This window comes from Mesorhizobium sp. DxT, assembly GCF_058448885.1.
Map to the genome: position 1 here is coordinate 225900 of NZ_JBZFLJ010000004.1, position 56640 is coordinate 282539.

Annotated in this window: 53 protein-coding genes (2 of these 53 running past the window's edge); 34 read left to right on the top strand and 19 right to left on the bottom strand. The window is 64.1% G+C overall.

Annotated elements, in window-relative coordinates:
* A protein-coding gene (glcF, locus tag ACVJNE_RS10345; RefSeq protein WP_499565292.1) for a glycolate oxidase subunit GlcF crosses the window boundary here: on the top strand, positions 1-307 show its 3' end. 1025 nt of this gene lie to the left of the window's left edge; only the last 307 of its 1332 coding nucleotides appear in the window; its start codon lies beyond the left edge, outside the window; it ends in the stop codon at positions 305-307.
* Between the two features lie 3 nt (positions 308-310).
* Here glcF and ACVJNE_RS10350 read toward each other — a convergent pair whose 3' ends face one another.
* Entirely contained in the window at positions 311-1168 is an 858-nt protein-coding gene (locus ACVJNE_RS10350) for a bile acid:sodium symporter family protein (protein WP_499565294.1), read from the bottom strand.
* Between the two features lie 215 nt (positions 1169-1383).
* Entirely contained in the window at positions 1384-2160 is a 777-nt protein-coding gene (locus ACVJNE_RS10355; protein ID WP_499565296.1) for a L,D-transpeptidase, read from the bottom strand.
* 202 nt (positions 2161-2362) lie between these two features.
* Between ACVJNE_RS10355 and ACVJNE_RS10360 the strand changes: the two genes are divergently transcribed.
* The 6 genes from ACVJNE_RS10360 to ACVJNE_RS10385 all read left to right on the top strand — a co-directional run bounded on the left by ACVJNE_RS10360 (position 2363) and on the right by ACVJNE_RS10385 (position 9982).
* The gene (locus ACVJNE_RS10360) at positions 2363-3001 is read left to right on the top strand and encodes a DNA-3-methyladenine glycosylase I (RefSeq protein ID WP_499565298.1); all 639 of its coding nucleotides are present in this window, start codon (positions 2363-2365) and stop codon (positions 2999-3001) included.
* A gap of 153 nt (positions 3002-3154) precedes the next feature.
* A complete protein-coding gene (locus ACVJNE_RS10365; protein ID WP_499565300.1) occupies positions 3155-4006 on the top strand; it encodes a TIGR01459 family HAD-type hydrolase in 852 nt (283 codons plus the stop codon).
* A 6-nt stretch (positions 4007-4012) separates the two neighbouring features.
* Positions 4013-4999, top strand: a complete 987-nt coding sequence (locus ACVJNE_RS10370) for a bifunctional riboflavin kinase/FAD synthetase (RefSeq protein WP_499565302.1) — start codon at positions 4013-4015, stop codon at positions 4997-4999.
* Positions 5000-5091: 92 nt separating this feature from the next.
* Positions 5092-5898, top strand: a complete 807-nt coding sequence (locus ACVJNE_RS10375; RefSeq protein ID WP_499565304.1) for a MipA/OmpV family protein — start codon at positions 5092-5094, stop codon at positions 5896-5898.
* 241 nt (positions 5899-6139) lie between these two features.
* Complete coding sequence (gene ileS, locus ACVJNE_RS10380) at positions 6140-9163, top strand: isoleucine--tRNA ligase (protein WP_499565306.1); 3024 nt, start codon at positions 6140-6142, stop codon at positions 9161-9163.
* 153 nt (positions 9164-9316) lie between these two features.
* Positions 9317-9982 (top strand): hypothetical protein, encoded by a 666-nt coding sequence (locus ACVJNE_RS10385; RefSeq protein WP_499565308.1) that lies wholly within the window; start codon positions 9317-9319, stop codon positions 9980-9982.
* A 10-nt stretch (positions 9983-9992) separates the two neighbouring features.
* Here the strand turns inward: ACVJNE_RS10385 and ACVJNE_RS10390 are convergent, their stop codons facing one another.
* Positions 9993-10439: a nucleoside deaminase gene (locus ACVJNE_RS10390; protein ID WP_499565310.1), complete on the bottom strand. Its 447-nt coding sequence runs from the start codon at positions 10437-10439 to the stop codon at positions 9993-9995.
* A gap of 78 nt (positions 10440-10517) precedes the next feature.
* Here ACVJNE_RS10390 and ACVJNE_RS10395 point away from each other — a divergent pair, with 78 nt between their 5' ends.
* The 5 genes from ACVJNE_RS10395 to ACVJNE_RS10415 all read left to right on the top strand — a co-directional run bounded on the left by ACVJNE_RS10395 (position 10518) and on the right by ACVJNE_RS10415 (position 16558).
* Entirely contained in the window at positions 10518-12248 is a 1731-nt protein-coding gene (locus ACVJNE_RS10395; RefSeq protein WP_499565312.1) for a pseudouridine synthase, read from the top strand.
* A 2-nt stretch (positions 12249-12250) separates the two neighbouring features.
* Positions 12251-12805: a 16S rRNA (guanine(966)-N(2))-methyltransferase RsmD gene (rsmD, locus tag ACVJNE_RS10400; RefSeq protein ID WP_499565314.1), complete on the top strand. Its 555-nt coding sequence runs from the start codon at positions 12251-12253 to the stop codon at positions 12803-12805.
* A 105-nt stretch (positions 12806-12910) separates the two neighbouring features.
* Positions 12911-14284: a M16 family metallopeptidase gene (locus ACVJNE_RS10405; protein WP_499565316.1), complete on the top strand. Its 1374-nt coding sequence runs from the start codon at positions 12911-12913 to the stop codon at positions 14282-14284.
* Positions 14281-15645 carry a M16 family metallopeptidase gene (locus ACVJNE_RS10410; protein WP_499565318.1) on the top strand — a complete coding sequence of 455 codons (1365 nt, stop codon included), beginning with the start codon at positions 14281-14283 and terminating at the stop codon, positions 15643-15645. The genes ACVJNE_RS10405 and ACVJNE_RS10410 overlap by 4 nt, the downstream gene beginning before the upstream one ends.
* 10 nt (positions 15646-15655) lie before the next feature.
* Positions 15656-16558 carry a patatin-like phospholipase family protein gene (locus ACVJNE_RS10415; RefSeq protein ID WP_499565320.1) on the top strand — a complete coding sequence of 301 codons (903 nt, stop codon included), beginning with the start codon at positions 15656-15658 and terminating at the stop codon, positions 16556-16558.
* Positions 16559-16574: 16 nt separating this feature from the next.
* On the opposite strand, the gene ACVJNE_RS10420 is transcribed toward ACVJNE_RS10415, so the two are convergent.
* Entirely contained in the window at positions 16575-17948 is a 1374-nt protein-coding gene (locus tag ACVJNE_RS10420) for an MATE family efflux transporter (protein ID WP_499565322.1), read from the bottom strand.
* 194 nt (positions 17949-18142) lie between these two features.
* On the opposite strand from ACVJNE_RS10420, the gene ACVJNE_RS10425 reads away from it, so the two are divergent.
* From ACVJNE_RS10425 to lpxK, 6 genes are all read left to right on the top strand, one after another.
* Positions 18143-19486, top strand: a complete 1344-nt coding sequence (locus ACVJNE_RS10425) for a TldD/PmbA family protein (protein WP_499565324.1) — start codon at positions 18143-18145, stop codon at positions 19484-19486.
* A gap of 1 nt (position 19487) precedes the next feature.
* Positions 19488-20270 (top strand): 3'(2'),5'-bisphosphate nucleotidase CysQ, encoded by a 783-nt coding sequence (locus tag ACVJNE_RS10430; RefSeq protein ID WP_499565326.1) that lies wholly within the window; start codon positions 19488-19490, stop codon positions 20268-20270.
* A gap of 117 nt (positions 20271-20387) precedes the next feature.
* Positions 20388-20624, top strand: a complete 237-nt coding sequence (locus ACVJNE_RS10435; protein ID WP_173186841.1) for a DUF4170 domain-containing protein — start codon at positions 20388-20390, stop codon at positions 20622-20624.
* A gap of 33 nt (positions 20625-20657) precedes the next feature.
* Complete coding sequence (locus tag ACVJNE_RS10440) at positions 20658-21443, top strand: lysophospholipid acyltransferase family protein (protein ID WP_499565329.1); 786 nt, start codon at positions 20658-20660, stop codon at positions 21441-21443.
* Positions 21440-22765, top strand: coding sequence for a lipid IV(A) 3-deoxy-D-manno-octulosonic acid transferase (gene waaA / locus ACVJNE_RS10445; protein ID WP_499565331.1), 1326 nt, complete (start codon positions 21440-21442; stop codon positions 22763-22765). Before ACVJNE_RS10440 ends, waaA begins: the two co-directional genes overlap by 4 nt.
* 8 nt (positions 22766-22773) lie before the next feature.
* On the top strand, positions 22774-23808 hold the full coding sequence (lpxK, locus tag ACVJNE_RS10450) for a tetraacyldisaccharide 4'-kinase (RefSeq protein WP_499565333.1): 1035 nt from the start codon (positions 22774-22776) through the stop codon (positions 23806-23808).
* A 3-nt stretch (positions 23809-23811) separates the two neighbouring features.
* On the opposite strand, the gene ACVJNE_RS10455 is transcribed toward lpxK, so the two are convergent.
* The 3 genes from ACVJNE_RS10455 to ACVJNE_RS10465 all read right to left on the bottom strand — a co-directional run bounded on the left by ACVJNE_RS10455 (position 23812) and on the right by ACVJNE_RS10465 (position 27186).
* Positions 23812-24042 (bottom strand): DUF2093 domain-containing protein, encoded by a 231-nt coding sequence (locus ACVJNE_RS10455; RefSeq protein ID WP_368802342.1) that lies wholly within the window; start codon positions 24040-24042, stop codon positions 23812-23814.
* A 63-nt stretch (positions 24043-24105) separates the two neighbouring features.
* Positions 24106-25932, bottom strand: a complete 1827-nt coding sequence (gene mutL / locus ACVJNE_RS10460; protein ID WP_499565335.1) for a DNA mismatch repair endonuclease MutL — start codon at positions 25930-25932, stop codon at positions 24106-24108.
* Between the two features lie 69 nt (positions 25933-26001).
* Positions 26002-27186 (bottom strand): glycine C-acetyltransferase, encoded by a 1185-nt coding sequence (locus tag ACVJNE_RS10465; RefSeq protein ID WP_499565337.1) that lies wholly within the window; start codon positions 27184-27186, stop codon positions 26002-26004.
* 173 nt (positions 27187-27359) lie between these two features.
* Between ACVJNE_RS10465 and ACVJNE_RS10470 the strand changes: the two genes are divergently transcribed.
* The gene (locus ACVJNE_RS10470) at positions 27360-28535 is read left to right on the top strand and encodes a GGDEF domain-containing protein (RefSeq protein ID WP_499565339.1); all 1176 of its coding nucleotides are present in this window, start codon (positions 27360-27362) and stop codon (positions 28533-28535) included.
* Between the two features lie 8 nt (positions 28536-28543).
* Here ACVJNE_RS10470 and ACVJNE_RS10475 read toward each other — a convergent pair whose 3' ends face one another.
* The 5 genes from ACVJNE_RS10475 to ACVJNE_RS10495 all read right to left on the bottom strand — a co-directional run bounded on the left by ACVJNE_RS10475 (position 28544) and on the right by ACVJNE_RS10495 (position 34710).
* A complete protein-coding gene (locus ACVJNE_RS10475; protein WP_499565341.1) occupies positions 28544-29485 on the bottom strand; it encodes an amino acid ABC transporter permease in 942 nt (313 codons plus the stop codon).
* A gap of 106 nt (positions 29486-29591) precedes the next feature.
* Entirely contained in the window at positions 29592-30416 is an 825-nt protein-coding gene (locus ACVJNE_RS10480; protein ID WP_499565343.1) for a transporter substrate-binding domain-containing protein, read from the bottom strand.
* 189 nt (positions 30417-30605) lie between these two features.
* The gene (locus ACVJNE_RS10485; protein ID WP_499565345.1) at positions 30606-32648 is read right to left on the bottom strand and encodes an oxidoreductase; all 2043 of its coding nucleotides are present in this window, start codon (positions 32646-32648) and stop codon (positions 30606-30608) included.
* A gap of 15 nt (positions 32649-32663) precedes the next feature.
* Positions 32664-33110, bottom strand: coding sequence for a DUF3828 domain-containing protein (locus ACVJNE_RS10490; protein ID WP_499565347.1), 447 nt, complete (start codon positions 33108-33110; stop codon positions 32664-32666).
* Between the two features lie 34 nt (positions 33111-33144).
* The gene (locus tag ACVJNE_RS10495; protein WP_499565349.1) at positions 33145-34710 is read right to left on the bottom strand and encodes a trimethylamine methyltransferase family protein; all 1566 of its coding nucleotides are present in this window, start codon (positions 34708-34710) and stop codon (positions 33145-33147) included.
* A 133-nt stretch (positions 34711-34843) separates the two neighbouring features.
* Between ACVJNE_RS10495 and tdh the strand changes: the two genes are divergently transcribed.
* From tdh to ACVJNE_RS10510, 3 genes are all read left to right on the top strand, one after another.
* Positions 34844-35878 (top strand): L-threonine 3-dehydrogenase, encoded by a 1035-nt coding sequence (gene tdh / locus ACVJNE_RS10500; protein ID WP_499565351.1) that lies wholly within the window; start codon positions 34844-34846, stop codon positions 35876-35878.
* Positions 35879-36018: 140 nt separating this feature from the next.
* Positions 36019-36495: an HPP family protein gene (locus ACVJNE_RS10505; RefSeq protein WP_499565353.1), complete on the top strand. Its 477-nt coding sequence runs from the start codon at positions 36019-36021 to the stop codon at positions 36493-36495.
* A gap of 124 nt (positions 36496-36619) precedes the next feature.
* Positions 36620-37558 (top strand): hypothetical protein, encoded by a 939-nt coding sequence (locus ACVJNE_RS10510; RefSeq protein WP_499565355.1) that lies wholly within the window; start codon positions 36620-36622, stop codon positions 37556-37558.
* Between the two features lie 40 nt (positions 37559-37598).
* Here the strand turns inward: ACVJNE_RS10510 and ACVJNE_RS10515 are convergent, their stop codons facing one another.
* Complete coding sequence (locus ACVJNE_RS10515; RefSeq protein ID WP_499565356.1) at positions 37599-38054, bottom strand: MarR family winged helix-turn-helix transcriptional regulator; 456 nt, start codon at positions 38052-38054, stop codon at positions 37599-37601.
* A gap of 126 nt (positions 38055-38180) precedes the next feature.
* Between ACVJNE_RS10515 and hmgA the strand changes: the two genes are divergently transcribed.
* From hmgA to ACVJNE_RS10550, 7 genes are all read left to right on the top strand, one after another.
* Positions 38181-39536, top strand: a complete 1356-nt coding sequence (gene hmgA / locus ACVJNE_RS10520; protein ID WP_499565472.1) for a homogentisate 1,2-dioxygenase — start codon at positions 38181-38183, stop codon at positions 39534-39536.
* 73 nt (positions 39537-39609) lie between these two features.
* Positions 39610-39963, top strand: a complete 354-nt coding sequence (locus ACVJNE_RS10525) for a DUF1428 domain-containing protein (protein WP_499565358.1) — start codon at positions 39610-39612, stop codon at positions 39961-39963.
* A 10-nt stretch (positions 39964-39973) separates the two neighbouring features.
* On the top strand, positions 39974-40990 hold the full coding sequence (locus ACVJNE_RS10530) for a fumarylacetoacetate hydrolase family protein (RefSeq protein ID WP_499565359.1): 1017 nt from the start codon (positions 39974-39976) through the stop codon (positions 40988-40990).
* Positions 40991-41072: 82 nt separating this feature from the next.
* Positions 41073-42023 carry an MBL fold metallo-hydrolase gene (locus ACVJNE_RS10535; RefSeq protein WP_499565361.1) on the top strand — a complete coding sequence of 317 codons (951 nt, stop codon included), beginning with the start codon at positions 41073-41075 and terminating at the stop codon, positions 42021-42023.
* 20 nt (positions 42024-42043) lie between these two features.
* Positions 42044-42577: a DinB family protein gene (locus ACVJNE_RS10540; protein WP_499565363.1), complete on the top strand. Its 534-nt coding sequence runs from the start codon at positions 42044-42046 to the stop codon at positions 42575-42577.
* The gene (locus tag ACVJNE_RS10545) at positions 42577-44193 is read left to right on the top strand and encodes an FAD-dependent oxidoreductase (RefSeq protein ID WP_499565365.1); all 1617 of its coding nucleotides are present in this window, start codon (positions 42577-42579) and stop codon (positions 44191-44193) included. The genes ACVJNE_RS10540 and ACVJNE_RS10545 overlap by 1 nt, the downstream gene beginning before the upstream one ends.
* Positions 44190-44387 (top strand): DUF2783 domain-containing protein, encoded by a 198-nt coding sequence (locus ACVJNE_RS10550; protein WP_499565367.1) that lies wholly within the window; start codon positions 44190-44192, stop codon positions 44385-44387. Before ACVJNE_RS10545 ends, ACVJNE_RS10550 begins: the two co-directional genes overlap by 4 nt.
* Before the next feature lie 264 nt (positions 44388-44651).
* On the opposite strand, the gene hppD is transcribed toward ACVJNE_RS10550, so the two are convergent.
* Entirely contained in the window at positions 44652-45764 is a 1113-nt protein-coding gene (hppD, locus tag ACVJNE_RS10555; protein WP_499565369.1) for a 4-hydroxyphenylpyruvate dioxygenase, read from the bottom strand.
* Between the two features lie 114 nt (positions 45765-45878).
* On the opposite strand from hppD, the gene ACVJNE_RS10560 reads away from it, so the two are divergent.
* The 5 genes from ACVJNE_RS10560 (at position 45879) to ACVJNE_RS10580 (ending at position 50850) form a co-directional block, all read left to right on the top strand.
* Positions 45879-46361, top strand: a complete 483-nt coding sequence (locus tag ACVJNE_RS10560; protein ID WP_444725480.1) for an Lrp/AsnC family transcriptional regulator — start codon at positions 45879-45881, stop codon at positions 46359-46361.
* Between the two features lie 127 nt (positions 46362-46488).
* Positions 46489-47541 (top strand): TRAP transporter substrate-binding protein, encoded by a 1053-nt coding sequence (locus ACVJNE_RS10565; protein ID WP_499565371.1) that lies wholly within the window; start codon positions 46489-46491, stop codon positions 47539-47541.
* A 65-nt stretch (positions 47542-47606) separates the two neighbouring features.
* Complete coding sequence (locus tag ACVJNE_RS10570) at positions 47607-48881, top strand: flavin-dependent oxidoreductase (protein WP_499565373.1); 1275 nt, start codon at positions 47607-47609, stop codon at positions 48879-48881.
* A 116-nt stretch (positions 48882-48997) separates the two neighbouring features.
* Positions 48998-49531, top strand: coding sequence for a TRAP transporter small permease (locus tag ACVJNE_RS10575; RefSeq protein WP_379015796.1), 534 nt, complete (start codon positions 48998-49000; stop codon positions 49529-49531).
* The gene (locus ACVJNE_RS10580) at positions 49528-50850 is read left to right on the top strand and encodes a TRAP transporter large permease (RefSeq protein WP_499565376.1); all 1323 of its coding nucleotides are present in this window, start codon (positions 49528-49530) and stop codon (positions 50848-50850) included. The genes ACVJNE_RS10575 and ACVJNE_RS10580 overlap by 4 nt, the downstream gene beginning before the upstream one ends.
* Positions 50851-50905: 55 nt before the next feature.
* Here ACVJNE_RS10580 and ACVJNE_RS10585 read toward each other — a convergent pair whose 3' ends face one another.
* The 5 genes from ACVJNE_RS10585 to ACVJNE_RS10605 all read right to left on the bottom strand — a co-directional run.
* Positions 50906-51241: a protein tyrosine phosphatase family protein gene (locus ACVJNE_RS10585; protein WP_499565378.1), complete on the bottom strand. Its 336-nt coding sequence runs from the start codon at positions 51239-51241 to the stop codon at positions 50906-50908.
* Positions 51242-51340: 99 nt separating this feature from the next.
* Positions 51341-52492, bottom strand: coding sequence for an acyl-CoA dehydrogenase family protein (locus ACVJNE_RS10590; protein WP_499565380.1), 1152 nt, complete (start codon positions 52490-52492; stop codon positions 51341-51343).
* A 15-nt stretch (positions 52493-52507) separates the two neighbouring features.
* Positions 52508-53710, bottom strand: a complete 1203-nt coding sequence (gene pimC / locus ACVJNE_RS10595) for a pimeloyl-CoA dehydrogenase large subunit (protein WP_499565382.1) — start codon at positions 53708-53710, stop codon at positions 52508-52510.
* A 148-nt stretch (positions 53711-53858) separates the two neighbouring features.
* The gene (locus ACVJNE_RS10600) at positions 53859-55040 is read right to left on the bottom strand and encodes an acetyl-CoA C-acyltransferase (RefSeq protein WP_499565384.1); all 1182 of its coding nucleotides are present in this window, start codon (positions 55038-55040) and stop codon (positions 53859-53861) included.
* A gap of 18 nt (positions 55041-55058) precedes the next feature.
* On the bottom strand, positions 55059-56640 hold the 3' portion of the coding sequence (locus ACVJNE_RS10605; RefSeq protein ID WP_499565386.1) for an AMP-binding protein. 86 nt of this gene lie beyond the right edge of the window; 1582 of the gene's 1668 nt are visible here — the last part of the coding sequence; the start codon falls outside the window, past its right edge — the gene reads right to left on this strand; its stop codon occupies positions 55059-55061.

Consider the following 56640-nt stretch of genomic DNA (forward strand, 5'->3'; position numbering starts at 1 on the left):
GCTGGCGCGCGCGGGCTTCCTCGTCAGGGAGCCGGCGGAAGGGCATCTGTGCTGCGGCTCTGCCGGAACCTACAATATCCTGCAACCTGAAATCTCGCGCACGCTGCGCGATCGCAAGGTCAGGAACATCGAGGCGACCGGCGCGGTCGCGGTCGCCACTGGCAATATCGGCTGCATCACCCAGATCGCCTCAGGCTCCAACCTGCCGGTGATCCACACCGTCCAGCTTCTCGACTGGGCCTGGGGCGGGCCGAAGCCGGCGATGCTGCCGGACGTGGTGTCGTCCTCATCCGAGGTGGCTGCCTGACCTTCAGCCCGCCAGGCGCCTCCGCCACAGCACGAACGGGATCGATACCACATACATGGTGATGCCGTAGACGCCCGACGGCAGGCTGAACGGCGGCAGCGCCGAGGCCTGCTCGACGATCAGCGAGCCGACGGTGATGCCCAGCGTCGCGTTCTGGATGCCGGTTTCGATGGAGATCGCCGTCGCTTCGTCTCGGCTGAGGGAGAACAGCCGGGCAAGCCCGAGCCCGAGAGCCAGCAGCACGACGTTGAGGATCACCACGACCGGGCCGAGCACCTGCAGGTTCTCGACGAGGAGCCGCCAATTGGCCGCGACGGCGCCAACCACGACGATGATGAACAGCGCCAGCGCGATCTTCTCCACAACCCCTTCAATTCTCTGCGCGAAGCCGCTGGCGAGGCCGCGCACGAGCATGCCGAGGATCACCGGCACCGCGGTGATGAGGAACATCGAAAGCCCGAGTGCCGTCACGTCGACAGGCGGCGCGTCGAGGCCCATGAATCGGTCCGCGAAAAATGCCACCAGCAACGGCACCGTCGCCACCGCCACCAGGCTGATGATGCCTGTCAGCGAGATCGAAAGTGCGAGGTCGCCCTTGCCGTATTTTGTCAGGACGTTGGAGGTTACGCCGCCGGGGCACAGCGACAGGATCATGATGCCGACCGCTAGCTCCGGCGGCAGGTTGAAGATTACCGCCAGCGCATAAGCGACGATCGGGATGAGGATCAGTTGCGAGGCCGCACCGATGGCAAAGGCCTTTGGCCGCAGCAAAACGCGCCGAAAGTCGGCCAGGGTCAGGCCGAGACCCAGCGAGAACATGATGATTGCCAGCGCAAGCGGCAGGAATACTGTCAGAAGCATGTTTATTGGTCCCCCGAACGGCTGCCCTCCCGCAGCCTCGCCAATCCTTAGCGAAAGCCGCTACGTCAGACAAATGCGGCGAACCTAAACAAAGGGCGGCCCGACCGATGCCGGACCGCCCTTTTTTGGCGACAGCGGAGCTGACTGCCGCTTGTCGGCGGCGCCCGTCCCCTGGGCGTACCGCCATCCCCTGCTCCGGAATTGACGCGCAGAAACTAGATCACGACCACCTTGGCTCCGAGAGGCACGCGGTCATAGAGGTCGATGACGTCCTCGTTGCGCATGCGGATGCAGCCTGATGACACCGCCCGGCCGATGGTCGAGGGCTGGTTCGTCCCGTGGATGCGGTAAAGCGTCGAGCCGAGATAGAGAGCACGCGCGCCGAGCGGATTGGCCGGACCGCCCTTCATGTGCGCAGGCAGTATGCGCCCCTTCTTCTTCTCACGGGCGATCATCTCCGCCGGCGGACGCCAGTCGGGCCATTCCGCCTTGCGTGTCACCTTGTGCGATCCCGCCCATTCGAAGCCCGGCTTGCCGGTGCCGACGCCGTAGCGGCGCGCCTGGCCGCCCGATTCGACGAGGTAGAGCAGATGCTGTGTCGTGTCGATGACGATGGTGCCGGGTGCGTGCGGGCCGTCATAGGCGACGGTCTGCGGCAGGAATTTCGGATCGATCTGTGCGCCGGCATCGCGCGTCGCGCTGGGAAGCGCGGCCGTCTGCACCTGATCGCGGCCCGGCGCGACCGCAACACGCGCCCGTTCACGAACGATCGGTTGCGGCGCAACGCGGACCTGCACGCCCGGCAGACCATGGCGAACCGTCTCGCGCCGCTGGTAGCCGGCGGGTGCGCGCTGCAACTGCAACACCCAGGGCGCAGAAAGATCGGGGCTGACGACGACCGGCGGTCGTTCGCGGTAGCGCTCCTGCGCAATGGCGTGCGACGTCAGTCCAGTCAGGGCGGCGGCGACCGCCAGCGAAAGAAAATGTCTCATCGAACCTACTCGCAACATCTCGTCGTGAGAAAAGCCGCAAACCGGGTGGCAGGCGGCTGTTTCATGGCCGATTGTCAGGAGAGGCAACGCAAAAAGTGTGAACGGACTTCCGTAAAATGCCGCCTTTTGCGTAAACCTTCCGGTGTGGTTACCGGGTCGTTGAGCCGTATGGTAAAAGTGAACTTAAGGACGTTTTCTGACGATGGATGGATCGAATGGCCTGGTGACGGGCGAAGATGGCGCGGCGCGCTGCGCGTGGCATGGCAACCTGCCGGACTACCAGCGCTACCATGACGAAGAGTGGGGGCGACCGGTCGTCGATGACACACGGCTGTTCGAAAAGCTCTGCCTCGAAGGGTTCCAGTCAGGCCTGTCGTGGCTGACGATCCTGCGTAAGCGCGAGAATTTCCGTGCCGCATTCGACGGCTTCGACTTCGGCAAGCTGGCCGTCGCCGACGAGGCTGAGGCGATCGAACGGCATTTGCAGGACCCCGGCATCGTGCGCCACCGCGGCAAGATCGCCTCGGTCTACAACAATGCGCGCCGCGCCGTTGATCTGGCCAGGGAGCGTGGCTCGCTGGCCGGCTTCTTCTGGTCGTTCGAGCCCGGCCCGGACCAGCGGCCGGCAGTGATAGACATTGCCGCAGTACGCGCCATGCCGAAGACCGAAACGTCGGCTCGCATTTCGAAGGAGTTGAAAAAGCGCGGCTGGTCCTTCGTCGGCCCGACTACGGTCTACGCCTTCATGCAGGCCATGGGCATGGTCAACGATCATATAGAAGGCTGCATCTGCCGTGTGGAAGTCGAGCTGGCGCGGTCGAGATTGCAGCGCCCTCGCTAGGCTGCCACGGGGCCGATCCGCCCGCAATGCGGCTTACCCGTATTACGCTGGTCATCGATGGGCGGCAGTTTGGCACTAGTGACAGGTCAGGCCGCTTCGGCTAATTCCGGGCGCCCGGCAGCGGCCGGCAACAATGACAGCGGACGGAGTGAAATGGCCGAACTGATAGAGACACTGGATGAGCTCGCGGAAGGCTACGCGGCGATCTTCTGCGACGTCTGGGGTGTCGTTCACAACGGCATTCGTCCGTTCCAGAATGCAGTGGATGCGCTCAGGCGCGCGCGGCAGAAGGGCAAAGCGGTCGTGCTGCTGACCAATTCGCCGCGCCCGAGCAAGGGCGTGGTCGAGCAGCTGGGTGCGATCGGCGTTGCCGAGGATTGCTGGGACAGTATCGTCACCTCGGGCGACGTGACCCGCGACCTGATCAGCGATGGCCCGCGGCGCGTCTTCCACATCGGCGACGAGCGACAGCTTGCGATCTATGACGGGCTCGACGTCGAGCTCGTCGAGGAATTCGAGGCGCAGACGGTTGTCTGCACGGGCTTTCTCGACGATGAAACGGAGGGACCGGAGGACTACGCCGAATTGCTGCAGCGCCTGCGCGCACGCAACCTGCCCTTCATCTGCGCCAATCCAGATATCGTGGTCGAACGCGGCGACAGGCTTATCTGGTGCGCCGGCGCGCTCGCCCGCGACTATGCCCAGCTTGGGGGGCGCACCGAGATTGCCGGCAAGCCGCACAGGCCGATCTACGAAGCCGCACTGGCTTCTGCCGCCGAAGTTCTTGGCCGTGACGTGGAACGTAGCGAGGTCCTTGCGATCGGAGATGGCATGCTCACGGATGTGAAAGGCGCGGCGAGCAACGGTTTTGACGTGCTCTACGTCTCCGGCGGCATCCATGCCGCCGAGTATGGTAGCGAGCTTGCACCGGATCGCGAGCGCCTGACTGCCTTTCTCGACAAGCACGGCTACCGCCCTGTCGCCGTCATCCCGCGTCTCCGGTAGTCATCCATGAGCCGCCAGCCGATCGAGCGCATTGCCGGCTCTTCAACCCTTCCCGCTTCGTGCCGGGGAGGCGTGGTCGCCATCGGCAATTTCGACGGTGTGCATCGCGGCCACCAGACCGTACTCGCCCGCGCACTCGCCGAGGCTGAGGGGCGTGGCGTGCCCGCGCTGGCGCTGACCTTCGAGCCGCATCCGCGCGCCGTATTCCGGCCGGACGTGCCGCTCTATCGTATCACACCCGCGCCCGTTCGCGCCCGGCTGCTTCAGGTGCTGGGTTTCAGGGCGGTGGTGGAGCAGCCGTTTGACCGGCAGTTCTCGTCGCTCAGCGCCGAAGCGTTCGTGAGCGACGTGCTGGTCGATGGGCTGGGGATCAGTCATGTCGTTACAGGCTTCGATTTCCATTTCGGCAAGAACAGGCAGGGCGGGCCTGCCTTCCTGATGGAAGCTGGCGAGCGGCTCGGCTTCGGCGTCAGCCTCATCGACGCCTTCCGGGATGAGGGCGCTCAAGTTGTCTCGTCGAGCCGCATCCGCGAACTGCTTTCGGCCGGCGAGGTTGCGGAAGCAGCGGGGCTGCTCGGTTATCGCTACACCGTGGAGACAGAAATATCGCACGGGAAAAAGCTGGGCCGCCAGCTCGGCTTTCCGACCGCGAACATGCAGTTGCCCGTTTCCACTGGCCTCAGGCATGGCATCTATGCGGTGCGCTTGCGCCGCGCCGATGGTTCGCTTCATGACGGCGTAGCAAGCTTCGGCCGCCGGCCGACCGTCACCGACGACGGCGCGCCGCTGCTTGAGACATTCGTGTTCGACTTTTCCGGCGATCTCTACGGCGAGGTCTGCAGCGTCTCGTTCTTCGGTTTCCTGCGCGGTGAGGAGAAGTTCGACGGGTTGGAACCGCTCATCGCGCAGATGAAGCGCGACGAGGACGAAGCGCGCGCGCTGCTCTCTGCTGTGCAGCCTTTGTCCGAACTGGACCGCACGATTGCGTTTTAATCGTCTGGCGGGTGGACGAATCCGCGCCCTTAATGCAAAATTAACCCAACGCTTGCAGTGCTGAATGCAAGAGTATCGCGTAGGTGAGTGGTATGAACCGCCAAAAATATCTGGGTATCGCGCTGACAGCGCTCGCTACACTTGGCCTGGCTGCGCCTGCAGCCGCCGAGGGATGGTTCTCAGGAGATTGGTATCTGAAGCTTGGCGGCACCGCGCTCTATGCACCGAAATTCGACGGTGCTTCCGGTCGTTCGCTTGCCTTCCAGCCGATCGTTTCGCTGGGCAAGCACGGCCGCTCGTCGCGCTTCTCCTCGCGCAATGACAACATCTCGCTGGCGCTGGTCGATACCGGTCTGATCCGCGCGGGCGCTGCCGGCAAGCTGGTTTTCCGCCGCGATGGAGACACCGATGCGCGCCTGATCGGCCTGTCGCCGGTGCGGTTCGGTGGCGAGCTGGGCGGTTTTGCCGAGATCTATCCTACTGACAACATGCGCATGCGTGCCGAGCTGCGCCATGGCATCCGCTCGCATGACGGAGTCGTGGCCGACCTGTCGGCCGACTTCTTCATAAACGTTACCGATACGATCCAGATTTCGGCCGGTCCGCGTGCCCGCTGGGCATCGGCGGACTATTTCGATGCCTACTACGGCGTCGATGCAGCCGAATCGGCGGCAACCGGCCTTTCCCAATATGCACCGGGCAGCGGCTTCGCCTCTGCGGGCATCGGCGGCGCGGTCAACTGGAAGGCGACGGACAGGCTCGACACCAGCCTCTTCGCCGAATATGCGCGGCTGACGGGTCCGGCTGCGGATTCGAGCCTGGTTCGCGAGGGCGGCTCCCGCGACCAGTTCACGCTCGGCGCCAGCGCGACGTGGCGCTTCGACTTTTCGATCCGCTAGGCCGGGGCTTGCATTCGCCTCTTTATTCCGCGTTCGCGCTCGGCTAAAAGCGCGGACCATGAGACAGCGCGCGCTTCCCATCGCGATCACGATACGAATTATTGGCCCGGCTTTCCGGGCGGCCTGAGCGGCTGCCGGAAGGTCCGGGTATTTCGCGCGCCGCCCGCCCGCGCGCCTTTCGCCTGTTTGACAAGACACCCGCCCGGAGCCGCGCCGCCCGGGCCGACGATGCGACGAGATCATGACGACCGCTGAGAAGATCGACTATTCCAAGACCCTCTATCTGCCGCAGACGGAGTTTCCGATGCGTGCGGGCCTGCCGGACAAGGAGCCGCTGCTGGTCAAGCGCTGGCAGGAGATGAAGCTCTACAACCGCCTGCGCGAAAGCGCTGCCGGCCGGCCGCTCTATGTGCTGCACGACGGCCCGCCCTACGCCAACGGCAACATCCATATCGGCCACGCGCTCAACAAGATCCTCAAGGACGTCATCACCCGCTCGTTCCAGATGCGCGGTTATGATTCCAATTACGTGCCGGGCTGGGACTGTCACGGCCTGCCGATCGAGTGGAAGATCGAAGAGCAATACCGCGCCAAGGGCCTCGACAAGGACCAGGTGCCGGTCAACGAGTTCCGCAAGGAATGCCGTGAGTTCGCGCAGCACTGGATCGAGGTGCAGACCGGCGAGTTCAAGCGCCTCGGCATCGAGGGCGATTTCGACAATCCCTACACGACGATGAACTTCCACGCCGAAGCGCGCATCGCCGGCGAGCTGATGAAATTCGCCATGTCCGACCAGCTCTATCGCGGCTCCAAGCCGGTGATGTGGTCGGTGGTGGAACGCACCGCGCTGGCGGAGGCCGAGGTGGAGTATCAGGACTACGAGTCGGATACGATCTGGGTGAAGTTTCCGATTCAGGTGACGCCCTCGGAGGACCTCGGCGGATGGTATATCGTCATCTGGACGACCACGCCGTGGACGATCCCCGGCAATCGGGCTGTCTCCTATTCGCCTCGTATATCCTATGGCTTCTACGAGGTGACTTCTGCCGAGAACGATTTCGGCCCGCGTCCGGGCGAGAAGCTGATCTTCGCCGACGCGCTTGCTGAAGAGTCGTTTGCCAAGGCGAAGGTCGGGTTCAGGCGCATTCGTACCGTCACTTCGGATGAGCTAGGTGCGATTGAATGTGCCCATCCTCTCAATGGTCTCGGAGACGGCTACAAGTTCTTCGTCCCCATGCTCCCCGGCGACCACGTCACCGACGATGCCGGTACTGGTTTCGTCCACACCGCGCCGGGCCATGGTCGCGAGGACTTCGACGCGTGGATGGACGCAGGCAAGGAGCTTGCCGCGCGCGGCATCGAAACACGCATACCCTTCACCGTGGACGATGCCGGCTACTTCACCAAGGATGCGCCGGGCTTCGGGCCGGATCGCGAGGGTGGGGCCGCGCGCGTCATCGACGACAACGGCAAGAAGGGCGACGCCAACAAGGCCGTCATCGAGGCGCTGATCGCGGCGAACATGCTGTTTGCGCGTGGGCGGTTGAAGCACTCCTACCCGCATTCCTGGCGTTCCAAGAAGCCGGTGATCTTCCGCAACACGCCGCAGTGGTTCGTCTATATGGACAAGGACCTGGGCGGCTACGGCCTTCCTCGGGAAGGCCGAGCGTCCGACCGGACGCCGGGCGACGTTTCGCCCGCCCCCGCGGAGGCCAGCGAGCGGAGCGAGCGCTCGGCCGTGAGCGATAACACACCCGACACGCTGCGTAGCCGCGCGCTCAAGGCCATCGACGACACCCGCTTCGTGCCGGCCGCCGGCCAGACCCGCCTGCGCGCGATGATCGAGGACCGGCCCGACTGGGTTCTTTCCCGTCAAAGGGCATGGGGCGTGCCGATCTGTGTCTTTGCCGACGAGAATGGCGAGGTGCTGAAGGACGAGGCCGTCAACGCCCGCATCCTCGAGGCCTTCGAGGCCGAGGGCGCGGACGCTTGGTTTGCCGAGGGCGCTCGCGAGCGCTTCCTGGGCTCCCGCGCCAACGAGAACTGGTCGATGGTGATGGACATCCTCGACGTCTGGTTCGATTCGGGCTCGACCCATACATTCACGCTCGAGGACCGGCCGGACCTGAAGTGGCCGGCCGACGTCTATCTCGAAGGCTCCGACCAGCATCGCGGCTGGTTCCATTCCTCGCTGCTGGAAAGCTGCGGCACGCGGGGCAGGGCGCCCTACGACACCGTCATCACCCATGGCTTCACCATGGACGAGGACGGCCGCAAGATGTCGAAGTCGCTCGGTAACACTGTCGTCCCGCAGGACGTCATGAAGCAGTCGGGCGCCGACATCCTGCGCCTGTGGGTCATGACCACCGACTACTGGGAAGACCAGCGCCTCGGCAAGAACGTGCTGCAGACCAATATCGACGCCTATCGTAAGCTCCGCAACACCATTCGCTGGATGCTCGGCACGCTGGCCCATGACGAGGGCGAGGACGTTGCCGTCGCCGAAATGCCCGAGCTGGAGCGGCTGATGCTGCATCGGCTGGCCGAGCTCGACGAGCTTGTGCGCAAGGGCTACGACGCCTTCGATTTCAAGCGCATCACCCGCACGCTCATCGACTTCATGGTCGTCGAGCTGTCAGCGTTCTATTTCGACGTGCGCAAGGACACGCTCTACTGCGACGCTCCATCGAGCACGCGGCGCAAGGCGGCCATCGTCGTCGTGCGCCGGCTGTTCGACAGCCTCGTGACCTGGCTTGCGCCGATGCTGCCGTTCACCATGGAGGAAGCCTGGCTCGACCGTCATCCGCGGGCTGAATCCGTGCACCTGGAGCAGTTCCCCACCATTCCCGCCGAATGGAAGGACGAGAAGCTTGCCGCCAAGTGGCGAAAGGTGCGCCAGGTTCGCCGCGTCGTCACCGGCGCACTGGAGATCGAGCGGCGCGAGAAGCGCATCGGCTCCTCGCTGGAGGCCGCGCCGATCGTTCACGTCACCGATCCGGAGCTGCGCGCTGCCATCGCCGACGTCGACATGGCCGAGACATGCATCACCAGCGGCATCTCGATTGTGGATACGCCGGCACCCGACATCGCCTTCACGCTGGACGAGGTGAAGGGCGTTGGGGTGGTTCCCGCAATGGCCGGCGGGGCCAAGTGCGCGCGCTCCTGGCGCTACACGTCCGATGTCGGTTCCGATCCGGAGTTTCCCGATGTTTCGGCGCGCGATGCGGCCGCACTGCACGAACTGCGTGCTTTGGGCCGCTTGTAAACAGGGCCTGGCGGGCAAATGTCCTCCGACATTGCCCGCCGGAGCCGATTAGGGTACAAGGCGCGCTGACTGAACGCCTTGTTCTCGCCGGATTTTCTGGCGAGACTGGACGTTGATCCGGCGTTTTTCGCCCGATGTGAGAGGCAAGTTTCAGTGAAGATCGACCGCATTCATAAGCGTGGCCGCACGCCGCTCGTTCTCGGCGCTTCCATGGCATGCGCAGCGACGCTGCTTTCGGGCTGCATGGGTTCGCCCACTTACGGCACCGGCAAGACCGCCAACCAGCAGCTCGTCGAGGATCTCACCGGCATTCTCTCGGTCGGCCCTGCCGACAAAGGTCCGGAGATCGCATACAACCCGCGCCCGAAGCTGGTCCAGCCGGCTTCGCTGGAGGTTCTGCCTGAGCCCCAGCAGGATCTGGCCAGCGCGGGCAACCCGGCATGGCCCGAGTCGCCCGAGGAGCGCCGCGCGCGCATCCGCGCCGAGGCGACCGCCAACCAGGATAATTCCGCTTACCGGCCGCAGGTTTCGCCCGGTGGCCTTGCCAAATCCGATCCCAACTACGATCCGGAGCGCTGGGGCGCCCAGCCCATCGTCAGCGGTGCTGCCCAGCGGGCGGAAGTGCAGCGTCGCCTGCGCGAGCGCAATCAGGGCGAAGCGACCAACCGCCGTTACCTCAGCGAGCCGCCGCTCGACTACCGCCAGCCGAACGCGACGGCGCCCGTTGGCGATCTCGGCGAGGAAGAGTGGAAGAAGGAACGTCGCGTCAAGCGCGCGTCGAGCAAGTCTTCCTGGCGCGACTACGTACCCTGGCTTTGAGGACCGGTCTTCAGCGCCGGTCCCTGAAGAAGTTTTTCAGCATTTCAGAAGCGCGTTGTTCGCCGATGCCGGCGTAGACATCCGGCGCGTGATGGCAGGTGGGTTGCGCGAAATAGCGTCCGCCACTGACGACGGCGCCGCCCTTTTCGTCGACCGCGCCGAAATAGAGCCGCCGGATGCGCGCGAAGGAAATTGCCGCCGCGCACATCGGACACGGCTCCAGCGTCACGTATAGATCGGCGTCGGGAAGCCTTTCGCTGGCCATAAGGCGGCAGGCTTCGCGGATCGCCAGGATTTCGGCATGGGCCGTGGGATCGTTCAGTTCACGGGTGCGGTTGCCGGCCTTCGCCAGTAGCACCCCTTCGCGAACGAGAACGGCGCCGATCGGCACTTCGCCGCGGTTACGCGCGGCTTCCGCCTCGGCAAACGCCGCTTCCATGAAGGGGGACGATCTCATGCGTTCTCCGCCACTGACATTTCACTCGCAAGGCCCTATGCGGTCTGATAGTTACCCGCGCTGAAAGGCGAGCGCCACATGAACGATGACAAGAAAAGACCGCCGCGCGGCGACGCAGGACGCGGCCCGCGCGGTGAAGGTGGCGAAAAGCGCCAGTTCCGCAAGCGCGAGGACAGCGAGCGCCGGCCCAACGCGAAGGCTGATGGCGAACGCAAACCCTTCCGAAAGCGCGAGGATCGTCCCGCTGGCGAAGGCGGTGATAAACGTCCGTTCCGCAAGCGCGAAGATGGTGAACGCCGACCCTATGCGAAGGCCGAAGGCGAGCGCAAGCCGTTCCGTAAACGCGAGGACCGCCCAGCCGGAGAGGGCGAAAAGCGTCCGTTCCGCAAGCGTGAGGACGGCGAGCGCAGGCCCTACGCGAAGGCCGATGGCGAGCGCAAGCCGTTCCAAAAGCGCGAGGATCGTCCAAGGGGAGAGGGTGGCGACAAGCGACCATTCCGCAAGCGCGAGGACGGCGAGCGCAAGCCGTTCCATAAACGCGACGACACCGCCGCATCGCGTCCAGGCAAGCGGGAACGCGAGGTGGCAGTGGATGCGGGTGAGGCCGCTGCTACGAGCGAGCGCATCGCGCGGCGTCTCGCACGGGCTGGCGTGGCCTCGCGTCGCGACGCCGAGGAAATGATCGCGGCCGGCCGTGTCAGGCTCAACGGCAAGGTTCTCGACACGCCGGCGGTCAATGTCGGCCCGCGTGACCGGATCGAGCTCGACGGCAATGAAATTCCGGCCATCGAGCGGACGCGGCTGTTCCTGTTCCACAAGCCGGCCGGTGTGGTTACCACGAACCGCGATCCGGAGGGCCGTACGACCGTCTTCGACATCCTGCCGAAGAAGCTGCCGCGGCTCATGACCGTCGGGCGGTTGGACATCAACACCGAGGGGTTGTTGCTGCTGACCAATGATGGCGGCCTGTCGCGTGTGCTCGAACTGCCGGCCACGGGCTGGCTGCGCCGCTATCGCGTGCGCGTGCACGGGAAGGTCGAGCCGGAGGCGCTTGCCACCCTCAAGGATGGCATCGCCGTCGACGGCGTTTTCTACGGCGGCGTGGAAGCGACGCTCGACCGCGAGCAGGGCTCCAATGCCTGGCTGACGGTCGGCCTGCGCGAGGGCAAGAACCGCGAGGTCAAGAACATCCTCGGCGCGCTCGGGCTCGACGTGACGCGGCTGATCCGGCTGTCCTATGGCCCCTTCCAGCTTGGCGAACTTGCCGAGGGCGAGGTGCGAGAACTCAAGGGCAAGCTCCTGCGCGACCAGCTCGGCGAACGCCTGATCGAGGAATCGGGCGCGAATTTCGATGCGCCGGTGCTCAACGAATTCTCCAACAAGCCGGTCTCGGCCACCTCGGAGAAGAAGCGCGAGGAGCCCGCTGAAAGGCCCAATCGCAAGCGCGAGCGCGAGCAGAAGCGCGAGGACGCGCTGGGGCGGCTGCAGACCAAGCCGATGCGTGGCGCGGGCCCGAAACGGGGAAATCCCAACGACAGGGCCGGACCGGCAGGCGGAAAGTTCCCGCGAGCCAAGGACGGTCCGCGCGAGGAGCGTCAGCCCGAGAAGCAGCGTTCGCGTACGGCCAATGTGTGGATGGCGCCCGGCGCCCGGCCCATGGGCGAGAAAAAGGCGGCAGCACTTGCCGAGCGCAACGAGGGGCGACGGTACGCGGGAAAACCGCGGCCTGACGGTGCCAAGGGTGGCAAAGGCGGTGGAAAGCCCGGACCGCGCGGCAGCGGCCCGCGCAAGCCGCGAGGCGAGGGCTGAGCTTGCGCGTCGTGGGGGGCGAATTGCGCGGGCGCCCGTTGGCCGCGCCGCGTTCGGATGCGATCCGGCCGACGACAGACCGCACGCGCGAGGCGGTCTTCAACATCATAGCCCACAGCCAATCGGTGCGGCTTGAAGGCGCGCGCGTGCTCGACCTTTTCGCCGGCACCGGGGCTCTTGGCATCGAGGCGCTTTCGCGCGGCGCGGCGCATTGCCTCTTCATCGAGGAATCAGCCGAAGGTCGCGGCCTGATCCGCACCAATGTCGAAGCGATGGGGCTTCAGGGCCGCACCAAGATATTCCGCCGCGACGCAACCGCGCTCGGCGAAACGGGCACGATCCAGCCTTTCGATATCGTCTTTGCCGACCCGCCCTACGGCAAGGGACTGGGTGAACGCGCGCTTGCCTCGGCACTTGCCAGCGGCTGGCTCAGGCAACAAGCCTTCGTGATGGTGGAGGAGGCGAGCGGATCCCCCTTCCAGCCGCCCGCGGGGCTGAAACTGGTTCAGCGCCGCGACTATGGCGACACCACCGTGACTTTCTGCGAGCGCGCCTGACTTTCGTCACGGTTGCGCCCGATGACGCAGTTGTTAGTGCCGCCGCGATTGCATGCATGGCCGCAGGCGCTAAGTCTCGCAGGGTCTCTGGAGAAGGAAGCTTTCATGATGCTGATTCCCGGCCGCGGTGCCAGCGCGCCTTTCAGGGCAGTGCTCACCGCCGCGTTCATGGCCGTCCCGCTTGCCTTTGCCACCGCAGAAGAAGCGCCGCAGGTCGAGCATTTCACCCTCGACAACGGGCTCGAGGTCGTGGTGATCCCCGACCGGCGCGCGCCGGTCGTCACCCAGATGGTCTGGTACAAGGTCGGCAGCGCCGACGAGGAACCGGGAAAATCGGGCATTGCCCACTTCTTTGAACACCTCATGTTCAAGGGCACCAGCAATCATGGCCCCGGTGAATTCTCCGCGCGTATCGCCGAGATCGGGGGCCGCGAGAACGCCTTCACCTCCTATGATTACACCGCCTACTTCCAGCAGGTTGCGCCTGGTGAGCTGAAGACCATGATGGAGTTCGAGGCGGACCGGATGCGCAACCTCATCCTCACGGATGACGTGATCGGGCCCGAGCGCGACGTCATCATTGAGGAGCGCAATTCGCGGGTCGAGAACAGCCCGGAATCCCTGCATGGCGAGGAAGTCAACGCCACGCTCTACCAGAACCATCCCTATCGCTTTCCCGTGATTGGGTGGATGCAGGAGATCGAGCAGCTCAACCGGGAGGACGCGACCGAGTTTTACGACCGGTTTTACGCGCCGAACAATGCTGTGCTGGTCGTAGCAGGCGACGTGGATGCCGCGACCGTGCGCAGCCTTGCCGAGGAGACATACGGGCTTGTCGAGCGCGGCCCGGACCTGCCGCCGCGCATACGCCCGGTGGAGCCGGAGCAGAACACGAGCCGTATCGTCGAGATGTCGGACCCGCGCGTCGGCGTGGCCAGCTACTCCAAGCGTTGGGTCGTGCCTTCCTACACGACCGCCGAGGACGGCGAGGCCGAGGCGCTCGACCTGTTGTCCGAAATACTTGGCGGCGGAATGCGCAGCCGTATCTATCAGGAACTGATCGTGCGGCAGGGCATAGCCTCGTCGGCCGGCGCCTACTATCAGGGCACGTCGCTCGATGACACGGCGTTTGTCGTCTATGGATCGCCGCGCGGCGACTCCACGATCGAGGACGTCGAGCGCGCGATCGATGCGGAGATCGCAAAGGTCGCAGAGGAAGGCATTTCCGAGGACGAGCTTGCGAAAGCCAAGAAACGGGCGACCCGTTCCATGATCTTCGCCCGCGATGACCAGTCCGGCATGGCGCGTATCTACGGCTCGACACTGACGACCGGTGGGACAGTCGAGGATGTTCTGGAGTGGCCAGAGCGCATCGACGCCGTCTCCGCCGACGACGTAAAGCGGGTCGCCGCGCGCTACCTCGATCAGCGCCGGTCTGTGACCGGCTATCTGCGGCCCGAAAAGGATGACCGCTCATGAACGCGACGGAGGCAACCCCCTCAATGCAGGCCAATCGCTTCACGCTGACGCTGACGACGCTGCTTCTGGCGTTGATGTTTCTCACCCTGCCAGCCGTCCTTCCGGCGCGCGCCGCCGTCGACATCCAGGAGGTTACCTCCGACAGTGGCGTCAAGGCCTGGCTGGTGGAAGATTACACCGTGCCGATCATCTCCGTGCGGTTTGCCTTCAAGGGCGGCAGCACCCAGGACCCGGAGGGCAAGGAGGGTGTCTCCACGCTGATGACTGGCCTGTTCGACGAGGGTGCAGGCGATCTCGATGCCGACGCCTTCCAGGAACGGCTGGACGAGGTTGGCGCGGAAATGAGCTTCAACGCTACGCGCGATGCCGTCTATGGGCAGATGCGTATGCTCGAGGAGGGGCGCGACGACGCGTTCGACCTTCTGCGGCTTGCCGTCAACAACCCGCGTTTCGACCAGGAGCCGGTCGACCGCATCCGCGCCCAGATCATGACGCGCATCCAGCGCGACATGCGCGATCCGGAATCGCTGGGGCAGGAAGAATTCGCCCGCGCGCTATACGGCGATCATCCCTACGCACGCCGCTCGGACGGGACCGACGAAACGCTCGGCTCGGTAACGCCAGAGGACCTGAAGGCGCTGCATGCGCGCACCTTCGCGCGTTCGAACGTCAGTATCGGCGTTGTCGGTGCGATCGATGCCGAAACCCTCAAGACGATGCTCGACAATGTGTTCGGCGACCTGCCGCAGGAATCCGAGTTGCTGCCGGTGGAACATGTTTCGCCGCAGCTGGACCAGGAAATTTCCTACGCCTATCCCCTGCCGCAGGCGACGATCCAGCTTGTCTATCCGGGCATTGCCCGCGACGACCCCGAGTTCTTCCCGGCCTTTCTCATGAACCACATCCTTGGTGGCGGCACCTTCTCTTCGCGACTGTTCGACGAAGTGCGGGAAAAGCGTGGTCTTGCCTATGGCGTTGGTTCCGGCCTTCATACCGGCGAATACGCCGACATGCTGACGATCGGCACGTCCACGCGCGCCGATCGGGCAAAGGAAACCCTCGAACTCATTCGCGAAGTGGTGCGCGGGATGGCGCAGGAGGGGCCTACGCAGGCAGAGCTGGAGCGCGCCAAGACCTATCTGATTGGGGCATATCCGATCAACAATCTCGATTCGTCGGCGGCTATCGCGCGGACGCTCGTCGAATTGCAGCTCGACGATCGCGGCATCGACTACATAGACCGCCGGGTCGGCTACATCAACGCCGTGACGCTCGATCAGGTCAAGGCGGCTGCCCATCGCCTGCTTGTTGCCGAACCTGCGATACTGGTGATAGGTCCGGAGGCGGCAGACGGCGGCTGAAAGGAAGGCTATGGAAGCCTCGATCCCCGAGCGCGCCACGGAAAGCGGCGCGCCGCAGCTCGAGAAAGGTCGTGACCCGACCTTTGCCGTCGCCTTCGGCGGCGGCGGCGCGCGGGGCCTCGCCCATATCCACGTCATCGAGGCGCTCGACGAACTCGGCATCAGGCCGGTGGCGATTTCCGGCTCGTCGATCGGGGCGATCATGGGCGCCGGCATGGCCGCCGGAATGTCGGGCAAGGAGATCCACGATTATGCGCACTCGATACTCGGGCGACGGTCCGAGGTGGCAGCGCGCATGTGGCGCGCACGTCCGGGAAGCTTTTCGGAGATTGTTTCCGGCGGGGTGGGTCTCACGCAGTTCAATGTAGAGCGCATCATCCACGCGTTTCTGCCAACTGTCATTCCGGAGACCTTCGAGGAACTGCAGATTCCGCTGCAGGTGACGGCGACCGACTTCTTCGCGCACAGGGAAACGATCTTCGATAGCGGTGATCTTTACAAGGCGGTCGCGGCGTCCGCGGCCATCCCAGCCGTGTTTCGCCCGGTCAGGCATGAGGGCCGCATCCTCGTCGACGGCGGCATAGCCAATCCAGTCCCGTTCGACCTGCTCGAAGGCAAGGCGGACATATTGATCGCCATCGACGTGGTGGGTTCGCCGGTGCATGACCGCCGTGCCAAGCCCAACTCGCTCGATCTCGTATTCGGCGCCAGCCAGATCATGATGCAGTCGATTATCGCACTTAAGCTGCAGCAGGGCCGTCCGCAGATAATGCTACGTCCGCCCGTGTCGCACTTCCGCGCGTTGGATTTCCTCAAGGTCGACCGCGTCATGGCGGAGACAGCCTCCATTAAGGACGAGCTGAAACAGGCCGTCGGTGCCGCGGTGGAGCGCTTCGAGAAGGACGAGGTCTGAGCATCGCTCCCCGTCGCTATTGAAGTGTCGCCGCCTTACCGGTGGAGAAGGGCGAATTGGCGGCAGGCGGCGGCGACGGCACGTCATCTTCAGCCGGTGGCTTGTCGCCGATGCCGCGAACGACGCGAAAGGCCACGACGGCGGCGACGATACCGAACACGATCGCGCCGAGACCCCAGCCAGCGATGACCCCTTTGGCTCCGTAAAGCTGCGCGCCCGCCCAGACGAACGGGATCACGCCCAGCGTCGACCGTCCCCAGTTGAAAACCGTAGAATAGGTTGCAAAGCCCAGATTGTTGAAGGCAGCGTTCGCCACGAACAGCATGCCGTTGAAAAGAAAGCTGCCCGCAACAAAGAGGCAGAAGAAGATAACGAGCTCGCGCGCTTCGCCCACCGCGCCGAAAAGATCGGCGACCGGCGTCGACAGCAGGGCGAGTAGCATCCAGACGCCCAGGCAATAGAGCGTGACGAAGACCAGCGCATCGCGCAGGGCAGTGTTGAGGCGATCGTAGCGCCGCGCGCCGTAGTTCTGGCCAAGGATTGGTCCGACAGCGCCGGAAAGCGCGAAAATCACTCCGAAGGCCACCGGGATGAGCCGACCGACGATCGCCCACCCTGCGACCGCCTCATCGCCGAAGCGCGCCATCTCGATCGTCACATAGGCGTTGCCCACGGGCGTTGCGATCTGGGTCAGGACCGCGGGTATCCCGATCGCAAAGAATGGCCGCGCTGCCGCCACCATCTTGCGCGGGCCGGGCAGCGCCATCAGTCGGTGCACGACATGCGCGCCATGGATTCCGATAGCGAGCAGGACCAGTCGCGACAGCACGGTCGAGATAGCCGCGCCATCAAGCCCTAAGTCGAACCCGAAGATAAGGATGGGGTCGAGCACCGCAGCCGCCGCGCCGCCAGCCAGCGTCACATACATGGCGCGCCGTGCATCGCCGACGCCACGCAGGATGCCGGTTGCGCACATGCCCATGGAGACGAGCGGCGACGACGGGATTACGATCTGGAGAAACCGCGTTGCGAGCTGGCGGGTCTCGCCCGTTGCGCCCAGGAGACCGACGAGCGGATCGAGGAACGGCCAGATGGCCAGCACGATGACGCCCGTCGTCAGGCCCATGAACATCATCGCCGCGCCGCCCATGCGCGCGGCTTCTGCCCGGTCGCCGCGTCCGAGTGCGCGTGAAACCAGCGCCGAGGCCGCAATTGTCAGGCCGATGGAGACCGACAGGGTAAAGAACATCAGCGTGCTGGCAAAGCCGATTGCCGCTGCGAGCTCCTGCACGCCGAGCATCGAAATGTAGAAGAGATTGAGGGCATCCACGATGAAGATGGCGACCAGACCCACCGAACCCGTCGCTGTCATCACGGCGACATGGCGCATCGTCGATCCTGTGACGAATTTGGCCTGTGTGGAGGTGGCGGATGCGGGTGCTGGCATCGGACTCGGGCGCGGTGTTTATCGCTCCTACCACGAATTGGCGTCTCCGCCAGCCATTGCAACGCGCAACCCATGGCCATAGATGGAGGCTACGTACTGCCAGACACCTCCCATATCCGCAGGACCAGAGCTTTTTGATGAACCAGAAGATCGATTCCAGCAGCCTCGCCGATCTCGTTGCGCGGCTTGTGGACGCTGCGAAGCGTGCCGGGGCCGATGCTTCCGATGCCGTTGCTGTCCGTTCCAGGTCGACCAGCGTTTCGGTGCGGCTGGGCAAGGTGGAGAACACCGAGGCAGCCGAAAGCGACGACGTCTCGCTTCGCGTCTTCCTCGGCAATCGAACCGCCAGTGTGTCGGCCAATGCCGCGTCCGATCCGGCGTCGCTCGCCGAGCGTGCGGTAGCGATGGCGAAGGCCTCGCCCGAAGATCCGCATCAACGGCTTGCCGATCAGGCACTGCTTGCACGTTCGATCCGCAACCTCGACTTGTTCGACCCGACGGAACTGTCGGCGGAAAGGCTGCGCGAAGACGCGCTTGCGATGGAAGAGGCGGCCATGGCCGTATCAGGCGTCACCAATTCAAGCGGTTCCGGCGCATCGGTGGGCATGGGCGGGCTGGTGCTCGCCACCTCGCATGGCTTTCTTGGCGAGTACATGGCGACGCGCTTCTCGCGTTCCGTCAGTGTGATCGCTGGCGAAGGCACGGGCATGGAGCGCGACTACGAATACTCGTCCCGGCTCCATTTCGCAGACCTCGACCAGGTCGCGGAGATTGGCCGCAAGGCGGGCGAGCGCGCAACCAGAAGGCTCGGTGCCCGCAAGGCACGCACAGGCCCTGTGACTGTCATCTACGACCCGCGTGTTGCGCGTGGCATCGCCGGGCACCTGGCGGGCGCCATCAATGGCGCGTCGGTGGCACGCAAGACCAGCTTCCTGCGCGATATGATGGGCAAGAAGGTGGCGTCAGCCGGCATCACGGTAACCGACGATCCGCTCAAGCTGCGCGGCCAGTCCTCCAGGCCGTTCGATGGTGAAGGCGTGCAAGGCGAGAGCATGACCATGGTTGACCGCGGCGTGCTTGGTCACTGGTTTCTCTCGACCTCTGCTGCTAGCGAGCTCGGGCTGCAGACCAACGGGCGCGGCGTGCGTGCATCGTCATCGGTGTCCCCATCGTCGACCAACCTGGCGATCGAGCCCGGTGACCAGTCGCCGGAAGAGATGATTCGTTCGCTCAAGTCCGGATTCTACGTCACCGAGGTGTTCGGACAGGGCGTCAACATGGTGACGGGCGAATATTCACGCGGGGCGTCGGGCTTCTGGATCGAGAACGGCGAACTCGCCTGGCCCGTGTCCGAGGTCACTATAGCCGCGAATCTCAGGGACATGTTCCTCAACATGGTTCCGGCCAGCGACCTCGACCGCAATTTCGGCACGGCCGCGCCGACGCTTCTTATCGAAGGGATGACGCTTGCAGGCGAATGAAATGGTCGTTGACGATCTGAATGCTGACCTTGCGCTGCTGCGCGACGCGGCGCGAGAGGGCGGCGAGATCGCGATGCGCTATTTCGGCAAGGAGCCGGAGGCTTGGCTCAAGGACGGCTCGTCGCCGGTAACCGCCGCCGACATTGCCGTCGACCGGTTCCTGTTCGAAACGCTGCGCGCCGCGCGACCTTCCTATGGCTGGCTTTCGGAAGAGACGGTCGACAATCCTGATCGGCTTGCCGCACGACGCACATTCGTGGTCGATCCGATCGACGGCACGCGCGCCTTCATTGCAGGCAGGCGGACGTGGTGTGTTTCCGTTGCCGTGGTCGAAGACGGCGTCGCCATGGCGGGCGTACTCGACTGCCCGGCCAAGCAGGAAGTCTACGAGGCGACCGCTGGCGGTCCCGCGATGTGCAACGGCAAGGTGATCGCCGTCGCCGGCCATGGCGAACGTCCGCGTGTCGCTGGCCCCAAGCAGCTTCTCGTGCGCGCGCCCGCTTATATGCGTGCCGGCCCGGAGATCGCATACATTCCATCGCTTGCCTATCGGCTGGCCATGGTGGCGAGCGGGCGTCTTGACGGCACCTTCGTCAAGCCGAATTCGCATGACTGGGACCTTGCGGCAGCAGACCTGATCCTGCGCCGTGCTGGCGGTGCCGTGGTCAATGTCCGAGGGGAAGCACCCTTTTATGCCGGTGCCGATCCGCGCCACGGTGCGCTGGCGGCCGGCAGCGGCAAGCTGCTGCATGATATGGCGAAGGTTATCGCGACCGCGGAATGACGTCGCGCCTTCACGCGACGGTTTCAAAACGTAACGAATTCCTCTAGAGGAATTGCCATCGCCTCGGCGCCGCCCCCGCGCCGGGGTGCTGCTCCACCCAAGACATGTGTGACCGATATGGCCGAAGACACCGGAAGCAAGCAACTCCTACACCTCGTATTCGGCGGCGAGCTGACGTCGCTGTCCAACGTTGATTTCCGCAATCTCGACGAGCTGGACATCGTCGGAATCTTTCCCGACTACAAATCCGCCGAAATTGCGTGGAAAGCAAAGGCGCAGGCGACCGTGGATAATGCCCATATGCGCTATTTCATCGTCCACCTGCATCGCCTGCTCGACCCGCAGGCCAAATAAGCCAGAACGACAACAACAAGAATAACGATACGCATGGACGACAACGCCGTTTCACCCCTGCCGGAGACGCGCGCGCAGGCGCGCAAGTCCAAGCCGGGCGTCTTCAAGGCCACCTGGAAGAAGATTAGGCAGCCGCTCGTCCGCTCGACATTCGTGAAGCATCTGCTGGCGACGCTCATCGCGGGCCTGGTCAAGTTCATCTACTGGACCAATCCGGCTGCTGCCGGGTCCGACGATCCGGCACCGCGCATTGCCGCACTGTCTCCAGCAATCGGGGCCCTGTGGCACGGCCAGCACCTGCTGGGTCCGGCGGTCAATCCGCGCCGTCACAAGCTGGTCGCCATGTTCTCGCGCAGTGCCGATGCCGAGCTCAACGCGCTCGTTGCACAGAAGCTCGGCTTCGGCATCGTGCGCGGCTCGGGCGGCCGTGAAGGCACCAAGGCCGACAAGGGCGGCGCCAAGGCGCTCATCACGCTCAAGAAGACGCTCGACAGCGGCATGAACGTGGCGATGATCGCCGATATTCCGCACGGCACGCCGCGCCAGGCGGGCCTCGGCATCGTGACGCTGGCGAAGGTTTCCGGCCGGCCGATCGTCCCGGTGGCGATTGCCACCAGCCGCCGCAAGGTACTTGAGCGAAGCTGGGACAAGACCACCATCAACCTGCCCTTCGGGCGCCACGCGCTGGCGGTCGGGGAGGAAATCTACGTGCCCTCCGATGCCGACGCTGAAATGATGGAGGCCAAGCGGCGCGAGGTGACCGCATCGCTCAACGCGGCGACCGAGCGGGCGTATAAACTGGTCGACGGTACGCGATGAGCGAACGCTGGGCCCGCACGCTGCTGACAGCATACAGATGGGCGGGCGCAGCCGCCTATCCCGTCATCGGCGGCTATGTGGCCTGGCGCGCGACCAAGGGCAAGGAAGAACACAACCGCCGGCGCGAACGCTACGGCCGCGCTGGCCTGCCCCGCCCGGAAGGGCCGCTGGTGTGGCTGCATGCGGCGAGTGTCGGTGAAACGATCGCGGTTGCACCGCTGATCGAGCGTATCGTCGATTTCGGCATCAATGTCGTGCTCACCACGGGCACCGTCACGTCGGCACAGGTCGCTAAGGAACGCCTCGGCGACCGCATCATCCACCAGTATGTGCCGCTCGACCTGAAACCCGCCGTGAGCCGGTTTCTCGACCATTGGCAGCCCGATCTGGCGATCATCGCCGAATCCGAGATATGGCCGATGACCATTCTGGAACTGGGCGCGCGGCGGGTGCCGCAGGTGCTGGTCAATGGTCGGCTGTCCGACCGGTCGTTCGCGAGCTGGAGCAAGCGCGGGTTCATCGCGGAAGCATTGCTCGAAAACCTCGCCCATGTGATTGCCCAGTCGGAGGTGGACGCCGAGCGCTTCCACAAGCTCGGCGCGCGGCCCGTTACCGTGTCCGGCAATCTCAAGGTCGACACGGTGCCGCCGCCCGTCGATACTGAGGTTCTGGCGCGGATCAAGGGTGAGATAGGCAACCGCAAGGTCTGGGCCGCGGTCTCCACGCACGACGGCGAGGAGGACGCAGCGGTTCATGTCCATACCCTGCTGCGCGGCCGCCATTCGGATCTGCTCACCGTGATTGTTCCTCGCCATCCCGAGCGCGCCGATGCTATCGCCGCTGCCTGCGCCGAAAAGGGACTGACCGTGGCTCGCCGCAGCCTCGGCGACAAGATTTCATCGGGCACGGACATCTTCCTCGGCGACACAATCGGCGAGATGGGACTCTATTTGCGCCTGACGGAGATAGCCTTTGTCGGGCGCTCGCTGACTGGACAGGGCGGCCAGAACCCGCTGGAGCCGGCCATGCTCGAGACGGCGGTGCTGGCTGGCCGAAACGTGCAGAATTTCCGCGAATCCTATCAGAAGCTTGCAACCGCGGGAGGCGCCCGTTTCGTGCGCGACAAGGACGTGCTGGCGGGTGCTGTCAATTTCCTGCTCAACAATGAGCCGGAGCGGCGCAAGATGATGGACGCGGGCATGCGCACGGTCGAGGAGATGCGTGGCTCCCTCGCCAAGACGCTGCAGGCGCTTGAGCCCTACATCCATCCCCTCATCGTTCAGGCGCGGTTGGGCACCGCCGTCAACGGCAGCGGGCGCTAGGGCCGGCCATGGTCAGCGAAGCGCCGCCTTTCTGGTGGGGTACGCCTGACTGGCGTGCCTGGGGGCTATGGCCGTTCGCCGCGATCTACGGTGCGGTTGCCCGCAAGCGGCTTCTCAACGCGCCACGCGAAAAGGTCGATGCGCCGGTGCTGTGCGTCGGCAACCTGACGGTCGGCGGTTCCGGCAAGACGCCGGTGGCGATCGCCCTGGCGCGCGAAGCCGCCACGATGGGCCTTAAGCCAGGCATCCTGTCTCGGGGCCACGGCGGATCGGTTGCCGGTGAACCGCACCTTGTCGATGCCCTTCACGACAGCGCGCGCCATGTCGGCGACGAACCGCTGCTTCTGGCGCGCGCGGCACGGGTCGCCGTCAGCACCGACAGGTCCGCCGCCGCACGCCTCCTGATCGATCTTGGCTGCAATTTTCTGATCATGGATGACGGCTTCCAGAGCGCCCGCATTCATATCGATCATGCGTTGATCGTGGTCGATGCGCGCCGCGGCATCGGCAACGGCTACACGATTCCCGCAGGTCCGATGCGGGCGGCACTCGTCGACCAAATGCGTTATGCCGACAGCGTGCTCAAGGTCGGCGACGGACCGGGCGCAGATGTGGTGCTTCGTCAGGCAGCCCGCGCCGCGAGACCGTTCCACGAAGCATCGATAAAGCCGGCCGCGCCCGAAGGCATCGCAGGCGCGCGCTGCCTGGCTTTTGCGGGCATCGGCGAGCCGCAGAAATTCTTCGACACTGTCACGGCGGTCGGCGGCCGGATCGAGATCGCGAAAAGTTTCGGCGATCATCATTTCTATTCGGAGTTCGACGCGCAGGACCTTCTCGCGACAGCCGACGCGCAGGGCCTTGAGATCGTTACCACCGCCAAGGATGCCGTGCGGCTCGACCACGCCAGCGAGGCGCTCTCCGCGCTGCGCAAACGTGTCAAAATCATCGAGATCGAAACTGTGTTCGAGGTTGCCCGCGCGCCGCGCGCCATCATCGAGGCGACGCTTGAAGCGTGGCGGCAACGCCGCATCGAGGCACGGTAGGTCCTAGCCGCGCTTGCGAAGCTCGGGATTGACCTCGATCTCGCGGGAAAGAGAGGCGGCCGCGTTTGCGTAAGGCTCCTGCCGCGCGACGCTCCAGTATTTCAACTCATCCAGCGGGATCGGCTCGCCGCTGACGGCACAGCGGACGAACGCGCCCGGCGTAAGAACCTGGAAATCGCCATCCAGATAGCGGATGCGAGCCTCCTTGCCGCCTGGCCCTTCGAAACGGTTCATCTCATTCGCCTTTCGCAACGCGCCTGTACCGCCATAAAACCGTTGTCAGGTCAAGCCGGCAGCTCAGCGTCGGCCGAACAGCCGTTCGATGTCGGAGAGCTTCAACTCCACATAGGTCGGCCGACCGTGGTTGCACGTGCCGGAACCGGGTGTGGCTTCCATCTGGCGCAGCAGCGCGTTCATCTCCTCAGGCCGAAGCCTGCGGCCCGACCGGACTGAGCCGTGGCAGGCCATGGTGGCGGCGATGGCATCCAGGCGTTCCTTGAGGGTCTCGACCGTATCGGTGTCGGCGATCTCGTCGGCAAGGTCGCGTACCAGACGCTGAACGTCGACCTCGCCCAGCATGGCCGGCGTCTCGCGCACCGCTACGGCGCCGGGACCGAAGCGTTCCACCCCAAGACCGAAGCGGCGCAGCAGGCCGCCATGCGAAGCGAGCCGTTCGGCATCTTCTTCCGCGAGGTCGACGATTTCCGGCAGGAGCAGCATCTGCGCAGGCACGTCGCGCGCGGCGAGCGCCTGCTTCAAGGCCTCGTAAACCAGCCGTTCATGCGCGGCATGCTGATCCACGATAACGAGTGAATCGTTCGTCTGCGCCACGATGTAGTTCTCGTGCACCTGCGCGCGGGCGGCCCCGAGCGGCCTCGCCGTCATTTCGGGCATCGGCTCGACAACGCCGGCACGCGCATCCGCGCTCGGGGCCGTCGTATCGAACATCGCCTGTGCGGCCTCGGCGAAACCGCCGTTCAGCGGCCGGTGCGGTGAGGCTGCCATATCGAAGCCGGCTGCGGCATAGGCCTGCGCTCCTGCATGAGCATAGGCTGGCTGGCTTCCGCCGCCCGTGCCGCCTGGCCGGAACGCGTCCACCATCGCGCCTGCGGCGGTGGTGGCCGGACGGATGCCTGCCTGGGCGAGAGCCTGCCGGATCGAGCCGACGATCAGCCCGCGCACCATGCCCGGATCGCGAAACCGCACGTCCGCCTTGGCCGGATGCACGTTGACATCCACCAGCGCCGGATCGAGCTCAATGAACAGCGCCGTCACCGCGTGGCGATCACGGGGCAGAACGTCGGCATAAGCGCCGCGGATCGCGCCCGCCAGCATCTTGTCGCGCACCGGGCGCCCATTGACGTAGAGATACTGGTGTAGCGAGTTGGCGCGGGTATAGGAGGGGATCGACGCGTACCCCAACAGCCGCACGTCGTCCCGCATCGCCTCGACGGCAAGCGCGTTGGCGGCGAACTCCCGGCCGATGACCTGTGCGATACGCTGCTGCAAGCCTTCGCGAGATTGGCCGCACGCGGCAAGGTCCAGCGTCGAACGATCGGTGCCCGACAGCGTGAACCGTACATGGGGGAACGCGATGGAAATGCGCTTGACGATGTCGGCGACGGCCGTCGCCTCGGCACGCTCGCCTTTCATGAATTTGAGCCGCGCCGGGGTGGCGAAAAAAAGGTCGCGCACCTCGACCAGCGTGCCGCGATTGCCCGCTACCGGCCGCACCGGAATGATGCGTCCGCCCTCGACGGCGATCTCGTGCGCGGTGTCTGCGGCGGCAGGACGGGAGCGGATCGAGAGTTTGCCGACCGAGCCGATGGAAGGCAGCGCCTCGCCGCGAAAGCCGAGCGAGCGGATGTCGTGGATGTCGTCGGAAAGCTTCGACGTGCAGTGCCGTGCGATGGAAAGGGCAAGGTCGCTTGCATCCATGCCCCCGCCGTCGTCGGTGACCCGGATGAGCGAAAGCCCGCCGCCGGCTGTCGCGATCTCGACGCGCGAGGCGCCTGCATCCAGCGCGTTCTCGACCAGTTCCTTGACCACGCTGGCCGGGCGCTCGATCACCTCGCCGGCGGCGATCTGGTTGATGACGGTCTCTGAAAGCTGGCGGATGTTCATGGCGCCATTCTAGCGGGATTCGCCAGCTCAAGGTAAGGGTGTGGGACAGCGCGGAGGTCGGCGTCCCCGCTATACTATGCCCAACTCCCGGCCCACTTCCGCGAACGCCTCAACCGCCCGGTCGATGTCGTCGAACGAGTGGGCCGCGGACATCTGCGTGCGGATGCGGGCCTGCCCACGCGGCACGACCGGGAACGAGAAGCCGATCACGTAGATGCCGCGCTCCAGCATCTTCGCGGCCATGTCTCCCGCGAGCGCGGCGTCGCCGATCATCACCGGGATGATCGGGTGGTCGGCGCCGGCCAGCGTAAAGCCCGCCTTGGTCATTGCATTGCGGAACCGGTCGGCGTTGGCGTAGAGCTTTTCGCGCAGCGCGTCGCCGTTGTCGATCATGTCGAAGACCTTGAGGGAAGCGCCCGCGATCGCCGGCATCAACGTGTTGGAAAAGAGATACGGACGCGAGCGCTGGCGCAGCCAGTCCACGACCTCGCGCCGTCCACTCGTATAGCCGCCCGATGCACCGCCCAGCGCCTTGCCCAGCGTGCCGGTAATGATGTCGACGCGCCCCTCGACGCCGCAATGCTCGACCGAACCGCGGCCGTGGGCGCCGACGAAGCCGACGGCGTGGCTGTCGTCGACCATGACCATGGCGCCGTACTCCTCGGCGAGGTCGCAGACCCCGCGCAGGTTGGCGATGATGCCGTCCATGGAGAAGACGCCGTCGGTAGCGATCAGCCGGAACCGCGCATCCTTCGCGTCCTCGAGGCGGGCGCGCAGTTCGGCCATGTCGTTGTTGGCATAGCGGTAGCGTCGCGCCTTGGAGAGCCGCACGCCATCGATGATCGAGGCATGATTGAGCGCATCCGAGATGATCGCGTCCTCTTCCGAAAGCAGCGTCTCGAACAGGCCGGCGTTGGCGTCGAAGCAGGAGGAATAGAGGATCGTGTCCTCCATGCCGAGAAAGGCGGAGATGCGCTCTTCGAGCTGCTTGTGCTCCTCCTGCGTGCCGCAGATGAAGCGCACTGACGCCATGCCGTAGCCATAACGGTCGAGTGCATCCTTGGCTGCGTCGCGCAGCTCCTCGCTGTCGGCAAGCCCAAGATAGTTGTTGGCGCAGAAATTGAGAACCTTTCGGCCGCCCACCTCGATCTCGGCGGACTGCATGGACGAGATCACGCGTTCCGACTTGTAGAGCCCGGTTTCCTTGAGGCCCGCGAGTTCCCGGGAAAGATGTGCGATAAAATCCTTCGTCATGATTCGTCTCCGATCGGTATCGGCTGAGTCTTGCGCCGACGCGGTTCGAAATCCACCAGCAATCCGACCAGCGGACTGTAAGCCGTGGCGCAGCCGATGCGCGGAGACGCGGGGCAAGCAAATATTAGGATTGGCTGCCTAAGCTTACATAGCGGAAGTAGAGGCGGGTCGCGGTGGCGGAAACACAGGCAGACAACGAAGAACACGACGCCATCCTCAAGATGCGCATGGACGCGATGCTCAATTCGTCGCCCGCGTCGTTTTTGAGTCTCGTTGGCGCGCTCTTCGCCGTCTATGTCTATTGGTCGCCCTCCACGGCCATCCCGTTGATCGCCTGGCAGCTCGTCATCACCGCGGTTGCGGTTACCAATCTCGTGTCGACCCTGCTTTACGCCCGCAATCGTCCGCAACGTTGGGGTGCGAGGTCCTGGGCCCGCTTCGTCTGTGTCATGCATTTGGTGTCGGGGCTGGCCTGGGGCGTCGGTGGCGCCTGGATGCTGACATTCGCCAATGAGAACCAGGCTGTACTTACGCTGTCGATAGGAATGGCGGCGGTCACGGTGTCGATCCCGTCTGTCGTCTATCTCAGGGCCTACAACCTTTTCCACCTGCCGATCTTCTGGACCTATGCGCTCGGCCTCTCGCTCAGCACGTTGCAGTTCAAGTGGCTCATCGCTTCCGGCTTCTTCCTGATGGGCGCCTTCGCGATCATCATCGGCCGGGCTCTCGGCGACCAGCTTTCCAATGCGCTGCATCTGTCGATGGAAAACAAGCGGCTGGCCGAGCGGCTCAAGGATCGTGGTGCGGAACTGGAGGCCGCCAACCGGCAGCTCGAGATCGAAAGCCATACCGATCCGCTTACCGGCGTTGCCAATCGGCGCCGACTGATGAGTTTCGCGCGGGCCGTACGCGGTCGCTGCGCGCTCCTCGTGGTCGATATAGATCACTTCAAATCCTACAACGACAGCTTCGGTCACGTCGAAGGCGACACCTGCCTCGTCGCGGTTGCCGCCGCGCTGGAGCGCAGCATTCGCCCTGATGTGGATCTTCTCGCCCGCCTCGGCGGGGAGGAGTTCGCAGTCGTTCTGAATGGCGTGAGCGCGGAAGAGGCGTCGACCATCGCCGAACGGATGCGCGTCAACATCGAGGCGCTCAAGTCGGCCCGCAGGGCGCGGATAAAACGGGATGTTACGGTCAGCATCGGGCTCGCAGTCCGCGGCGCGGACGAGACCAGATCGCTGGCGGCGCTGATGGAGCAGGCCGACGTGGCCGTCTATCGCGCAAAGTCGGAGGGCCGTAACCGGGTTTGCATCGGCGGCGACGTGGAAGGCAACCGCAACGTCGCCTGACAACGCTGCTAACGCCTCTCATAGCCTTTGCCGTAGTGGCGTTCGATGCGTGCCTGGATCAGCTCGAAGCAGATCGACAGCGCCCAGTAGATGATCGCGGCGGCGATCAGCATCTCGAAGACACGGAAATCCCGCCGCCCGATGATCTGCGCAGTGCGCGTCAGTTCCCACACCCCCATCACCGACACCAGCGACGAATCCTTTAGCATCGCGATAAACTGGTTGCCTGTGGGCGGCACGATCAGGCGCATCGCTTGCGGAAAGACGATCTTGCGAAAGGTCAGCCGGGGCGGCAGGCCCAGCGCCTTGGCCGCGTCGTGCTGACCGTGCGGTACACCCAGTATGCCCGCCCGGAAGATCTCCGCGAGATAGGCGCCGTAGCATAGCGACAGTGCGAGGATGCCCGAAGGTACGGCGTCGAGCGCGAATTGCGGGCCGAGTTGCGGCAGGCCCAGATAGATCAGGTAGACCTGCAGCAGCAGCGGCGTTCCGCGGAAGAACGAGGTGTAGAAGGTCGAGACCGCATAGGCTGGGCCGAAGCTGGAGAGCCGGGCAAGGGCGGCGGTCATGGCAAAAATGCAGGCCACGACGATGGAGATCGCCGAGACGTAGAGCGTGGTGACCGCGCCAGTGGTGATCATGTAGGCGATGTTGGAAACGCCGTCCTGGCTCTGCTCGAACCAGATGCCGAAATCGCGGTTGAAGCTGTTGACGAAGGCGACGAACAGCAACAGCAGCTCCGCCCACACGATCATCACTTGCAGCCGGAATGGCAGCAGCCGCAGCGCGATTATGTTCGCCCAGACCGCACCGGCGACAAGAAGTCCCGTCAGCACGTGAAGACCCCAGCCCGGCACCGTGTTTTCGCCGGTCGCACCGCCGGTCAGCGGCGCAATGAGGCCGCCGATACGCGTTCCGCCGAGCTGCAGCCAGATGAGTAATATAGCCAAGCACGCGATTGCGATCGCCTCACCGCGCGACGGCCTTGCCGCGTCGAGCCAGGATCGCGCGGGCTGATCTTCGCGCGATCCCGTCCGGCTTGCTGCTGCCGTCACCTCACTCTGCCGTGCTCAGGTCGACGCCATACCACTTCTCCGAGAGCGCCGTGAGCGTACCATCCTCATGCATAGCGCCGACCACCTCGGCGATCTTCGCATCGAATTCGGCGTCACCTTTGTCCGTTGCCACCGACAGCGGTTCATAGAACGCAGGTTCGCCGACCACTTTCATCGGGTAGCCGTTCTTGATCGCTTCCTGGATGGTTGGCAGTGCTGAGAACACGGCGTCCACGCGCACACCGTCGCCCAACCGCAGGTCGTCGAAGGCGTTGGTGTCGGTTTCGTAGGTGCGGATTTCGCCCGCGGTCACCTGATATTCGAAAGGCGGTGCGCCCTCTGCGTCGATCACCAGATCCTTGTTGAGATAAGCGTCATATGTGCAGCCGCCGCAGGTTCCGATCACCTTGCCGTCGAGGTCCGCAAGCGTTGCCGCGGACGAATCCGTGTGCACGGCGAACGACGCCGGCGTGTAATAATAGACGGCGGGGAAGCTCAGCACCTCCGCGCGCGAGGCCGTCGGCGTCATCGAACCGACCGACATGTCCCAGCGCCCCGCCCAGCCGCCGGCGGTGATGACCTCCCAGGCCGGCGTGACGATCTTGAGCTCGACACCAAGCCGCTTGGCTATCTCCTTGCCGACATCGACATCGAAGCCGTCCATCTCGTTTGCATCGTTCAGGAAGGACTGCGGCGGATATTCCGGGTCTGACGACATCGTCAGCGTGCCGCTGCTCGTCACCCGGTCCAGGGTTTCACCGGCCATAGCCGGAGAAACCAGGAATGCGATCGCGGCCGCCACGAGCGGCAGTCTGGTCATCGTCATCGGTCGTCTCCCATTGCTGTTTCGTATCTCTGCCGGTCGCGTTCCCGTTTTTTGTCGTACCGGCTATCACACCCTCCAGACTAAGGCGGAAACACACACGAGTGAAAGCCCCGATGTCTCCGCAGCGATGCGGAGCTGGATTCAATTCATGCGATAGAAGGTTCAGAGCAAGGCGTGCTGCCGGGTTTCTCAGACCCGCATAGCGAACCGGATGCCGTCATAGATCGCCGCGTGGATGTTGCGTGAGGCAACGGCGTCGCCGATGCGCAGCAACATGAAGGCTGCATCTGGATTCGCGATGGGGAAAATCGCACCGTTGCCCACCAGCCGCTCGTAGTCGACCGCGCCGCCGTTCTTCGCCAGTGGCTTCAGCGCATGGTAGAGCTCGTCATTCGCAACGGTGCCGTGCTCGACCACAATTTGGTCGACCAGTCGTTCGCCGCGCCATCCCTGGGCGAAGTCGGAGCCGAGGGTCGCCACCAGCTTGTTGCCGTCACGGCGCACGGCGACGAGCCGCGTATTGATGGTGATCGTGACGTCCTTCTCGTGGAAGGCGCGCATGTAGGGCACGTGGTTGAGCCCGCCCATCTCGGGCGCGAAGAAGCGCTCGGGCGAGACAAGTTCAACCCGCGCGCCGGCATTCGCGGCAACTTCCGCGACGCTCATGCCGGGATGGCCGCCATTGTCGTCGTAGACCAGCACGCTTTCCGCCGGCTTGACCGCGCCCGACAGAAGATCCCAGCTTGATGTCACCAGTTCCTCGCCCGTTTCCAGCGGAGGAGACTGCGGCAGCCCGCCTGTCGCCACGACCACCACGTCCGGCTCCAGCGCCAGCACGTCCTCTACCTCCGCCCAGCAGTCGTAGCGGATGGTGACGCCGAGATGCTCCAGCTCGAAAAGCCGCCAGTCGACGATGCCGACCAGCTCGCGCCGGCGCGGGTTCTGGATTGCCAGATTGATCTGGCCGCCCGCCTTGCCGGACGCTTCCAGCACCGTCACCGCGTGGCCTCTCTCCGCAGTCACGCGTGCAGCTTCCAGTCCCCCAGGACCGGCGCCGACCACGACGACGCGCTTAGGTGCGTCGTCGGTGCGCGTGATCACGTGCGGTATCGTCGCCTCGCGTCCCGTCGCGGCATTATGGATGCACAGCGCCTCGCCGCCCTCATAGATGCGGTCGAGGCAGTAGGTCGCGCCCACACAGGGCCGTATGCGATGTTCCTGCCCCGCCGCGACCTTGCGGGCGATATGCGGGTCGGCGATGTGCGGCCGGGTCATGCCGACCATGTCAAGCTTGCCGGCCTCCACGGCGTGCCGCGCCGTTGCGACGTCGGAGATGCGCGCCGCATGGAATATCGGGAAGCCGGTTGCCGCACGCACTTCGCCAGCGAAGTCCAGATGCGGTGCCGAGCGCATGCCGGTGATCGGTATGACATCGGCCAGCGCCGCATCGGTTTCGATATGCCCGCGGATGATGTTGAGGAAATCGATCTTGCCGGAACCGGCGAGCCGTCGTGCGATTTCGATGCCTTCATCTCGCGAAATTCCGGTTGCGAGGTCCTCGTCCGCCACCATGCGCACGCCGACCACGAAATCCGGTCCGACGGCCTCCCGCACCGCGTCGATAACCCGGTTGGAAAAGCGCATCCGGTTCTCGAGCGCACCGCCGTAGTCGTCATCGCGATGGTTGGTGGCCGGCGACCAGAACCCGTCCATCAGGTGGCCGTAGGCCTCGAACTCGATGCCGTCGAGCCCGGCCGCCTGCATTCGCTGGGCGGCCGCTGCGTAGTCGGCGATGATGCGCTCTATGTCCCAGTCCTCGGCCTCTTTCGGAAAGGCGCGGTGCGCGGGCTCGCGCACCGGCGAGGCGGAGAGTACCGGCAGCCAGTCCGCCTTGTTCCACCCGGTACGCCGACCGAGATGGGTAAGCTGGATCATCACCTTGCAGTCGTGCTCGTGGCAGGCGTCGGCAAGCTCCGCCATCCAAGGCACGATCTCGTCGCGATAGGCCTGCAGGTTCCCGAATGCAGCCGGGCTGTCGCGCGACACGATTGCCGAGCCCGCCGTCATCGTCAGGGCGATGCCGCCCTTTGCTTTTTCGGCATGGTAGAGCCGATAGCGCTCCTTCGGCAGACCGTCTTCCGAATAGGCCGGCTCGTGGGCCGTCGACATGAGACGGTTCTTGAAGGTCAGATGCTTCAGGCGATAGGGCTGGAGAAGGGGGTCGGTCGTCATGCTGATGTGGAGCGCCTATTCACACACGAACTGGCTCACGCGCCAGCCCGCCGCCTCGTTGGCGATGTCGGCGACTTTCCAGGTGCCGTTCTCTTCGACCAGTGTCCACTCGATCTCGCGTGGTTGGCCGAAATTCGTGAAGCGTGCGACCACGATTCCCGCGCCGTCATTGGCGGCCTCGTCAAGCTCCAGCGTGCTTGCAATTTCCGTAGGGTCGAAATCCTGCCCGTCGACGGCAAGCCCGAAATCGAGACAGATCTCCTCCCGTTCGTCGAAGGCGCGATCGCTGGCGTCGAGATAGGCCTTCGCTGGTCCCGTGAAGCGGTCCCGGCTCGCGTCGTCCGCTTCCATGCCGATCCCCTCGGAATAAAAATAGCCGACTGCATCGGCTGCGGGTCCGGCCCATGCCGGATGCGACCACACGGCCGCGATTGCCAGGAAAGGACCTGAAAGTGTCTTCACGTGCGAGCTCCATGCGGATCGGGGTCGGTGGCAATCAATACCACGCATCGTCGGCTGCGGCCTTCTTCCGGTCGATGAAATCCTTCAGCGCCTCGTCCACGCCTTCGTCCAGCGGCGGCGCTTCGTATTCGGCCAGCATCGCTTTCCATTTGCGGTTTGCATGAGTCGCGGCGTCTTCGCTTCCGGCCGCTTCCCATTTCTCGAACGGCTCGTTGTCGGCGATGCCGGAATCCCAGAAGGCGTGTTCGTAGTTCGCCATGGTATGGGCGCAGCCGAAGAAATGGCTGCCCGGCCCAACCTCGCGGAAGGCGTCGAGCGCGAGCTGGTTGTCGTCGACGGTAACGCCGTCGAGATAGGTGTGGAGCGCGCCGCAGAAGTCGGCGTCCATGACGAACTTTTCGTAAGACATCGACAGCAGCCCGTCGAGGAAGCCTGCCGAATGCAGGATGAAGTTTGCGCCGCAATGGACGGCGGCAAGCATCGACATGGTGCCTTCGTTCATCGCCTGCGCATCGGGAAGCTTCGAGGTGGTGAAGTTGCCCGAGCAGCGCAGCGGCAGGTTCAGGCGCCGGGCGAGCTGGCCGACGATCATCGAGCCGATGGCCGGCTCAGGCGTGCCGAAAGTCGGCGAGCCGGAGCGCAGCGACATCGACGAGAGGAAATTGCCGAAGATCACGGGAGCGCCGGGTCGCTCGAGTTGCGTCAGCGCGCAGCCGGCCATGGTTTCGGCCAGCGATTGCGCGATCGCGCCTGCATTGGTCACCGGGCCCATAGCGCCGCCGAGGATGAACGGTACCACGACCGCCGCCTGGTTGGCCCGCGCATAGGCGCGCAACGCGGTGGTCATCGTGGCGTCCCAGACCAGCGGCGAGTTGACGTTGACGTTGCCGAGGATGACGCAGTTCCGGTCGACGAAGTCGTGTCCGAAAACGAGCCGCGCCATCTCGATTGAATCCTCGGCGCGGCTCTCCGCCGTCACGGAGCCCATGAAGGGCCGGTCGGAATAGCGGATGTGGGCATAGACCATGTCTAGATGCCGCTTGTTGACCGGCACGTCGACCGGCTCGCAGATCGTGCCGCCGGAATGGTGCAGCCAGGGCGAGGCCTGCGCCAGCTTCACGAAATTGCGAAACTCCTCGATCGTGCCGTAGCGCCGGCCCCGGTCGAGGTCCATCACGAAGGGGGAGCCGTAGGCAGGCGAGAACACGACATTCCTGCCGCCGATGACAACCGACTTGGCCGGGTTGCGTGCATGTTGAACGAAATCGGCTGGCGCGGTGGAAAGAATTTCCCGCAACATGCCGGGCTCGAACCTGACCAGTTCGCCGTCTATGCGCGCCCCGGCTCGGCGCCAATGGTCGAGCGCTATCGGATCGTCGCGGAACTCGATGCCGATCTCGGCGAGAATCCGGTCCGCCGTCCGTTCTATGCGCAGCAGGTTTTCGTCCGACAACACATCGTAGGTCGGAATGTTGCGGACGATGTAGGGCCGGCCGGGCCCGTCCTGGCCATGGCTGCGCTGCTCGCGGCGTGCCTGCCTGCCGCCGCGTTCGCGGCGTTGAGCGGTCGGGTTCGAGGTAGCGCTTTCGGAAGCGTGCATGCCATGGTGCCCTTGCGTCACGTCGAGGCTAGGCTGCCAAAACCGTCATGGCCATGCTTCGTTGCGGCTTCCGGTGACGTAAATGGCACAAAGCTGTGCTATCTGGCGCAGGCGATTTTGGAGGAAGGCGACGATGTCGAATATGATGCGCGCACTCGTGAAGGCCAGGGCCGAGCCGGGCATCTGGATGGAGCAGGTGCCGGTTCCCGAGATCGGGCCCAACGACGTGCTCATCAAGGTGAAGAAGACCGCGATCTGCGGCACCGACGTGCATATCTACAACTGGGACCAGTGGGCGCAGAAGGCCGTGCCGGTGCCGATGGTGACCGGCCACGAATTCGTCGGCGAGGTCGCCGACTTCGGTTCCGCCGTCACCGAATACAGGGTCGGCCAGCGGGTCGCCGGCGAGGGCCATATCGTCTGCGGCCATTGCCGCAACTGCCGCGCGGGCAGGGGGCATCTCTGCCGCAATACGCTTGGTGTCGGCGTCAACCGGCCCGGCGCATTCGCCGAATACCTCGTCTTGCCACAGCACAACGTCGTGCCCATCCCGGACGACATCCCGGACGAGATCGCCGCGATCTTCGATCCGCTCGGTAATGCCGTGCATACGGCGCTGTCTTTCGATCTGGTGGGTGAGGACGTGCTCGTCACCGGCGCCGGGCCGATCGGCATCATGGGTGCGCTGGTCGCCCAGTGCGTCGGCGCGCGCAAGGTGGTCATTACCGATATCAACCGCGTCCGCCTCGACCTGGCGCGCAGGATGGGTGTGCATCACGTCGTCGACGCATCGAAAGAGAGCCTGCGCGACGTGATGAACGAAGAGGGCATGACGGAAGGTTTCGACGTCGGCCTCGAAATGTCGGGTTCTGCCGTGGCCTTCCGCGACATGATCGACACGATGAACAATGGCGGTAAGATCGCCATCCTCGGCATCGCGCCGACCGGCTTCGAGATCGACTGGAACAAGGTCATCTTCAAGATGCTGCACCTGAAAGGCATCTACGGCCGCGAAATGTTCGAGACCTGGTACAAGATGATCGCGCTGGTGCAGGGTCCGCTGGACGTGACAGGGCTCATCACCCATCGCATCGGCATCGAAGACTATCAGGCCGGTTTCGACGCGATGCGCAGCGGCAGTTCCGGCAAGGTGGTGATGGACTGGTGAGCGGTCGCAAGTCTGGTTTGTCCGTTCCGGCATTTGAGAATGCGGGCCGGGCCTGTTAGGTCAGAAAGCTGCAGGCCACCGATATCGTCTTTCCCATGAAGTCCTTTCTCAAAGCCCTTTTTGTTCGACACGAACCGCCCGTGGCCTTGCGGGCCAATCTGCGCGCCGGGCTTGCGGCAATCGCGGGCATCGCGCTCGTTGGGGGGCTTGCCACCTGGATCGACCTGCCGCTTCTGATCGCGCCGCTGGGCGCCACCTCGGGTCTTCTTTTCGGCCAGCCGTCGAGCGCGCTTTCCCAGCCGATCAACGTCATGGGCGGCTATCTCGTCGGCACGATCGTCTGCGAAGCGGCGTTCTTCATCTTTCCGGGCGCCTGGCTGGCGGCTGCCGTGGCCGTCGGCCTCACCATCGTCGTGATGCGCGCGTTGCGGGTCACGCATCCGCCGGCGGCGGCACTGCCGATCCTCGGGTTCGGCGAGCCGGTTCACGGCGTGCAGCTCTTTCTCATCGTCTTCATGGCGAGCGTCGTGCTGATCGCGTTTGCGCTAGTAGTGCACAACCTGCCGCCGCGCCGGCCTTATCCGATGCCGGAGGAGCCCGACCGGAAGAGCGGATAGATAGAAATTGAACGATCCGGTAGGCGGCTCGTTTACCGCATCTGCAGGTTTGACGTTGGGTTAAGTGCCGATTTGCACTTCCGTGGCAGTGATGAACGCATCAACAGGGCCATGGAGACCGACCATGCGGGGCACTTTTCAATTCGAAGCCGACAATCTTTCCACCGAGTGGAACAAGAAAATCGTTCCGGTACGCCATGATCTGGCGACCAATCCCCTCTTTGCCGACGAGGCGCTCGCCAAGCTGATCGAGGGCAATCCGCAAGCGATCCGCGAAGTCTCGACCATGGATCCCGGTCGCGAGGACCGCGCCAGCTGGAAGCGTGCCTCGTTCGAGGACATGAGCGGCATGGAAATTCTCCAGGCCGTCCGTGAAGGCCTGCTGTGGATCAACGTTGCCGAAGCCGGCAGCTTCGATCCACGCTATCAGGCGATCATCGACAAGCTCCTGGGCGATCTGGCCGCGCAGGTTCCGGGCCTCAAGACGTTCCAGCACCGCATCGGCCTGCTGATTTCCTCGCCCAATGCGCGGGTATTCTACCATTGCGACATTCCGGGGCAGGGGTTGATGCACGTCCGTGGCGAGAAAACCATCTGGATCTATCCCGACGGCGACCCCTTCCTGCCGCAGGAAGCGCTGGAGCGTGTCGTCACCGGTCTTTCATACGAGGAGATCGACTACGACCCGTCCTTCGAGGAAAAGGCGACTGTCCTGCACCTCAAGCCGGGCATGGGCGCGCTGTGGCCGCTCAACTATCCGCACCGGGTCGTCAACGGCGACAGCCTCAACGTTTCCTTCACGGTCGAATACTGGACCGACGAAATCCGTCGTCACTATCTCGTCAATCTCGCCAACGGCGTGGGACGGCATTTCGTCGGCTGGAAACCCCGCTCGCGCGCGATCAGCGGTCCGGTCTTCTGGATGAAGGCTGGTTTCGCGGCTGCCTGGAAGCTCTCCGGCGCCAAGAAACACTTCGCAGCCAAGATCAAGCCGGATTTCAGCATCAGCAAGAAGAAGCAGCTTGAAGCTGCGAGCCAGCCATTCAAGGAAGCGGCGGAGTAGTCGTTGATGCATGCGGCGAAAGTGTTTCGCCGCATGCGCTTCAATCCTGATCCCTTTGCTGCAGCATGGCGCGTTCCAGCGCTGCCAGCCCGCCTATAATGGCGCTTTTCTCCGCTGGGCTCATCTGCTCGAGGATGCGCTGCTCGAATTCCCGCGCCAGCGGCACAAGTTCCCGGTAGGCGTTCTCGCCGGCTTTCGTCAGCGTCAGGTGCTCCACCCGCCGATCCGTCGCGTCGGGTGCCCGCCGCAGCCAGCGGCGTTCCTCCAGCGTGGTCACCGCGCGACTCACCTTGGTCTTGTGCATGGCGGAGTGCTGGCCGATCGCGGTCGCTGTCATCGTGCCATATTGGCCAAGCGTCGCCAGCAGCCGCCATTCGGGCCGGGTCAGGCCGAAGCGGTCGCGGTAGAGACGCGAGAAGTCGCGGCTGACGGCGTCGGCCAGCCGGTTGAGCCGATAGGGCAGGAATTCTTCGAGCGAAAGCAGGTCGTCGTTCACAGTCAGGCCGGGTTGATAGTTACATATTCAATTGTTACCGATGTAACAAATTCGGGCGCCTGTCAAAGGACATGCGCCACGGCGAGATGTCGCCGCGATCCGATCGGGAGGCCGAAGATGAACGAGATGAGCACCCCCGCCGCGCAGGCGCGAGCCGGCAAGGTAGCGTCCGCTTACACCTACATGCCCGGCTTCGGCAACGACTTCGAGACTGAGACCTTGCCCGGTTCGCTGCCGCAAGGTCGCAATTCGCCGCAGCGCCCGGCCTATGGCCTCTACGCGGAGCAGCTTTCCGGCTCTCCCTTCACCGCGCCACGCGGCACCAACGAGCGCTCCTGGCTTTACCGCATCCGGCCCAGCGTCAAGCATCACGGCCGCTTCAAGGCTTTCGACCTGCCGCTTTGGAAATCGGCGCCGAACGTCGGCGACCATGAGCTTCCGCTTGGCCAGTTGCGCTGGAACCCGACGCCGATGCCGTCGGAGCCGACCGATTTCATCCATGGCATGCGCACCATGACCACCGCCGGCGACGTGTTCGGGCAGGCGGGCATGGCCTCGCACGTCTATGTCGCCAACGCTGACATGGTGGACGACCATTTCTTCAACGCCGATGGCGAGCTGATGGTGGTGCCGCAGGTCGGCGGCGTGCGCTTCGTCACCGAGATGGGCGTGATCGAGGTGCAGCCGGGCGAAATCTGCGTGCTGCCTCGTGGCCTCACCTTCAAGGTGGAGTTGATGGATGGAACGGCGCGCGGCTATGTCTGCGAGAACTATGGCGCCAAGTTCACGCTGCCCGACCGCGGGCCGATCGGCGCCAACTGCCTAGCCAATCCGCGCGACTTCAAGACGCCGACCGCCTGGTACGAGGACAAGGAAACGCCGTGCCGCATCGTGGTGAAGTGGTGTGGCCGCTTCCACGTCACCAAGATCGGACATTCGCCCCTCGATGTCGTTGCCTGGCACGGCAATTACGCACCCTACAAGTATAACCTCGCTACCTTCTCTCCTGTCGGTGCGATCCTGTTCGATCATCCGGACCCTTCGATCTTCACGGTATTGACGGCGCCGTCGGGTGAGGAAGGCACGGCCAATATCGATTTCGTCATCTTCCCGCCGCGCTGGATGGTGGCGGAGGACACGTTCCGCCCGCCTTGGTATCACCGCAACATCATGAGCGAGTTCATGGGCCTCATCCACGGCCAGTACGACGCCAAGGAAGAAGGCTTCGTGCCCGGCGGCATGAGCCTTCACAACATGATGCTCGCGCACGGCCCCGACGCGACGGGGTTCGAGAAGGCGTCGCGCGCCGACCTGAAGCCGGTCAAGCTCGACCACACCATGGCGTTCATGTTCGAGACGCGGTTCCCGCAGCTTCTGACCGGCTATGCCGCAGGGCTCGAAACCTTGCAGGCGGATTACGTCGACTGCTGGTCCGATCTGAAGAAGCGTTTCAACGGTACGCCGGAGGGTGACTGGAGCTGATTTGTTTGGGGCCTGTCGGAACCGGCGCCGTCCATTCGTCCTTTGACAGTCAACACCAAGAGAGGAGTCTGTCATGACCTATGTGGATGGTTTCGTTCTGGCGGTGCCGAACGCCGAATTCGAGGACTATCGAAAGAACGCCGAATTGGGCCGGACGGTCTGGATGGAGCACGGCGCCCTGTCCTATGTTGAGGCCAAGGCCGACGATGTGCCGGACGGGGAGGTGACCTCCTTCCCCATGGCAGTAAAGCAGGGGGAAGGCGAGACGATCGTCTTTTCCTACGCCACCTACAAGTCGCGAGAACATCGCGACGAGGTGATGAAGAAGGTGATGGCCGACCCGCGCCTGGCGGCGAGCATGGAAAACATGCCCGCCTACATGAAACGAATGATCTATGGTGGCTTCCAGGTGTTCGTGGAAGCCTGACGGAGGAAGAATGAAACTTGCCAGCCTGAAGAACGGGACGCGTGACGGAAGACTCGTCCTCGTCTCGAAAGACCTGACGCGCTATACGGACGCGTCCTTCCTCGTCCCGAACCTTCAGGCCGCGCTTGATGACTGGCGGCGCATCGCGCCGCATCTCGAAGCCTTAGCCGAAAGCCTCGATCACGGCTCCGTGCCCTCCGAGCGCTTCCATGAGCATGACGCCCATTCGCCGCTGCCGCGCGCCTATCAGTGGGCGGACGGTTCGGCCTATGTCAATCACGTCGAACTGGTGCGCAAGGCACGCGGGGCGGAGCTGCCGGAAAGCTTCTGGACCGACCCGCTGATGTATCAGGGGGGCTCCGATTCCTTCCTCGGCCCGCGCGATCCCATCGTGATGGCCGACGATGCCTGGGGCATCGACATGGAGGGCGAGATCGCCGTCATCGTGGACGACGTGCCGGCGGGTGCCAGTGTTGACGTGGCGCGGGAAGCGATCCGTCTCGTCATGCTGGTCAACGATGTCTCGCTGCGCCGCCTGATCCCGGACGAGCTTGCCAAGGGCTTCGGCTTCTTCCACGGCAAGCCGTCCTCGGCATTCTCGCCCGTGGCGGTCACCCCCGAAGAACTTGGCGAGGCATGGGATGGCGGCCGGCTGCACCTGCCCTTGTGCGTGGATCTTAACGGCAAGCCCTTCGGCCGCGCCAATGCCGGCATCGACATGACCTTCGACTTCCCGACCCTCATTGCCCACGCGGCAAAGACGCGTCCGCTCGCCGCCGGCACCATCGTCGGGTCCGGCACGGTTTCCAACAAGCTTGACGGCGGACCTGGCAAGACGATCGCCGAGGGCGGTGTCGGATATTCCTGCCTTGCCGAGCTGCGCATCGTTGAAACGCTGGAAAACGGCAAGGCCACCAGCGACTTCATGCGCTTCGGCGATACGGTTCGTATCGAGATGAAGGACAAGGACGGCCACTCGATCTTCGGCGCCATCGAGCAGGTCGTGGAAAAACAGGCGGCCGAATAGGCCTTCCCGAACGTTCTCGCCGTCTGACGGCCCGTCGCCAGACGGATGTGGAACCGCGTAAAGACTTGAAGTGGAGTTTGCATTGACCAAGCAATTCGCATCGCAGGGCGATCTTGCCGAAAAGAAGATTTCCTTCACGGAGATCGGCCGCGACCTGTGGGCATTCACCGCCGAGGGCGATCCCAACACCGGCGTCATCATTGGCGATGATTGCGTGATGATCGTTGACGCGCAAGCCACGCCCAGGCTCGCCAACAAGGTCATCGAGAAGATCAGGACCGTTACCGACAAGCCGATCAAATATGTGGTGTTGACCCACTACCACGCCGTGCGCGTGCTTGGCGCATCGGCTTATGGCGCCTCCGAGACCATCATGTCCGAGAAGGCACGCGCAATGGTCGTCGAGCGCGGCCAGGAGGACTGGGAAAGCGAGTTCGGCAGGTTCCCGCGGCTGTTTCAGGGGCACGAGTCGATCCCCGGCCTCACCTGGCCGACCCTGACCTTCACCGACCGCGCGACGTTCTACCTCGGCAAGCGCCGGATAGACCTCGAGTTCCTCGGCCGCGCGCACACGGCGGGCGACATCGTTGCCTACGTGCCTGACGCCAACGTCATGTTCACCGGCGACATCGTCGAATATCACTCGGCCTGCTATTGCGGCGACGGCCATTTCGGCGACTGGCCCGCCACGCTGGAATCGATCCGCGCCTTCGATCTCGACGCCATCGCGCCCGGCCGGGGCGACGCGCTGGTGGGCTCCGACATGGTCGATGAGGCGCTCGACAACACCGCCGACTTCGTCATGTCCACCTACCGGCCGGTCGCCCGCGTCGCGCAGGGCGGCGGTTCGCTCAAGGAGGCATGGGACGCTTGCCGTGAAGCCTGCGACCCGAAGTTCGCCGACTATGCCATCTACGAGCACTGCCTGCCCTTCAACGTCGCGCGCGCCTATGACGAGGCGCTGGGCATCGACACGCCGCGCATCTGGACCGCCGAGCGAGACCGGCAGATGTGGGAGGCCCTGCAGGGCTGAGGGCGAAGGGAGGAGCAGGCATGGCGTCGCTGACGGCGCATTTTTCGGCCATGGCCCGTAATAATCGCTGGTCGAACCATGTACTGTTGCGCGCGGTCTGCGCGCTTCAGCCGGGCGAGTTCGAGGCCGAGCGCACCAGCTTCTTCCCGTCCATCGCCGAGACGCTGAACCATAATCTCGCGATTGACCGCTATTATCTCGACGCGCTCGCGGAGGGCGGCGTTGGGCCAGCCGCATTCCATGCCTTCGAGCCCTATCGCGAACCGCAGGCACTGACCGACGCCCAGCGTGCGCAGGACGAGGCGTTGATGGCATTCTGCGATCGGCTGGGGGAAACTGATCTGGACCGAAGCGTCATCACGGATCGAGGGCGCAATGGCCAGATTTCCGAACGCATCGACAATCTGCTAGCGCATCTCTTCCAGCACCAGATTCATCATCGCGGCCAGGTTCACGCCATGCTCGCCGGCACGTCGGTAAAGCCGCCGCAACTTGACGAGTTCTTCCTCGACTACGACCGCGATCCTGAGATTGCGCGCATGGGACTGCTGTGATGCCGCGCTACGATTACAAGCCGTTTCCATACCGCACCCCGCCTGAACTCTCCGGCGGCGAGCTGCGGCGCGCGCCGGTCGTCATCGTCGGTGCAGGTCCGGTCGGGTTGGCGGCTGCGATCGACTGCGCGCTGCATGGCGTGCCCTGCGTCGTTCTCGACGACAACGACGTCGTCTCGCTGGGCAGCCGCGCCATCTGTTGGTCGAAGCGCACGCTGGAGATATTCGACCGGCTCGGCATCGGCGAGCGCATGGTGGAAAAGGGCGTGACCTGGAAGGTCGGCCGCCTGTTCCACCGCGACCGCGAGGTCTGGAGCTTCGACCTGCTGCCGGAAGCGGGCCACAAGATGCCCGCCTTCATCAATCTCCAGCAATATTACGTCGAGCAATATCTGGTCGAGCGCGCCGCCGAGTTTCCCGATTTGATCGACCTGCGGTGGAAGAACCGCGTGACGGGTGTCGCGCCGCGCGCCGACGGCGTGCAAGTCTCCATCGAGACGCCGGACGGCGCATATACGCTGAATGCCGACTGGCTGATCGCATGCGACGGCGCGCGCTCGCCTGTGCGTGGTATGCTGGGCCTCGACTTTGCCGGCCGCGTCTTCGAGGAACGCTTCCTGATCGCCGATGTCGAGATGAAGGCGGAGTTCCCGTCCGAGCGCTGGTTCTGGTTCGAACCGCCCTTCCACATCGGGCAATCGGCTCTTCTGCACAAACAGCCCGACGGCATATACCGCATCGATCTTCAGCTCGGCTGGGACGCCGACCCGGACGAGGAGAAGAAGCCGGAAAACGTCATCCCGCGCATCGAGAAGGTGATCGGTCATCGCGATTTCGAGCTCGACTGGGTGTCGGTTTACACATTCCAGTGTCGCCGGCTTGAGCGGTTCATTCACGGCCGCGTCGTCTTTGCGGGAGACTCGGCTCACATCGTCTCGCCGTTTGGCGCGCGGGGTGGCAATGGCGGCATACAGGATGTCGACAACCTGATCTGGAAGCTGGCGATGGTGGTGCGCGGCGAAGCGCCCGAAAGCCTCGTCGGCACCTACGACGAAGAGCGCATCCACGGCGCAGATGAGAACATCCTGAATTCATCGCGCTCCACAGCCTTCATGACGCCGAAAACGGAGATGGAGCGCTTCTTCCGCGACAGCGTCCTTGATCTGGCGCACCAACACGAATTTGCGCGCAAGCTTGTCAATTCCGGCCGGTTGTCGAAACCCTGCGGGCTCGGTGATCTGTCGTTGCAGACGCCCGTTGGCGAGGGGGCAGGCGTTGCGCCCGGTACCGCTATGCCCGACGCGCCGGTCGCCAACGGCGATGCCGGCTGGTTGCTCGGTCATGTCGGCGGCCGCTTCACCTTCCTTGCGGTGGAAGCTGCGATCCCTGATGATCTGCCGGCCGGCCTCGACCGCGTTCTGATCACCGCAGACCGCTCGCGCCGCGCCAACGGTGCAACCACACTGTTCGACGAGGAAGGCCACGCCATTGCCCGCTACGGCGCTGGCCGGTCCTATCTGGTCCGTCCGGATCAGCACATCGCGGCACGATTTGACGCAGCCAGTGGTGAGGCTGTCTCCGCAGCCCTGCGGCGCGCGACGGGGAGGGGAGCATGAGCGGCGACGAAGACATCGGTGCCGACCGACTTGCCGCCGCCGGCGACGATTTCTACGCGGCGTTGATTGCGGCGCATGAGGGCTTGAGCCTTGAAGAAAGCGCCCGGCTCAACGCCCGGCTCGTGTTGCTGCTGGCCAACGAGGTCGGTGACCTCGACCGACTGGAAAAGCTGCTGGCGGCGGCCAGGAAGTAGCTGCCAGGCCCCATTATAGGTGCGTCCTTCGAGGCTCGCTGCGCTCGCACCTCAGGATGAGGACCGTAGTGCATCGAGCCCGCAGAAGCTGGGTTCGATATACTCGCCTCCCTTATTCTCCGAGGCTGGCGGAACTCCCACCTCAGGATTAGGACCGTAGTGTTTCGAGCCCCCCGGAGAGTGGCGTCGATCAAACCACCTCCCTCATCCTGAGGTGCGAGCGCAGCGAGCCTCGAAGGACGCACCTATAACGGGGCCGTCGACCTACTCCGCGGCTTCCGTCTTGATGACACCGCGCCGGATCTGGTCTTCCTCGATCGACTCGAACAGTGCGCGGAAGTTGCCTTCGCCGAAGCCTTCGTCGCCCTTGCGCTGGATGAACTCGAAGAAGATTGGCCCGATCACGGTCTTGGAGAAGATCTGCAGCAGGATCTTGGTCATGCCACCGTTCACCACGCCCTCGCCGTCGATCAGGATGCCGTGCTTCTTCATCCGCTCCAGAGGTTCGTCATGCCCGTTCACGCGGTCGTACGACATCTCGTAATAGGTCTCCGGCGGTCCGGGCATGAACTTCAGCCCATTGCCGGCCAGTCTGTCGGTGGCGTCGTAGATGCCGTCGGTGCCGACCGCGATATGCTGGATACCTTCGCCATTGTATTTGCGGAGATATTCCGCGATCTGGCTGGTGTCGTCCTTGGACTCATTCAGCGGAATGCGGATCTTGCCGCAGGGACTCGTGATCGCGCGGGAGACCAGCCCGGTAATACGGCCGTCGATGTCGAAGAAATGGATCTGCGTGAAGCCGAACAGCTCGCGGTAGAAGTCCCACCACTTGTCCATGTTGCCGCGATAGACGTTGTGCGTCAGGTGGTCGAGGTAATAGAAGCCCACGCCTTCGGGCCGCGGATTGCGCTCGCCCAGCCATTCGAACTCGGTGTCATAGGCCGAGCCCTTGTCGCCATATCGCTCGATGAAATAGAGCAGCGACCCTCCGATGCCGACGATCGCCGGCACGTCCAGCGTCTTGTTGTCGCCTTCATAAGGAGTGGCGCCCTTGGAAACGGCGTGCTCGAAAGCATGTTGGGCGTCGACCACACGCCACGCCATGGACGGCGCGCAAGGGCCATGCTCGCCGACGAAGCGCATGGCGTGCGAACCCGGTTCGGCATTCACCACATAGTTGACGTCACCCTGGCGCCAGACGGTGATGTTCTTGCTGCGATGCTTGGCTACCGGCGTGTAGCCCATGCGCGAAAACAGCTCTTCCAGCTTCGCCGGGTCCTCATGCGCGAACTCGACAAACTCGAATCCGTCGGTGCCGGCGGGATTTTCCGCAGTGATTTTAGCGGGCGGTGCGTCGTGCGGGAACGGACCCATGATGTTCCTCCTTTGGGAGCTGATTGAAGCTTGGAGGAATCCTAGCACCTGCCCTCCGCAAGGGGCTTGCATTCGGCGTGCGTAAGGTCACTATGCGTGCGAGGAAAGTGCATGATGAGGAGGAATATCGTGCCTGTGGAGCGCCTTGATAAGTTTGACCGCAAGATACTGGCGCATTTGCAGGAGGATGCGCGGCTGACGAACAACGATCTTTCGGAGCGCGTGAACCTCTCGCCCTCGCAATGTTCGCGCCGGCGCCAGCGCCTTGAGGACGAAGGGCTGATCCGCGGCTATCGCGCCGTCCTCGACCGCGACCGCCTCGGTTTCCCGCTCGTCAATGTCATCTCAGTGACGCTCGCGACACACAATCGCGACAATGCCCGCCGCTTTGGCGAACTTCTGACCCGTTTGCCCGAGGTGCAGGAAGCCCACGCGCTGACCGGCGAGATGGACTATATCCTGAAGGTCGTGACTCCGGACCTGAAATCATTGGCCGATTTCGTCAACGACGTGCTGCTGCCACACGATTCCGTGCAGCACGTTAAGACGGCGATCGTGCTGGAAACGCTCAAGGAGACCAACGCGCTGCCTATCTGAATGTTACAAAAAAATGCCGAAGGCATACTTTATTGTTACATAAAGTTCTGTAGGATCGCGAGCCCGGACCGGGTAAAAGGGGCATCGAGGAGCCACCCGGAAATCGGATCGTTCAGGGAGGAACAGAATGAAGCCTGCATTCTTCAAATCGCTCGTCGTCGCCGCATCGATTGCATCGGCGGGATGGCTGGCAACCACAACCACCACGCTCGCGCAGGAAGTGACGCTGCGCTTGCACCAGTTCCTGCCGCCGCAGGCAAACGTGCCGAAGCTGGTGCTGGACCCGTGGGCCGACAAGGTCGAGGCGGAGTCCGGCGACCGCATCAAGATCGAACGCTACCCGGCCATGCAGCTCGGCGGCACGCCGCCGCAGCTCATCGACCAGGCACAGGACGGCACGGTCGACATCGTGTGGACGCTTCCGGGCTCCACCCCGGGCCGTTTCCCCTCGACAGAGGTGTTCGAACTGCCCTTCATGATGACCAACGCCGAGGCGACGTCGCGGGCCTATTGGGACCTCTTTGAGTCGCGCATGAAGGACACCGAGTTCAAGGATGTCCACGTCATCGGCGTCTGGGTCCATGGACCCGGCATGCTGCATTCCAAGACGCCGATCGAGAGGCTGGAAGACCTGACGGGCATGAAGGTGCGCGCGCCGACACGCATCATCAACACGCTTCTGGGCACGCTGGGCGCCACCCCGGTTGGCATGCCGGTGCCGCAGATTACCGAGGCGCTGTCGAAGGGTGTGATCGACGCCTGCGTCATCCCGTGGGAGGTAACGCCGGCACTGAAGGTGCCGGAGCTGGTGGAAAACCACACGGAGTTCGGTGGCGACCACGCGCTTTACACGACGACCTTCGTGCTCGCGATGAACAAGGCGAAGTATGACAGCCTGCCTGACGATCTGAAGAAGGTGCTCGACGATAATTCCGGTCAGGAATTTGCTGCCTTCGCCGGTCGTACCCAGGCTGGCGCCGACGGTCCGAGCCGCCAGATCGCCGTCGATCGCGGCAACAACATCATCACGCTCGACGAGGCCGAGGTTGCCCGGTGGCAGGAAGCCGCCCAGCCGGTGATCGACAACTGGGTCGCCGAGATGGATGGCAAGGGACTGGACGGCAAGGGCCTTCTGGAAGAAGCCCGCGCGCTGATTGAGAAATACACGGCCGCGCAGTAACATCGTCCGACAGAATGAAGCGGGGCGGATGACGAGTCCGCCCCGCTTCGCATCCGGGGAAGCCAATGAGCGTCATCATCGTCGGCGGCGGCATCGCGGGACTGTCGCTTGCGCTGTCTCTGCATCAGGCCGGTATCGCAGCCCGCGTGTTCGAGCAGGTGTCGGCGATCCGTCCGCTCGGCGTCGGCATCAACGTGCAGCCGCATGCGGTACGCGAGCTTTTCGAAATGGGGCTGGAGGCTGAACTCGAGGCCATCGGCGTGCGGACGCAGGAAGTCGCCTATTTCTCCAAGCGCGGACGCCTGATCTGGTCGGAGCCCCGCGGTCGGTTCGCCGGCTACGATTGGCCGCAATTTTCGGTCCATCGCGGCATGCTGCAGACCATGCTGTTCGACGCAGTACGCAAGCGCCTCGGGGAGGGGGCGGTTGTCACCGGCATGGCGGCCGAAGGCTTCCACGAGTCGGGCGGCAAGGTCGAGGTGACGTTCCGCGATGCAGGCGGTGCCGCCTACCGGGCGGAGGCCGACATACTGGTTGCCGCCGATGGCATTCATTCTGCCGTGCGCAGGCAGCTCTTCCCGCATGAGGGCCCGCCGAAATGGGGCGGGGCTGTACTGTGGCGCGGAACGACCCGCGCCCGGCCGTTCCTGACCGGCGCGACCATGGCAATGGCTGGGCACGAATGGCAGAAGTTCGTCACCTATCCGATCTCCCGGCCGGACCCCGAAACGGGTGAGGCATTAATCAACTGGATCGGGGAGCTGAAATATGACGCCGGTGCCGGCTGGAACCGCGAGGACTGGAACCGTCAGGGCGACTTTGCCGATTTCCTGCCCGCTTTCGAGGACTGGCGTTTCGATTGGCTGGATTGCCGGTCGCTGATGCGCGCCGGCGGCGTATGCTTCGAATATCCCATGGTCGACCGAGACCCGCTGGAGCGCTGGACGCATGGGCGCGTAACGCTGATGGGCGACGCCGCCCACCCTATGTATCCGATCGGTTCCAACGGAGCCTCGCAAGCGATCATGGACGCGCGTGTACTCGCGCGGGCGTTCATTGACCATGGCATAGGTGAGGAAGCACTGGAGGCCTATGAGGCCGAGCGTCGCCCTGCAACGACGCGGATCGTCGTTGCCAATCGCGGGAACGGGCCGGATCAGGTTATGCAGCTAGTCGAGGAACGCTGCGGTGGTGAGTTCGAAGACGTCGCCGATGTGCTCTCCCGCGCAGAGCTGGAGCAGACGGCAGCCGCTTACAAGAAGCTTGCCGGTTTCGACGTGGAGACGCTGAACGCGCGACCCTCGCTGCTTCCGCCACGTGACGCATCGGTTCCGGCTTGAATGCGGATGGGGCAATCTGTTATGAAACATAACAAAAATGAACAACCGGACGGTTGTCGCTGCATTCGGCAGCGAGTAGCGTTCCGATCCGGAAGTCTGGTGGGTGGAGGAACTGGATGAGGCGATCGGCGGCCATCGAGTGGCTGGCGCGGGCGCTCGCCATTCTCGGCGGGCTCGTGCTGGTGGTCATTACATTGCTGATCGTGGTCAGCATCACGGGCCGTGGGCTTGTGCGTCAGGGGCTGGGACCGATACCCGGCGACTTCGAGCTTGTAGAGGCTATGACCGCCTTCGCGGTCTTCTCGTTCCTCCCCTGGTGCCAGCTCCAGCGTGCGCATGCGACGGTGGATGTATTCACCAGCTTCTTTCCCGACAGGATCAACAGGGTCATCGACCTGCTCGCCGAGTTGTTGATGACGCTGGTCATGATCCTGCTCGCCTGGCGGCTCTGGTACGGCATGATGGACAAGATCCGCTATCAGGAGACGACTTTCATCCTGCAGTTCCCGGTGTGGTGGGGTTTTGCAGCCGCCATGTGCGCCATCGTCGTGGGCGTGATCGTGTCCGTATACATGACGATTGTCCGGGCTAAGGAAGCGTTCGCCGGCGAAAGCCAGTTCGCGCCGACGAAGGGGGGAGATGCGTCTTGAGCAATCTCGAGCTGGGTATCTACTCCTTTCCCGTCCTTCTGCTGCTGATCTTCCTGCGTATCCCCATCGGTCTGGCGATGCTGACATGCGGGCTGGCCGGCACATGGCTTATCATGGGCTCGACTGCGCCGATCCTCGCGCGGCTGAAGTTCGAGACCTATTCGACGTTCTCAAGCTATTCGCTGTCGATCATCCCGCTCTTTCTGCTGATGGGGCAGTTCGCCACGCTTGGCGGCATGTCGCAGTCGCTGTTCAAGGCCGCGAATGCGTGGCTCGGCCATCGCCGTGGCGGCGTAGCCATGGCGGCCATCGGGGCCTGCGCCGGCTTCGGCGCGATCTGCGGGTCGTCCCTCGCCACGGCCGCCACGATGGCGCAGGTGGCGCTGCCCGAGCTGCGCCGCTACGGCTATTCCGGGGCGTTGGCGACCGGCACGCTTGCCGCGGGCGGCACGCTGGGTGTGCTCATTCCGCCGTCTGTCGTGCTCGTCATCTACGCGATCCTTGCCGAGCAGAACATCGCCAAGCTTTTCGTGGCTGCGTTCATTCCCGGTATCCTGGCCGCCATAGGCTACATGATCGCCATCTCGATCTATGTCAGGCTTTTCCCTGGCGCGGCCGGTTCTCACCCGAGGCAGACCTATCGCGAGCGTTTCAGGGCGCTGGCCGATGTCTGGCCGGTGCTGCTGGTCTTCATCGCCGTCGTCGGCGGCATCTACACAGGCTGGTTCACACCCACGGAAGCGGCGGCAGTTGGCGCCGCCGGCACCGGCCTGATCGCGCTGATCAATGGCGGGCTGACCCGCGAGACGCTGGTCGCTTCCATCCTCACCACCGCTTCGGCAACGGCGCTGATATTCTTCATCGTGTTCGGCGCGGCGATCTACAACAGCTTCCTGGCGCTCTCGCAGCTTCCCGTGGAAGCCGCCGCCTTCATCACCGAGCAGGGCTTCAATCCATGGCTGGTGTTGGCCTGCATCCTGCTATTCTATCTCGTGCTGGGCTGCTTCATGGATTCGCTCTCCATGATCCTGCTCACCGTGCCGATTTTCTTCCCGATCGTCAGCGTGCTGGACTTCGGCCTCGGCGCCGAAGAGTTCGCACTCTGGTTCGGCATACTTGTGCTGATCGTGGTCGAGGTCGGCCTGATCACGCCGCCGGTGGGCATGAACCTTTTCGTCATCAACTCGATGGCGAAGGACATTCCGATCCTGCACACCTATCGCGGCGTCACGCCCTTCGTCATCAGCGACGTCTTTCGCACCACTTTGCTGGTGCTTTTCCCGGTGATCTCGCTGTTCATGGTGCGATTGCTCTATTGAGCGCAAAAGAAAACGGCCGGCAGATGCCGGCCGTCTTTCAGGTCTGTCGTAGCACTCAGCCCCGCTGCTGCGTGACCAGTCCGTAAAGGTTCGTGCAGCGGGCGCCGGAGCGGCAGTAGGCCAGCACCGGGCCGGGCAGAGTATTCAGCGCCGCCGCCTGGTCGTCCACATTCTCCTGCGTGATCTGGCCGCTTATGACCGGAATGTAGCGGAACTCCAGCCCGGCCTCACGGACGGCCGCCTCGATCGCATCGTGTGGCACCGCGCCATCCTCGGCATCGGGTCGGTTGGAGATCACGCTCTTGAAGCCGGCGTCCTTGATCTGCGCGATGTCGTCGATGCTGATTTGCGGGGCGACGGAATAGTTCTCGGTGATCTGGCGGATTTCCATGGATCTGTCCTGTGTCTGTGAAGCGGTGTCGGATGGCATGTAGGCATGCCGCCCCGCGCTTGCCAAGCACACGGCGCCCGCCAATGCTGTTTTGCCGCTTCAGGCAGCCGCGAACAGCCCGCCGCCGGCCGACAGCAGATATAGATGATGGTCGCCGTCACCGAACGTCGTGTCGATCATCGTCATGCGCTTGAAGTAGTGGCCAACCGCGTATTCCATGGTCATGCCGACGCCGCCGTGAAGCTGGATCGCATTCTCGCCGCACAGCCGCCCGCCGCGCCCTATCTCGGCCTTTGCGGCGTGCATGGCCCTGCCGCGCTCGTCCTCGTCCTCGCTATCCGCCATCATCGTGGCGTAGAGCGCGATGGAGCGGGCCTGCTCGATGGCGACGAACATGTCCACCGCCTTGTGCTGCAGCACCTGGAACTGACCGATCGCAACGCCGAACTGCTTGCGCACTTTGAGGTAATCCACGGTCAGAGCGTGCATTGCCGCCATCACACCGACCGATTCGGCCGCCAGCGCCGCGATGCCGGCATCGACAACGCGGCGAACGAGCGGGAGCCCGTTTTCGGGATCGCCGAAGACGCCGTTCGCCCCTACCTTGACGTTGTCGAACGTGACTTCGGCCGCGCGCGCGCCATCCTGCGTCGGGTAGCCGCGCACCGAAACGCCGTTCGCCCGGGCATCGACCAGGAAGACGCCGATGCCGCCTTCGTCGCGCGGCCCGCCGGCCGTGCGCGCGGTGACGAAGAACTTGTCCGCGCTGTCGCCGTGCAGCACGACGCTCTTCTGGCCGTTCAACAGGTAGCCCTCGCCGTCCCTGGCGGCCGTCGTCTCGACATGATGAAGGTCGTAGCGCGAATTGCGTTCGACCTGCGCAAAGGCCAGTTTCAGCGAACCGTCAGCCACCGCCGGGATATACTCGGCACGCTGGTCGTCATTGCCGCCAAAACGCAGGAACGACCCGCCGAGTACGACGGTCGGGAAGTAGGGTTCGAGCGCCAGCGCGCGGCCGAGCGATTTCATCACGATCATCGTCTCAACAGGGGTGCCGCCAAGCCCCCCATCCGCCTCTGCGAATGGGAGCGCCATCAGGCCCATCTCGGCATAGCTTGCCCACATCTGCGCGCTCCAGCCTTCGGGTGCGGCCATGTGGCGCTTGCGGTCTTCGAAGCCGTATTTGTCCGTCAGCAGCCGGTCGAGCGAATCCTTGAGGATCGATTGTTCTTCTGTGAGGTCGAAATCCATGTCTGTATTCGCTCCCTAGAGTCCCAGAACGGCCTTGGCGATGATGTTCTTCTGAATCTCGTTCGAGCCGCCATAGATCGAGACCTTGCGATAGTTGAAGTAGGACGGCGCGGCGGTCGCTGCGTAGTCGGGCTCGATCGGCGGCATGTTGGAACCCTCGATGTCATGATCGTGGTAGGGCAGCGCGTGCGGCCCCATCACCTGCATAAGCAGATGCGTTGTCGCCTGCTGTATCTCCGACCCCTTGATCTTGAGGATGGAAGATGCCGGGTCGGGCCGCCCGGTGTTGCCGCGCTTGGCATCGGCTGCCACCACGCGAAGCTGGGTCAGCTCCAGCGCCTTCAGTTCGATCTCGACCGCCGTCAGCTTTTCGAGGAAACGCGGATCCTCGATCAGCGGCCTGCCGCGTGACATTTCCTTGCCGGCAAGCTCGCGAATGCGGGCGATGCGCTGCTTCGACATGCCGACACGGGCGATGTTGGTACGCTCGTTGCCGAGCAGGAACTTTGCGTAGTCCCAGCCCTTGTTTTCCTCGCCGACGAGGTTCTCGACCGGCACCCGCACGTCGGTGAGGAACACCTCGTTGACCTCGCGCCCGCCGTCGATGGTGACGATCGGCCGGACCTCGATGCCGGGCGTCTTCATGTCGATCAGCAGGAAGGAAATGCCTTCCTGCTTCTTCACCTGCGTGTCCGTGCGCACCAGGCAGAAGATCCAGTCGGCATATTGCGCCAGAGTCGTCCAGGTCTTCTGGCCGTTGACGATGTAGTGGTCGCCGTCGCGCACCGCCCGCGTCTTCAGCGAGGCGAGGTCCGAACCCGCGCCGGGCTCGGAGAAGCCCTGGCACCACCAGTCGTCGAGATTGGCGATGCGCGGCAGGTATCGCGCCTTCTGTGCCTCGCTGCCGAAGGTGTAGATCACCGGTCCGACCATGTTGACGCCGAAAGCGAGCGGCTGCGGCGCAGGCCATTTCTGCGTCTCTTCGAGGAAGATGTACTGCCGCATTGGATCCCAGCCGGTGCCGCCGTATTTTTCCGGCCAGTGCGGCACGGCCCAACCCTTCTGGTTGAGAATGCGCGACCAGCTTACGAGATCTTCCTTGTTGCCGTATTCGCCATTGTCCAGGCGCTGGCGGACATCTTCGGGCAGGTTCTCTTTCAGGAACGCGCGCACCTCGTCGCGGAAGGCCAGTTCCTCGGGCGTGTATCGAAGGTCCATCTGTATTCCTCCAACGTTGATTTGCCCCCGCCGCCTCGCCGGACCTGCCTCGGGGCAGAGCTGCCGACGTTGTTATTATCTTCGCTGCGAAGTCCTCCCCCGTTTGGGGGAAGGACCGTCATCGAAGGCGGTAAAGGGGCGGTATAAGTCAGGCGATCTCGAACAGCCCGGCAGCGCCCATGCCGCCGCCGACGCACATCGTCACCACGGCGTATTTCGCGCCGCGCCGCTTGCCCTCGATCAGTGCGTGGCCGGCCAGTCGTGAGCCGCTCATGCCGTAGGGGTGGCCGAGTGCGATCGCGCCGCCGTTAACGTTGAGCTTCTCCGGGTCGATGCCGAGCCGGTCGCGGCAGTAGAGGACCTGCACTGCGAAGGCCTCGTTGAGCTCCCAGAGACCGATGTCGTCAACCTTCAGGCCGTGGCGCTCCAGCAGGCGCGGCACGGCGAAGACCGGACCGATACCCATCTCGTCGGGCTCGCACCCTGCGACCGCGAAGCCGCGGAAAATGCCCAGCGGGGCCAGGCCGCGCTTTTCGGCTTCGTTGGAACTCATCATGACGTTGGCCGAAGCGCCGTCTGAGAGCTGGCTGGCATTGCCGGCGGTGATCGTGCCGCCCTCGCGCACCGGCTTCAGGCCGGCCAGGCCCTCGGCGGTGGTTTCGGGACGTGGGCCCTCGTCATGCGCGATCTCCACGTCGCGATGGCTGACTTCTTTCGTCTCCTTGTCGATGACGGCCATGCGCGTCTTGATCGGAGCGATCTCGTCGGTGAACTTGTCCGCCTCGCGGGCGGCCGCCACGCGCCGCTGGCTCTCCAGCCCGTATTCGTCCTGCCTCTCGCGCGAGATGCCGTAGCGCTTGGCGACCACCTCGGCCGTGTCGATCATCGGCATGTAGACGTCGGCGGCTGGGCCGGTCAGCGTCTTGTCGACAAGCCGGAACGTGTTGCGATGGTCGTTCTGCACGAGGCTGATCGATTCCAGTCCGCCGGCAATGCCGGCTACGACGCCGTCATTACGGATCGCGTTTGCAAGCAGCGCCATCGACTGCAGGCCGGACGAGCATTGACGGTCGATGGTGGTTCCCGCCGCCGTTACCGGCAGCCCGGCGACGAGGAGGGCGCGCCGTGCGACGTTCAGCCCGGTGGTGCCTTCCTGCATAGCGCAGCCCATGATCACGTCCTCGATCTCGCCGGCCTCCAGGCCCGAGCGCTTCAGCGCGTGGCTGATCGCATGGGCGCCGAGCGTGGCGCCGGGCGTGTCGTTGAGCCCGCCGCGATAGGCCTTGCCGACCGGGGTTCGTGCGGTTGAGACGATGACGGCATCAGCCATGTTGTTCTCCCTGTGGGTTCAAGAAACCTTGGCGGGTTCTTGCCGCGCGGCTTCTTCCTGTTTGAGCTGGAGTTTGGAAAGCTTGCCGACCGGGGTTCGCGGCAGAGCGTCCCGGATTTCGACAAGCGTGGGCAATTCGTGCGGACCGAGCCGCGATTTGAGGAAGGTGCGCAGCGCCTCTATCGTGAGCTGCGGCGCGCCTGCCTTCAATTTGAGGAAAGCCTTCGGCGTCTCGCCGCGATAACCGTCGGGCACGCCCAGCACCAATACCTCCTCGACGTCCGGGTGCTCGTAGATCGCCTGCTCGATCATCTGCGGATAGACGTTGTAGCCGCCGCACAGGATCATGTCCTTCTTCCGGTCCACGATGGTGAAGAAGCCTTCCTCGTCCATGAAGCCGATGTCGCCGGTCAGCAGTCCGCCTTGGCTGAAGGCCGCGCGCGTCTCGTCCTCTCGGTTCAGATAGCCGGCCGTGACGTTCGGACCGAACACCCGCAATTCACCGGTCTCGCCGGCGGGCAGCACGCGCGCCGGATCGTCGAGCGCGACGATGTCGAGATGAACGCCCGGCAGCGGCACGCCGATGGTCGCCACCTTGTCCGGCCGGTTTAAGGGAATGTTCGTGCCCGCAGGCGATGTCTCTGTCATGCCCCACCCGCCTAGAATGGCGTGCCCGGTTGCTGCCCGCAGCCGCCGTGCGATCTCGACCGGCAGCGGCGCCCCGCCCGATGCGCAATAGCGCAGCGAGCTGAAGTCGCGTTTCTCGAAACCGGGTAAGGATGCGATCGCGATCCACATGGTCGGCACGCCGGGAAAGCTGGTGGCACCGGCCTCGATTTCCGCCAAGGCGGTCTCGGCGTCGAAGCGCGTATGCAGGATCAGCTCCTGGCCGTTGTTCAACGTGCGCAGCATCACCGCCACCAGCGCATAGATGTGGAACAGCGGCAGAAACAGCAGCACCCGCTCCTGGCCCGGCCGCGAAAGGCCCCAGCCGTTGAACCACAGGTCGTAGCTTGAAACAGCGGTCGAGAGGTTACGATGGCTCAGCATCGCCCCCTTGGGCATGCCGGTCGTACCGCCGGTATATTGCAGCAGGGCAAGGTCATCGAGGCCGACATCGGGAAAACGTTCGGCCTGAGCGTCGGCGACGAAATCTGCGAAGCTGACGGTCCCTTCGCCGGAGATCGCTTCGCCGGCCGTCGCTGGAAGGCCCCATGCGCGGTCCTCGCCGACGATAACCTTATCGACCGCGCCATCCCGCAGCAGCGCCTCCGCACGCTGTGCCAGATTGCCGATATCCGTCGTCACCAGCATTCTTGCGTCGCTGTCGGCAAGCTTGTGGGCAAGCACGCGGTCGCTGTCGAGCGGTGACAGATGCACCACCGCAGCGCCGGCCTTGAGTGCGCCGAAGAAGGCGATCGGGTGATAGAGTGTGTTGGGCAGCAGCAGCGCGACCCTCGAACCGCTGGCGATGCCTTCACGCATAAACGCGGCCGCGCAACGCTCCACCTCGGTTGCCAGCGCATCGTAGCCGAGCACCGTATCGCGGAAACGGAATGCCGCCTTGCTCCCCCAGCGCGCCGCAGCCTGCTCGACGATC

Excerpts from the sequence above, each read along its gene's own strand:
- ACVJNE_RS10350 (WP_499565294.1), bottom strand. The coding sequence starts at position 1,168 with ATGCTTCTGACAGTATTCCTGCCGCTTGCGCTGGCAATCATCATGTTC.
- ACVJNE_RS10355 (WP_499565296.1), bottom strand. The coding sequence starts at position 2,160 with ATGAGACATTTTCTTTCGCTGGCGGTCGCCGCCGCCCTGACTGGACTG.
- ACVJNE_RS10360 (WP_499565298.1), top strand. The coding sequence starts at position 2,363 with ATGGATGGATCGAATGGCCTGGTGACGGGCGAAGATGGCGCGGCGCGC.
- ACVJNE_RS10365 (WP_499565300.1), top strand. The coding sequence starts at position 3,155 with ATGGCCGAACTGATAGAGACACTGGATGAGCTCGCGGAAGGCTACGCG.
- ACVJNE_RS10370 (WP_499565302.1), top strand. The coding sequence starts at position 4,013 with ATGAGCCGCCAGCCGATCGAGCGCATTGCCGGCTCTTCAACCCTTCCC.
- ACVJNE_RS10375 (WP_499565304.1), top strand. The coding sequence starts at position 5,092 with ATGAACCGCCAAAAATATCTGGGTATCGCGCTGACAGCGCTCGCTACA.
- ileS (WP_499565306.1), top strand. The coding sequence starts at position 6,140 with ATGACGACCGCTGAGAAGATCGACTATTCCAAGACCCTCTATCTGCCG.
- ACVJNE_RS10390 (WP_499565310.1), bottom strand. The coding sequence starts at position 10,439 with ATGAGATCGTCCCCCTTCATGGAAGCGGCGTTTGCCGAGGCGGAAGCC.
- ACVJNE_RS10395 (WP_499565312.1), top strand. The coding sequence starts at position 10,518 with ATGAACGATGACAAGAAAAGACCGCCGCGCGGCGACGCAGGACGCGGC.
- ACVJNE_RS10405 (WP_499565316.1), top strand. The coding sequence starts at position 12,911 with ATGATGCTGATTCCCGGCCGCGGTGCCAGCGCGCCTTTCAGGGCAGTG.
- ACVJNE_RS10410 (WP_499565318.1), top strand. The coding sequence starts at position 14,281 with ATGAACGCGACGGAGGCAACCCCCTCAATGCAGGCCAATCGCTTCACG.
- ACVJNE_RS10415 (WP_499565320.1), top strand. The coding sequence starts at position 15,656 with ATGGAAGCCTCGATCCCCGAGCGCGCCACGGAAAGCGGCGCGCCGCAG.
- ACVJNE_RS10420 (WP_499565322.1), bottom strand. The coding sequence starts at position 17,948 with ATGCGCCATGTCGCCGTGATGACAGCGACGGGTTCGGTGGGTCTGGTC.
- ACVJNE_RS10425 (WP_499565324.1), top strand. The coding sequence starts at position 18,143 with ATGAACCAGAAGATCGATTCCAGCAGCCTCGCCGATCTCGTTGCGCGG.
- ACVJNE_RS10430 (WP_499565326.1), top strand. The coding sequence starts at position 19,488 with ATGGTCGTTGACGATCTGAATGCTGACCTTGCGCTGCTGCGCGACGCG.
- ACVJNE_RS10435 (WP_173186841.1), top strand. The coding sequence starts at position 20,388 with ATGGCCGAAGACACCGGAAGCAAGCAACTCCTACACCTCGTATTCGGC.
- ACVJNE_RS10440 (WP_499565329.1), top strand. The coding sequence starts at position 20,658 with ATGGACGACAACGCCGTTTCACCCCTGCCGGAGACGCGCGCGCAGGCG.
- waaA (WP_499565331.1), top strand. The coding sequence starts at position 21,440 with ATGAGCGAACGCTGGGCCCGCACGCTGCTGACAGCATACAGATGGGCG.
- lpxK (WP_499565333.1), top strand. The coding sequence starts at position 22,774 with ATGGTCAGCGAAGCGCCGCCTTTCTGGTGGGGTACGCCTGACTGGCGT.
- ACVJNE_RS10455 (WP_368802342.1), bottom strand. The coding sequence starts at position 24,042 with ATGAACCGTTTCGAAGGGCCAGGCGGCAAGGAGGCTCGCATCCGCTAT.
- mutL (WP_499565335.1), bottom strand. The coding sequence starts at position 25,932 with ATGAACATCCGCCAGCTTTCAGAGACCGTCATCAACCAGATCGCCGCC.
- ACVJNE_RS10465 (WP_499565337.1), bottom strand. The coding sequence starts at position 27,186 with ATGACGAAGGATTTTATCGCACATCTTTCCCGGGAACTCGCGGGCCTC.
- ACVJNE_RS10480 (WP_499565343.1), bottom strand. The coding sequence starts at position 30,416 with ATGACGATGACCAGACTGCCGCTCGTGGCGGCCGCGATCGCATTCCTG.
- ACVJNE_RS10485 (WP_499565345.1), bottom strand. The coding sequence starts at position 32,648 with ATGACGACCGACCCCCTTCTCCAGCCCTATCGCCTGAAGCATCTGACC.
- ACVJNE_RS10495 (WP_499565349.1), bottom strand. The coding sequence starts at position 34,710 with ATGCACGCTTCCGAAAGCGCTACCTCGAACCCGACCGCTCAACGCCGC.
- tdh (WP_499565351.1), top strand. The coding sequence starts at position 34,844 with ATGTCGAATATGATGCGCGCACTCGTGAAGGCCAGGGCCGAGCCGGGC.
- ACVJNE_RS10510 (WP_499565355.1), top strand. The coding sequence starts at position 36,620 with ATGCGGGGCACTTTTCAATTCGAAGCCGACAATCTTTCCACCGAGTGG.
- hmgA (WP_499565472.1), top strand. The coding sequence starts at position 38,181 with ATGAGCACCCCCGCCGCGCAGGCGCGAGCCGGCAAGGTAGCGTCCGCT.
- ACVJNE_RS10525 (WP_499565358.1), top strand. The coding sequence starts at position 39,610 with ATGACCTATGTGGATGGTTTCGTTCTGGCGGTGCCGAACGCCGAATTC.
- ACVJNE_RS10530 (WP_499565359.1), top strand. The coding sequence starts at position 39,974 with ATGAAACTTGCCAGCCTGAAGAACGGGACGCGTGACGGAAGACTCGTC.
- ACVJNE_RS10540 (WP_499565363.1), top strand. The coding sequence starts at position 42,044 with ATGGCGTCGCTGACGGCGCATTTTTCGGCCATGGCCCGTAATAATCGC.
- ACVJNE_RS10545 (WP_499565365.1), top strand. The coding sequence starts at position 42,577 with ATGCCGCGCTACGATTACAAGCCGTTTCCATACCGCACCCCGCCTGAA.
- ACVJNE_RS10550 (WP_499565367.1), top strand. The coding sequence starts at position 44,190 with ATGAGCGGCGACGAAGACATCGGTGCCGACCGACTTGCCGCCGCCGGC.
- hppD (WP_499565369.1), bottom strand. The coding sequence starts at position 45,764 with ATGGGTCCGTTCCCGCACGACGCACCGCCCGCTAAAATCACTGCGGAA.
- ACVJNE_RS10560 (WP_444725480.1), top strand. The coding sequence starts at position 45,879 with ATGAGGAGGAATATCGTGCCTGTGGAGCGCCTTGATAAGTTTGACCGC.
- ACVJNE_RS10565 (WP_499565371.1), top strand. The coding sequence starts at position 46,489 with ATGAAGCCTGCATTCTTCAAATCGCTCGTCGTCGCCGCATCGATTGCA.
- ACVJNE_RS10570 (WP_499565373.1), top strand. The coding sequence starts at position 47,607 with ATGAGCGTCATCATCGTCGGCGGCGGCATCGCGGGACTGTCGCTTGCG.
- ACVJNE_RS10575 (WP_379015796.1), top strand. The coding sequence starts at position 48,998 with ATGAGGCGATCGGCGGCCATCGAGTGGCTGGCGCGGGCGCTCGCCATT.
- ACVJNE_RS10585 (WP_499565378.1), bottom strand. The coding sequence starts at position 51,241 with ATGGAAATCCGCCAGATCACCGAGAACTATTCCGTCGCCCCGCAAATC.
- ACVJNE_RS10590 (WP_499565380.1), bottom strand. The coding sequence starts at position 52,492 with ATGGATTTCGACCTCACAGAAGAACAATCGATCCTCAAGGATTCGCTC.
- pimC (WP_499565382.1), bottom strand. The coding sequence starts at position 53,710 with ATGGACCTTCGATACACGCCCGAGGAACTGGCCTTCCGCGACGAGGTG.
- ACVJNE_RS10600 (WP_499565384.1), bottom strand. The coding sequence starts at position 55,040 with ATGGCTGATGCCGTCATCGTCTCAACCGCACGAACCCCGGTCGGCAAG.